Origin of the sequence: Nostoc favosum CHAB5714 (assembly GCF_020829495.1) — a bacterium.
GTDB lineage: Bacteria > Cyanobacteriota > Cyanobacteriia > Cyanobacteriales > Nostocaceae > Nostoc > Nostoc favosum.
In genome coordinates this window covers 1-57671 of the sequence record NZ_JAIVFQ010000026.1, presented here as the reverse complement: position 1 = coordinate 57671, position 57671 = coordinate 1, and the positions used below count along the sequence as shown (strand labels likewise).

The following is a 57671-nucleotide window of genomic DNA, read 5'->3' as shown; positions in this document are numbered from 1 at the left end:
AAGCTGGTAATCCAGAAGTGCTTATAAAGGAAAGAGCAAGTGTTATCGAAGCTCTAAAACTGACCAAATCAGATTTAGTTCGCGCTTTGAAGACAGAAAGAATTTTGAGAGAAAATAAGAGCTTTATCCTTAGTAATACAGAATTATTCGTCAACAATTTAGCAACTTTAACAGCCATGCAAGTAAATGAACAGGCTACTGAGCATGGAAGGTTACTTAATGAAGCATTACAGATTGCATTAGATGTGCAACACGAAATGAAAAGATTACAAACTCAGCGTTAAGATAATTCGTAATTCGTAATTCGTAATGACGCTCCTGCGTCGCTAACGCTGCGCTAACGTAATTCGTAATGAGGCTCTCTACGAGACGCTGCGCTCAGGTAATTAAGTTTTGTAATGGAGATTTAGAAAGCACTCCTGAATTCACTTAGTACTCAGTAAGAGTTGGAAAAAGCGTAGATGCTGCCTATAAGTCCATAGACGCTGCTGGGTGGGTTGACTTCCAACCTACTCGCCAGATATCCTCAATGGCTTTTTCCATAATCCTTCCCACGGTTGCGATCGCCGATCTAACATAAAGAATATACAAGAAAGCGATCGCTTATCGGCATGGATTGGAAAGAAGTCAGAGGCAACTGGGTAATCATTCCCCGAAATCCCATAGGTATCATCCATTTTTTAGGAGGTGCATTTGTCGCCACTGCACCGCACATCACTTATCGCTGGTTACTCGAACAATTGGCAAGTAAAGGTTATGTTGTAATTGCTACGCCTTTCGTTAACACCTTGGATCATACTGCGATCGCCAAATCTGTGCTGCTAAACTTTGACCGCACCCTCGAACGTCTACAAGATTCTGGGGCATTACGCAAGCTTTACTACCCCATCTACGGCATTGGGCACAGTATGGGCTGTAAACTTCACTTGCTGATTGGTAGCCTCTTTAAAGTAGAACGCGCAGGCAATATTTTAATATCCTTCAACAACTACGCCGCTAAAGAAGCTATCCCCTTAGTAGAACAATTCAATTCTACTTTGAAAATCGAGTTTACCCCCTCACCATTGGAAACCGACCAGCTTGTCCAAGAGCGTTACAACATCAGGCGCAATTTATTAATAAAATTTAGCAATGACACCATTGACCAATCCACAGCTTTAACCAAAATCTTACAAGAGCGCTTTGATGAGATGGTGACAACACAAACGTTACCAGGAACTCATACAACACCTCTAGGGCAAGACATTAAATGGCAAACTGGAACATCTTTCACTCCCTTTGATGCCTTAGGGCAATGGTTCAAACAAGAAGCATACCGCGACTTGAACCAGCTAAAAAATACCATCCTCTTGTGGGTGAACCCTCTTGCACCCCCATAATATTTTATGACTATTAAAAATTCATCAATTCGACGGCAAAATAGAAATGAGTTAGTAAGCTGTTACGCATAAAACTAGTACATTTACCTGATGACTGTTGACCGTTGACTGATGACCGATAACCGTCAACCGTCAACGATTATAAAGAATGTTTATATAATTTAGACGCATATCAGCTTAGTATCTTTTTATTAAAACTACTAACTCATTAGTCAATATACTATTTTAGTATCTATTTTTCCAGTAATTTATTAATTAGTATTTACTACATTTTTTATGTTTCAAATATTAGTAATTGATGATGATTATTCAATAAAAATACTTCTGAAAAGGATGTTGGAAAAACAGGGTTATCAGGTAGTGACTGCCAGTAGCGGTGAGGAAGGGATAGAAAAAGCAGTGGCTTACCGTCCAGCACTAATTATTTGTGATTGGATCATGCCAGGGTTAACTGGTTTGGAAGTCTGCCACCACATTAAGAAAGATCCCAAATTTTCCACCACATTCTTTATTTTATTAACATCTTTAGATTCGGTTGCCGATTGCGTCAAAGGTCTAGATGCTGGTGCTGATGATTTTATTTCTAAACCTATTGAGCATAATGAATTACAAGCACGGGTAAGAGCGGGATTACGTCTGCATCAGTTGAGTAGAGATTTGCAGGCTCAAAAGTTGCTTTTAGAATCAGAAATGTCAGAAGCCGCAGAATATGTGCGATCGCTCCTGCCTCTTCCCATGACTGAACCCTTCAATATAAATTTCCGATTCATTCCCTCGCGGCAACTCGGCGGTGACTGCTTCGACTACTATTGGCTTGATGAGGATTGTCTGGCAATTTACTTACTCGATACCGCCGGACATGGACTCAAAGCTACTCTTCCCTCTGTTTCAGTGCTAAATCTCCTGCGTTCCCGTGCGCTAAAAAGCCTAAATTATTATCAACCTAGCGATGTGTTGAAGGCTTTGAATGATACCTTTCAGATGAATTATCAAAATGACAAATACTTTACGATTTGGTATGGAGTTTACAACCGAACCAACAGCCAGTTAATTTATGCTAGTGCAGGTCATCCACCATCTGTTTTAGTAACTGGCACATCTCCAAGAAAGTCTGAAGTTCAACTCTTGAAAACCCCCGGTATGCCAGTTGGGATGTTTCCAGAAGCAAAATATGTTGATGGGTTTTACAATATTGAAAAATTCAGTACCCTTTACATTTTTAGTGATGGTGCTTATGAAATCACTAAACCAGATGGCACACTTTGGAGTTTGGATGCTTTTATTCAGCTACTAGTTAGCTTACAAAATCCGGTTGATTGCCAACTCGATCACGTACTGAGTTATTTAATCGCTCTAAACTCCAAAGATGCTTTTGATGATGATTTATCTATCTTGCAAATTAAATTTGATTAATTAAGTCTTTGACACTAAAACCTGATTAAATGCGTCTTGGCTAGGAAATATTTCAAACACTTTATCCATATTAGTCAGTTCAAATAATATCCTGACTTGCTCATTAATTGAGCAGAGAACAAGCTTACTATCCGCTGCCCGCAAGGTCTTAAAAGCTAATACTAAAGCCCCCAAACCGGAACTATCCATAAATGTTACATCTTGAAAATCAACTAACACAATTTTTGTCCCGACTTTTAAAGTTTCAGTAATATTTTGTCGAAAATCTTGTGAAGTTGTGGCGTTTAAATTTCCGGTGAGCTTAATAATTTTCACTTCTTCTATCATAATTATGTCATGCTGATTTTTGTAAATGATGCTCTGATTTTGCTATTATATACCCATAATATAAAATTTAAAAATGCTTAAAAAAAATCATACTTTACTGCTGAATATTTATTGATAAGTAATACTAAAAGAAGGGAAGATAAACTATAAATATTTTTATTTGATATCATGTTCGCATAATTAGTTATGATTTCCACAGTCATTGCACCCCACACGCTATCCGGCTCCACTTGGGGAGACCCCAAGACCGCACTGGCTCCCCAAAATCTCCCCTCCCCGCAAGCAGGAGGGGAGACGAAGCGATGATTGTCGGGGTGGGGTTCTTCGGGTTTAATAAGTAATCAAGCGAACATGATATGATTGTTTATCAAAAACTAATTTTTATTTAACTAAATATTGCCTAATTATTAGCAAATGACCAAGTAAAAGTAACCGAAATACATCTTATGTTTAGAGTCCAATATTTAACTACAAGCAAAAGTTCCAGCTTTTTGGATAATTTGCCAAAAGTTTTTGAAAAACTGAGATTTGTCCAATAAACATTATCAAACTAGTCGTCATTGCTGGGTAAAAAGTTTTAATATCAATATAATGGATAATGGTAATTTGCATTTACATTTATTTATGCCCGATTACTTACATAATTGCAATAATTCCTGTCTAGATTAAAAAACTCTACTAAAAAAATTGCTTTCAGCAGCGCCAAGGTCAGCCCCCAATACAGTTCAGTTAAGCATTTCTTTCTTCTCTTCCTTTGCGTTCTTTGCGTCCTTTGCGGTTCGTTAAACAAATTGACTTTGACTAATATTTAAGCCTTAACTGAACCGTATTGGGTCAGCCCCTTCTCAGCAAGACGCTATTCGCGTTCGCCTGTGTAGTAGCGAATTATATTCGCCTAATACTTTTCAAACAACCTCTAAAATACGGCATTCCTCTGTGAAGTTAGAGAAAGACGAAAATTTGCCTTCTAACTCTCTCTAAGAGGACTTACTTTAGCTCGATAAAGCAGCTTCTCACCTTGAAGGTAGCCAGTGTAGCGCACCTTGACTATTTCTCCAGGTTGTGCAGTTCCCTCCATTAATTGGTGCAGTTGGGGGTCATAAGGTAATTCTGCTCCCACGGGTGCGATCGCTTCCACCCCCCACGCCTGTAAAAGCTTTTCTAGAGGTTTTTGCACCAACGGTACTATTTTGACTGCTGCTAGCTGGAGATTCTCCTGCGCTTTCTGTGCTGCTGTTGGCCATTGCAATAATAAAGACTCCAGCAGTTGCAAACTTGACTGCTGGAGTTCTTGTAGTAATATCTCTCGCTGTTGTTCTATTTGTTGCTGCGATCGCTGGTACTCTTTTCTTAAATCTGCAATTTCTTCTAATAATTCCTGAGTAGGCGCTGCTTTCTCTTGTAACAACTCTACGGTTGAAAAAGTTGCGATTAATTCATTCAATGAAATTTGTAGCACTGGCGACAGCTTAAGCAGTACATCTACCCGCATCTGCTCAAGCTTTCCTTGGCGTAACCGCAAAAGCTGACGCTCTGAGACGCCAGCAGCGCGACTCAGCGCTTTGAAACTAGGAATCCCCGCCTGTTGCATTAAATCTTGCAACTTTTGGGAATTGGGCATTGGGAATTGGGAATTGGGCATCGGGAATTGGGCATTGGGAATTGGGAAGAGGCAGAGGAGCGGGGTGCGGGGGGCAGAGGGGACAACTCTTAATACGGTTCGGTTAAGGCAAGAAACGCGATAAATCGCCGTCTCTACAAAGGACTGATTATTGTAAAGACGCGATACGGCGTCTTTGCGATCTAGGGCGTGTCATCAAAAAACCTTATCCGAACCGTATTGGGACAACTTTTCTCCCTGCTCCCCCTGCCTCCCCTGCTCCCTACACCCCATTCCCCAATACTATTCTTCCAGTAAACTTCTCAACATCCAAGCTGTCTTTTCGTGTACTTGCATCCGTTGAGTTAATAAATCGGCGGTAGGTTCGTCGTTAACTTCCTCTACCACAGGGAAAATAGACCGTGCAGTTCGGACTACGGCTTCTTGTCCTTCCACTAGTAAACCGATCATTTCCACAGCTTTAGGAACTCCGGGAGTTTCTGGAATCGAACTCAGTTTGGCATATTCGCTGTAGGTTCCCGGTGCGGGATAGCCAAGCGCTCTAATCCTCTCGGCAATTAAATCAACTGCTAAAGCTAATTCTGTATACTGGGTCTCAAACATCAAATGCAATGTTTGGAACATCGGCCCCGTTACATTCCAATGGAAGTTATGAGTTTTCAGATAAAGTGTATAAGTGTCAGCCAACAGGCGAGATAAACCCTCGGCAATTTTAGCCCTACTCGCCTCGTCAATGCCTATATTTACATTTTTGACTGTTACTTTCGATGACATAATTTTCTCCTAATTAGGTTATATGTAATTGGGGATTGGGAATTGGGCATGGGGCATGGGGCATAGGGCATTGACCATTGGGTATGGTTATTCTCCTTGTCCGTCTGCTCCCCCTGCTCCCTCATCCCCCTCATCCCCCCACTCCCTAGTACAGACGCGATTAATGGTGTCTCTTCCCACTCCCATTCTCTATGCCAAGTGCATCTTTAAAACGCTGCGGGGTGCTTTACGGACTCTGGCTAAAACGGTTTCTTTGCCTAAACGCTGGCAAGCCTCATACCGATGGCAACCAGAAAAGCCATAATATTGTCCATCTACTTCTAGGACATCTATAGGTTCTTGCTGCCCAATTTCCGCAATCGATTCCATTAAGGCTTGCACTTTATTTGGATCGTTTGCACGGGGCAACGGCCGTTTTATCTGATTTAATGGAATTTCTTGGACTCTAACCATAAGGAGTTTATCCAACTAGTTCTGTTTTGTGTCTCTAAATAAATCATAGTCATTATGACTACGTTTTGCAACTACTTTGGGCAAAACTGCTAATGGTATCATTGGAGCACTCATGCGACAAAAAAACCGCACTACAAAGCAATTAAAAAATCAGCTCCAACACTGCATTAAGGGGCAGAATAGGCTCTCTATGAGACGCTGCACTTCGACATACTTCGACTGCGCTCAGTACAAGAAGCTCAGTGACCACGCAACGAACGATTACTCGCGATCGCAATTCTTAGAGACGCTGCGTGTAGCTTGCTTAAGAGTAGGGGTACGTTATCAGGTAGCTATGAAATTTTCGCTTTGGCGTTTTTCCCACACTGTACTGGCCACATTTTGTCTATTGGGACTAACTGCTGCATCAGGGCCTGAAAGTAACATCCAGGGTATGGAACTGAAAATTGGGATTGTGCAGCGATTTGGCTCACAACCCACAGCCAAGCTGCAACTAGAACCCACAAAAGGCGATCGCTTAAAGCTAAAATTTCTTACGGGCAACAAGCAGCAAACCCTGGTTACCAAGAACCCTGTAAAGCTGGAAACAGTTATGCAGGCTTTACCCCAGCCAGCAGTCGAAGAAGTGATAGTTTTGGGCACATACCGCACCTTTGAAACTGCAGAAGACAGTGCTAATAAATGGCGTTCTCAAGGAATGGAAGTGGAAATAGCCCAGCCAGAACGTTGGCAGGTTTGGGCAAAACGAGATGTTTATAGCACTCCTTTACTGCGACGCTTGCTATTGCAAAACATCCAAGCTTCTACCAAAGAAAAAGTATATCTTGATACTAAGATTTTAAAACAAGTGCCGCGAGTTAGTTGGGTGGTGGATGGTAACCGCTATAGCCCGAATGATTTGGAAATTAGCACTGAGAAAAACTTGATTCGGGTGAATAAAAGCGAAAAACAAGAGAATGCTCGTCTTTATGCCGGACGACTGAATTTGCAGCCTAATGCTTATGGCACATACACTCTAGTTAACCAAGTACCTTTAGAAACTTATTTGCGTGGGGTTGTGCCTTATGAAATAGGCACAAATGCACCAACAGCAGCGCTGGAAGCCCAGGCAATTCTCGCTCGGACTTATGCTTTAAGAAATTTACGCAGGTTCGCCGCAGATAACTATCAGTTGTGTGCTGATACTCACTGCCAAGTTTATTATGGGCTGAATGGAGCGGCGGCCAAAACAGACCGAGCGATCGCCTCAACCAGGGGTAAGGTAGTAACCTATAAAAACGAACTAGTAGACGCCCTTTATTCTTCCACCACTGGCGGCGTTACTGCCTCCTTCAGCGATGTCTGGAATGGCGATGATCGTCCCTATCTGCGCCCTGTACTGGATGCCGCGACTAATTTTTGGAACTTATCTAAGCAGAGTTTAGCAGATGAAAAGAACTTCCAAAAATTTATTAATACGCAACAAGGATTTAATGAAAGCAAGTGGGATATGTTTCGTTGGCACAAGGAAACCTCTTTAGAGGATATTACCAAGGACTTGCAGAAATTTTTGCAGGTGAAAAACAGTCCCTATGCCAAATTTAAAACAATTCAGGCTATGGCAGTAGTGAAGCGAAGCCAGAGTGGGCGTATCCTTGAACTTGCCGTTAAAACTGATAACAGCACTTTTGTTCTCCACAAAGACGAAGTTCGTAGTGCCTTTGCTGCTCCTAGAAGTACGCTATTTTACATAGAACCTTTAAACAAAGGAAAACCCGAACTGTGGGGATACGCCTTTATTGGTGGTGGATTAGGACATGGAGTCGGCTTGAGTCAAACTGGCGCTCAAAATTTAGCTAAATTAGGTTGGTCGAGTCAGAAAATTCTGCAATTTTACTATCCTGGTACTCAGATTCAGATTTTCAGCAAAGAGACTAAACTTTAAGCTAATCGGAAAATTCCATACTTAAAAAATCAAGCAGGAACACAAAATTTACTGTGTTCCTGCTCAACACTAAATTAGGCTTTTTGTCAAAGTCGCTTTATAGACACGGCATTGAAAGGGCGTTGACACTAGATGCGATGCTTCTATTGTTTCAACATCACTAACTCTTGCAAGAGGTTTATTGTTGAGGGGCCTAACTCTTAGTAGAGTTCTTCTTCTTTGTGAGTTTGGATTGTCAGATCAGAAGTTGGGTAAGCGACACAGGTCAGTACATATCCAGCTTCTATTTGATCGTCATCTAAGAATGACTGGTCACTCTGATCAACAGTACCCGATACGAGTTTACCTGCACAGGTCGAGCAAGCACCAGCGCGGCAAGAGTAAGGCAGGTCAATACCTTGTTCTTCAGCAGCGTCTAGAATATATTCATCATCAGGAACGTCAATTGTTGTGTTAAGTCCTTCAGCCTCGTTGACTAGTGTCACTTTATAGGTTGGCATTGACTAATCCTCTCTTTTGCAAACGGTAGTATAAGTTATCTTTAGGCAAAGGTCACGGCTGTTCTGTGGGATTAGCCGTTGGTTCAAATTTGCTTCAATTCTGATACTACGAGAAAAATTAAACTATGTAACTGGAAATTGAACCCGATTAGTAATGAAATTTAGTTGCTTAATCCTGATAAGTTTTATTTATATTATTTTCTGCCCTAGTCAGGCTGTAATTAGAAAAAGTTATCTTAATCGATAAGAAATACGAATAGGATTAATGCCACTTGTATTTTGTAGGACTTACGCAGAAGAAATCCCCACTTCCCTTAAAAAGTAGGGCTGTTTCATTCGATCAGGTAGAGATTTTCTCAATTAGAACTTACGCAAAAAGTCCTAAAAAGCTTAATTTCTCGAACCGCCATCTCTACGAGAGGCTTCCGCCAACGCGCAGCGTCTCGTAGAGAAGAATCGTAGAGTTTGCGTAAGTTTTATCAATATCATGAGCAAGAAATAAGCATTGAGTTGGTAATTAAAAAAATACCGTAGCAACTCCGTAAATTTAAGTGCGTTGGCCTAGCCTCTGGTAGAAAAGCCTTGCCGTATCCCTACGGGGAAGCAAGCTACGCATAGCGGACGCAACAGAAGGCGATGGCTGCGCCAACGTCTTTATTCTTTTATGGTTATAGTTCAATACGGTTCAGTTAAGGCTTAAATATTAGTCAAAGTCAATTTGTTTAACGAACCGCAAAGGACGCAAAGAACGCAAAGGAAGAGAAGAAAGAAATGCTTAACTGAACTGTATTGGGTTATAGTTTTGAAAACCCTCCCTAGTACCAATGTTGTAGGGTCTAGACTGGTGAAGTTATTCGATTTTCCATCTAAACCTCCGGGGTACTCCCGGCACATCGGTACTCCGATTGTCGGTGATGGGGGATAGGAGGGCTGACTGAGTGGGGTTCAATGCCCCCGAAGTCAGCAATTGTGTTAATTGCTTGGGCTGCTTTGCTTCTCAACATAAGATTTAAGTTCTTCAAGTGTGACACCGCCGCACGAAGCAACGAAGTATGCACCTGTCCAAAATACGGGTTTACTGTAGAACCGATTAACGTGTTCGTTAAACTCTTTGCGAATTAGACGACTGGATACTGTTTTAAGATTGTTCACCAGCTTGCTTACTTCCACGTCCGGCGGGTAACTAATAACCAAGTGAACATGGTCTTCCAAAGCGTTGTACTCTGTAACCTTGCTCCTCCACTTAATGCAGGTGTTCTCAAATATCTCTTGTAGGCGTTTGAGTATTGCTTGATTGATGACCTTTCTGCGGTATTTAGTGACAAGCACTAAATGAATATTGAGGCTATAAACTGCTCTATGTCCTATATTGTAAGTCATGCCACCAAATGGTATTATGACTATATGTTACTCACCTACCAGTACAAACTCAATCCCAATCCCAAACAGGTTGTCATTCTTGAAACCTGGGGCGAGTTGCTGCGTCGTCACTGGAACTATGCGCTAGGGCAGAGGTTGGACGGGTTAAAGCGTACAAGGTCACGCATTGACCGATGCAGTTTGCTTTCTGAGCCAATTGGTGAGATTCCAAGTAAAGTTGATTACTATACACAGGCATCAGACCTTAAACAGACTTCATATCTATACCCCGACTACAAGAATATCTATGCCGACTGCCAACAACAGAACCTGATGAGATTGGACAAGGCGTGGAAACGGTGGTTAGTGCCTGACAAAAACGGCAAAAGGGGAGGTAAGCCACGATTCAAAAAACAAGGTGATATTTCCTCATTCACGTTTCCCCGCGTCAATTCACCCAAAGCAGGCGCACACTTAACGGGTAATATTCTCAAGTTGTCCAAGATTGGTGAGATTGAGGTCATCTTGCATCGTCCTATTCCAGATGGTTTTGAAATTAAACAGGCGACAATTTTAAGTAAAGCCGATGGATGGTATTGCAGTTTCTATGCAAAAGATAAAACTGTTCCCGATGCTTTGTCTGTTGATAAAATCAAGTCTGCCACGGGTATAGATGTCGGGTTAGAGAAGTTTTTAACTACTGCTGATGGGCAAAGTATTGAAGTCCCGCAGTATTACCGCAAGGCGCAATCTACGTTAGCACGTATTCAACGCCACCTTGCTCGTCTTACTAAAGGGTCTAAAAACTACCAAAAACAAGCCTCGAAGGTAGCTAGACTTCACTTGCACGTTGCAAGACAAAGAAAAGAGTTTCATTATCATGTCGCACATTGGTTGGTTAATTCCTATGATTTGATTATTTTTGAAAATTTGAACATTAGAGGATTAGCTAGAACACGATTAGCTAAATCAATACTCGATGTTGCATGGTCGGCGTTCCTAGAAATTATGCAAGCAGTGGCGGTAAAACGCGGCAAGCTAACACTTGGAGTTGATCCTAGAGGGACTAGTATTAATTGTTCTGGTTGTGGTGAAAGGGTCGAAAAAACCCTTGCCAAACGCGAGCATAGTTGTTCTTGTGGACTAGTTATAGATAGGGACTGGAACAGCGCATTGAATCTTTTAAAGCGTGGGTCGGTTGGACTACCGATTCCTGGCTGTAGAGGCTTAGACAGCAGTCAGCCTATGAAGCAGCAAGTCTCATTTGTAAATTTGAGATGCTCCCGCTAACTGAAAAGCAGTTAGCGGTGAGAGTTGTCACGAAGAGAGAATCTCACCACTAGAAGCGTGAAAGAATCAAAAACAGAACTAGTGAGGATCATGTATAATTCAGAAGCAGCTTTGGAAAAAGCAAAAGTGCGTGTAGGTTTGGTGGGTACTGGGTATGCGGCAAAGTTTCGAGCTGAGACATTGCTCCATAATGAGGGAATGCGATCGCAGTTAATCGCAGCTGTTGGTCATACCGCAGAAACAACAGAAACCTTTGCCAAAGAGTACCAGATTGAAGCGTTGAGTTCTTGGCAAGAGCTAGTAGAGCGTGAAGATATAGACCTGGTGGTGATTTCCACTATCAACCGAGATCATGGTGCGATCGCTCGTGCAGCACTTACCAACGGCAAACATGTAATTGTAGAGTATCCTCTTTCATTGGATGTAGTCGAAGCAGAAGAACTGATTGCCTTAGCCAAAGCACAACAAAAACTCCTGCACGTTGAACACCTAGAACTTTTGGGTGGTTTGCATCAAGCCTTGAAGAAAAACTTAGCCAAAATTGGTGAAGTGTTTTATGTTCGCTACAGTACCATCAATCCCCAGAATCCTGCACCCCGCAAATGGACTTATAACCATGAGCTTTTCGGCTTCCCTTTAATTGGTGCGCTGTCCCGCTTACATCGTCTCACCGATTTATTTGGTAAAGTATTGACTGTTAACTGTCACCAGCGATATTGGGAAATAGAACCAGAATATTACCAAACTTGTTTTTGCATTAGTCAACTGTACTTTACTAGCGGACTTTTAGCCCAAGTAGTCTATGGTAAAGGCGAAACTATTTGGCAATCAGAACGCAAGTTTGAAGTTCACGGTGAAAAAGGTGGTTTAATTTTTGATGGTGACACAGGAATGTTCATCCAGCCAGGGGAAACAACACCTATAGAGGTTGGCCCTCGCCGGGGTTTGTTCGCCAAAGACACGAGTATGGTGTTAGACCATCTTTTTGATGGCACTCCTTTGTACGTTACCCCAGAGGAGAGCTTGTATACCCTAAAGGTTGCTGATGCTGCACAAAGAGCTGCAAAGACAGGGTTAACTATTTTTATGAAAGATACTTTAGATAAAAGTTAATGAAAACCGAACTAATTGTTATTTTATCGCAACGAGAATTAGACAAAATGCGTCAAGCTGGGCGTTTAGCTGCTAAACTTCTCCAGCATCTCGAACCGTTTGTGAAGCCAGGGGTTAGCACTCTTGAACTAAATGATGAAGCCGAACGTTGGACGCAAGCGCATGGAGCAAAAAGCGCACCTCTTGGCTATAAAGGCTATCCTAAATCAATTTGCACCAGTGTAAATGAGGTAATTTGTCACGGCATTCCCAATGCCAAGCAAATTCTCAAGGATGGTGACATTATTAATATTGATGTGACGCCGATTGTTGAGGGTTACCACGGCGATACATCTAAGACATTCTTTGTCGGTACTCCTTCTCCAACAACGAGAAAGTTGGTAGAGGTGACAGAAGAGTGTTTGCGCTTGGGTATTGCTGAAGTTAAACCTGGGGCACGCATTGGAGACATTGGTGCAGCTATTCAAGAGTATGCAGAAGGACAAGGCTTTTCTGTAGTGCGAGATTTCGTTGGACACGGCATCAGTAACATTTTCCACACTGCGCCGGATGTTCCCCACTATGGTACACGGGGTAAGGGTAAGCGCCTCAGACCAGGGATGGTTTTTACTATTGAGCCAATGATTAACGAAGGCACTTACGAAGTCGAGGTTCTGGGCGATAAATGGACTGCGGTAACGCGCGATCGCAAGCTTTCTGCTCAATGTGAGCATACCTTAGCTGTAACTGAAGATGGCGTTGAAATCCTCACCCTACCTGAAGGCGAGAATTACTAGACTGGTAGATTTTTCTACTCCTTGATTAACATAATGGTTGAAACTCTTGCTGCGGAAAACGTCACCGAATTATCCGCGCCGAGGAAGCCCCAAGATGCGACATGGGGGCAAGGCGCGGGCTTTCTTTTTCGCCGTCAAAAATACAGCGAACCATGAGAGAATATTGTTATATCCAAATAGGACAAGGCACTGCCTACCCAGCAGAAACAGCTTTCCAGTAGATAAGAGACTGTCGCGTAGTCTCATAGTGGGTAGAAACACATTGCTTGGCTTATCGCCAAACCAATGTATTTTTGGGGCGTGGGGATGAGTCCATCCTCTGTTCAATCGTAACCGCGCCGCTTAGGTTCGGGGGATAGTGTTTCGGAACCTGTATAGGAACTAAACCGCTATTTCTCAGGGCTGCTAAAAGCCCCCGGATTGATCCGTGGGGAATGCGTTACACTTGAGCAACTAATATTGCTCTATGGATTAGAGTTAGTTGATTCGGAAGAATTCTTTCGAGAGTGGCAAGATGACCTACCAGAACTGACAAGCTTAGAAAAGCAGCTATTGGATCAAATAAAGGCAGGTTACATAAATGTACGAAACTATCCGCCTTTATTAGAAAATACAGTTAACACGATTGTTTTATCGCCACTGCTATTCATTGGCAAGTTTTATTTATCTCCTTTTCACCTCAAATTAGAGAAATCTATCGAGATTGAAACACAAGACAACCAAACTATCATCAAAGGACGAATTGACTTCTTACTTCTAAATCAAAAATTTTGGGTAACAGTTATTGAGTCTAAACAGGTTGCTTATTCGGTAGAAGCAGGACTTGACCAAATTTTGGCATATACGCTGGCTGCTCCCCAGTCACAAGATGTAGTATTTGGGATGATTACTTCTGGTGGCAGTTTTATGTTCATTAAACTGCTTAAAGGTCATCCTCCTCGCTATGCCACTTCAGATATTTTTGATGTCCGTAACCGTGGTAATGAGTTATATAATGTACTCCAGATTTTGAAGCGTATTAGTCAATTGACTTTTGCCTGATCAAAGGTAGTTAGAATAATTAAGAGCAATATTGCTGCTCTAGTTCTGAACCTAGCTGACAATTCAGGTCATCTGGAAAACCTCACTTCTATTTCTCTCTTCCTTTAAGGAGAGAGACTTTGAATTTTCCCCCTTCCCGCCACGGGTTGGGGGTTAGGGGGTTAGGTTTTTGGTGGACTTTTCCACATAACGTGAAAAGTCAGCTGAACCTAGAAGCGTTAGAAATACTAACTGTAGGTTGGGTTTCGCTCCGCTTAACCCAACGTTTCCGCGCTTGTTGGGTTTCGTTCCTCAACCCAACCTACAAAAAATTAAATTTCGACCCTTTTTTAGGGTGACGTGTACTAAGTTCCTATATTGAATTTGGGCAGTCGTTGATTGAATTTGGGCAGTCGTTGATTGAATTTGGGCAGTCGTTGATTGAATTCGGGCAGTCGTTGATTGAATTCGGGCAGTCGTTGATTGAATTTAGGCAACCCCCAAGAATTTACATAAAGCCATTTAATATATTTGTAATCCTAATCAACATTTATTGCATGATAAAGTAAAACATATATGGAGGTAAGATTATGACCCAAGCGTTGCCAAAATTACTAACCTTCAATGAATTTATTGAATGGTATCCCAACGATGGAAAACGCTATGAGTTGCACAAAGGAGTAATTATTGAAATGCCGCCTCCAACCGGTTCGCATGAAAAAGTTATTGCATTTTTGTCGCGGAAATTAACCGTGGAGTTTGATCGTCTTAATTTACCTTACGGAATTCCCAAAACCGCATTAGTCAAAACTCCTTCTGCCGAATCCGCTTATTCGCCTGATGTGTTGCTGCTAAATCTTGATAATCTCGACAATGAACCGCTTTTTCAAAAACAGTCAACAGTAAGCCAAGCAGCATCGGTTCCAATAGTTATTGAAGTTGTTTCAACTAACTGGCGAGATGATTACTACAATAAACTTAGGGATTATGAAGAAATGGGCATTCTCGAATATTGGATTGCTGATTATGCTGCATTGGGTGCAAGAAAGTTCATCGGTAATCCCAAACAACCCACTATTTTTGTGTGCGAATTAGTTGATGGTGAATATCAAATGACAGCGTTTCAAGGTAACACCGCGATTTCATCACCTACCTTTCCCCAATTAAATTTAACTGCACAGCAGATTTTTAATGCGGCTAACTAATTTTTTATAATTATCGTCCCAACTTATTAGGAATATTTTCACAACCACCAGGGATAGTACCTCTAGTTTTTTCACCACCCCAAGCGCAACAGTAGTTACGTGTAGACTCAGACATGCGTTGCACATTGCTGAAATCGGCATTTTCCACCACAGCGCCAGTGTGTTCGCCGGTTTGATAATTTGGTGGTTGAGTGCGACTACGGGGTGATGCTTTATCCACTACACCGTAAAATAGGCGAATCCCGTTGATGTCGGCACCACTGAGATTAGTACTATATAAAATAGTACGGGAGAGGTTGGCTTTTACTAAATCACAACCGCTCAGGTTAGCGCGGACAAGATTAGCTTCGCTCAGATCAGTCCAACGTAAATCAGTACCAGAAAGGTCTGCTGCGGCTAGCATTACGCCTAAATCGATGACGCGCACACCTTCGAGGCGGTCTTCTGCATATCCGCCAGTTCCATTGAGAATGGCTCGACCTAATAGCCGATCGCGTTTTAGGGGTGAGAGCAACTTAGAACGTGAAAGAAAGCGGAGAATTTTCGCTTTACCACTGCCATCAACACTACTTAAAATTGCCGCAGTGCGTCCTTCGGCGATCGCTCTCTCTTGAGGCCAATCTTCTAATAATCCTTCTTCATCTAATACTAAGTCTGAAACGCCTTGGAAATAGGAATCAATTGTCTGTTGCTGGGTGATAATATTTTGCTGAACTGTTAGCAGGTTTTGCTGAATTGTCAAGTCTTTGGAAATGACATATTGTCGCCATGCCACGTAAACGGCGATGACGGCGATCAGAATTTGCCCCAAAGCACCAAACCAATCTGCTAGGGTTCCAGCAATATCCCAGTTAATTTGGCGTCCCCAAACAAGCAAGCGATCGCCTACACCTGTGAACCTGATCAAGCCGATGATGGCTACTATTAGTCCTAAAAAGGCAACAAACAGGGTGCGTTCTTGGGGTGAAAACCACTCGTTTAAAACTACTTGCAACCAAGGCAATAATATCGCGAGGGATAACAGCAAAGTCATCAGCGTTCCCACAATGCCGATGATCCAGTTATTAAGGATAACTCCGATAAAAGTGATGGCGATCGCTACTATAGTAATCAGCAATGCCCTCGGCTTAACTGTGAATTGATTGGTAGTGGGTTGCTTGAAGTCAGAACGGGCAAGTTTTAGAGCAGTTGTATGTTGCGGAGATTGCAAAGATGCGATCGCCGCTAGGGCTTGTTGTGTAGCTAGTGCTTCTGAGCTTAGGTTCTTCTCACTTGCACTCCCGTCAAAGTCATCTGGTTGCAAGTCGTTTTCTGGAACTGGTTCTGGGGTTGGTAGATTAGAGGAATTGGAATCAATCGTCATGTCTTCTATTTTGCCCCAGCAGGTTCACAACAACATCTGTTTTATCAGAAATTGCACTAAACCAAAAACCTCTATTCCATACGACTGAGAAACGCTATATGAATTATGAATTATGAATTATTGGTCACGATCGCCTGATTCAAATCAGCATCGGCTTGTTGACACTCCCCGTCTCTTTAGAGCGGGGATTCTTGGTTCAACGAGACCACTTAAACTAGGTTCCTTGCGTTACCTAGCCCAGAGGTGGGACTCTCCCCAAGCGTTAACTTTCCGAGTGCCCCTCGGTAGTTGCATTGCTGCAAGTTCTGTTTAACTGAAACGATTTGTTTCAAAATTCTGATTCGTCTAGCCCTATGAATCTTTTACCTACTGCTAGGAGGAACTAGAACAATGCAGTAGAAGCGCATAGATTCAATTGTCAAGGTTCAGACTGCCGTTAGGCAACATCGGGTTTTTAAACAGGTTAATTACCCTACCTGTTCAAACCATCTTATCATCAAAGCACCCTTCATCCCTTACCTGAAGTACGGAATACGCAACTACGTTGCTATTCCTCAAGGGTTTTCGGCATATTTCTTATAAAAGGCGATCGCTCCATAAACTTGTTCAAGTGTCAGTAGGGGGAAAGACTGAACAATGCTTTCAGGTGACTGCCCACAATGGATGGGCATATACAACAGAGTTAAGGGAAATTCGGGTATCTATAACCCAATAAGCATCATTTCGATATTCTACATACAACTTGGCTACTACGACTGGCATCTAGTTGCTCCCGCTACAACTATCTCTGATCATAGGTGAGTTTCTGCTATACAGAACTTTGACCTCTCTCCAAACCTCTCTCCTAAAAGGAGAGAGGCTTTGAATCTTACTCCCCTTCCCTTGCAGGGAAGGGGCTGGGGGTTAGGTCTATATTGGACTCAACCCAGAAGCGCTATAGCTTGTGCCAGCAAGTTACCACAATTAAGAATTTTGATGAACATGATGTGCGACTTATTCTTGGAACCCCGCTTCCATTCCTCTCCCCCGCAGTTCGAGAGGCTTTAATTTTTGCTCCGCTTACCTGGTAGATAAGGGGTTGGGGGTTAGGTTTGAAAGAAAGTCGCACATCTCGTTATCTATTACTTTTTAGCAGACTACTGTCAGGAAGCAGAGCTAATCTCTTTTGTTCAAAGTTCAAAATGTTATTGGTGGATGCTTCTTTGCGTGCGCGACAGAAGACTGGAGTTTCAGCTCCATAGCACCCGTTACTCCCCAAGGCTGTGTCAATTATATTGTTCTGAGTTAATCGCCAGTATTTGTGACGCCACTGTCCAGAAGAACATGTGGCTGTGGCATCATCAGAGGCTAGTGTTCCTCTATAAAAAATAAAGCCTCCATAACTCATGCTCGTCGTTGGATTATCAGATTGAATTATATACGGTTGTTTGTTATAGATCCTTGCTCCCACATTCCACTGAGTGCAAACAACTGGTAATGGCTCAGCTGTGTTATAAGAAATTGCATATTCGTAGCTACTAGTTGGATAGTTTAGAATCTGACAAGTGTTTACATCGATCTGGCTTAGATTTCCACATTGAATCCAATCACTTGCATAGGCTGGCGAAACCACAAAGATACTTGTAAAAACTGAAACGAGTTTACAAAAGTTTTGAGTTTTTGTTTTCACTTTCTTGTTCATCATAATGTTGTGGTGTTTTGTAAAGCTTTTATCAACCAAACTCAACCGTAAGCTATAGCAATCACCCTCTTTTCAGGAGTTTAGGTCTACTCTAAAGGGCAGCGACATAGCCAACAGCTACTATTCGGAGAATACTGAGTTTAGTTGTACAAAAATTACAATATCAAAATGAAAATTACAAGAGCATCAATTTATACAAAACTTAATTTCTTAGTAGCACTCATTATCGCAAAGAAAAATGCTGAAGATGATTTGAGGGAACTGCTAGAAAATAGTACTAGTGAACCTACACTGCTAACCGTAACACCTGATAATATTCGGAGGTTGCGAGAATTAATAAATAATTCTGAGGATGAAGACTAATTAAAATATCCCTACACACAAAACAAATAAAAACCTATTTCATTCTTAAAAATTCCCGATGCCAATGTGGTATCGGGAATTATTGTTTGTGTGGTCTTTTCACTACTAAAGTCTTGCCTACCCTGATTGATGGACAGGCTGGATGCCCGCCCCACAAAATTGGGTAATTTATTTGTTGGAATTCCCAGTATTCCGCACTCAGTTAAGGTGCAAGGGCATTACCCCGAATTAGACTACCAATGGTTTTGGCAGTAATTTTTAGTTGGGTGATGGGATTCGCTGGGACGACCGTCTTATACAGATAGCTATCGAATGTTAGCCGTTGTACATCGAGGTCATCGCACATTTCCACAAACGCCTCGCGGGTGGCGTCGGAACGATAGAACACGGTTTGCAGAATGTCCAGCACCTTGTAAGTGAGTCCATATCTTTTATCCCAACGCTTCAGGTAAACCTTGAGGTCGCCTTCTGTAGGAATACGGCTACCACTATTAGATGCTTCTACAATGGTTTCGGCACACATCCGCCCAGATTTAGCCGCAAAATAAATACCTTCGCCAGAAGACTTGGTAACGTAACCAGCAGCATCACCCACTAAAGCGATGCGACCGACAACACGACGGGGACGGGGATGTTCAGGAATGGGGTGCGCTTCTACTTTGATGATTTTACCGCCTGCCAGTTTCTCGGAAGCACGAGCGCGGATACCAGCTTGTAACTGTTTGATGCTGGCTTTATTGACATGCATTGTGCCAGTACCGACAGCTACGTGGTCATATTTGGGGAAAACCCAAGCGTAGAAATCGGTAGAAACGTCATCACCGACATACATTTCGGCGAGGTCGTTATAATAGGCCATTTTGTCTTCGGGTAAGCGAATTCGCTCTTGGAAAGCGATCGCATAATTGTAATCCCCAGCGTCCATTTCTTTAGCAACGCGAGAATTAGCCCCATCCGCCCCAATAATTAGATCCACCTTCAGGGTTTTGGCAATACCCTGTGATATCCCTTCTGTATGGTCAACGTAATGGATGGTATAGGGATCAGTATTGTTTCCTGGTATATCAAGTTTATGAACAGTTGCATTAATTAAATTTGCGCCGACTTTTGCCGCGCGATCGCGCAAAAAGCCATCCAGCACTTCCCGGCGGCACATTCCTATATATTCTTCTTCATTTATCAGATTGATATCTACCTCCCGATTGGAAGGCGAAATCATTTTCATCTTCCGTACCCGGCGATCGATAATCTCTGGTGGTAAGTCAAATTCACTCACCATACATAGGGGAATTGCACCCCCGCAAGGCTTCGCATTGTCTAGCTTCCGCTCAAACAGGTAGGTTTCAATCCCAGAGGCTGCCAGTGTTTCTGCGGCAGATGAACCAGCAGGGCCTGACCCAATAACAGCAACCCGTAGTGTCAAAGGTCTTTCTCCCAATCTTCACATTTACCGAGAGCATACTACCACGGTCTTTCTGCTGATTTGGCGCTTTACCTTTAGGTTTATGCACAAATGCAATATTCCTTAATGTTTCGATACAAAAACCGAGATGGGTAATTTAGTTAAGGGTAAATTGAAATTTAAATGTATAATTTATTGTAACATCAATGAACTACTTTCCTTAATCATTATTGTTCACAAAGGTATTTTATGCCTGAGAATCTTGAAAACCATATTCTAGAAGAAGTTCGTAAACTGAAGCAGAAAAACAGAAAACGCATCGTTCAGAGAGTTGGGGTGCTTTTGCTGCTTATGGGTATAGTGAGTGGGTTTGCATATTTGTTTTTTCAAGGTAATCCCATTTGGGAAATAGGCAATTCAGCTATTAGCGTAACAACGCTTTTTTTAAGCATCGTTGGACTAATTTTAATTTTAAATATAGTTATTTATATTATTAAATATCAAACATCGAAAAGTCGTTATCAATCTTCTCGGTTTTCTTTAGAATTTTGGCAATTTAGTCGTTTCAAACGGATCAAGGCTAAATATTGGCTAGGTTATAGTTTACTGCTGATGGCACTAATTTATCAAAGTAATCCATCTCTAATTATTAACCCAATTAAGGGTTTTGTTACTGGTATAGTATATAAACCTGAACCTCCTAGATTAAATTCACCTTGGCCGTGGAAAGAGAATACAATGATTCATCCAATTGTTGCCAATATGCCATCCAATATTGAAACAACTATTGAATCTGTTGCTAAATATATTGTTCAACAGGAATCAGACCCATACTTACGAATTAAAGCTATACATGACTATGTTGTTAGTCGGGTTACTTATGATTTAGATGTGCTGAAAACGGGAATAAGACCTGCTCAAGATGCTCAAACTGTTTTTTTCACTCACAAAGGAGTTTGCGAGGGCTATGCTAATTTATTCATGGCATTGGGGCGATCTATGGGTGCAGATGTTGTTTATGTCAGAGGGAAAATTCGTCGAGACTTAGCCCCCATAGACTTAATTCCTAAGGTATTTAGACTGCTACATTCTGATTATGATTGGACAAACCATGCTTGGAATGCAGTCAAAATTTTAGAGAATTGGCAATTAGTTGATACAACCTGGGATGATCGTGATTCTAGCGAACTTGGCTCTTCATATAGTGCAGACTATCTCATACTTCCTCCTCAAGTAATAAGCATAAGTCATTTTCCTCAGCAGTTAAATTGGCAACTTTTACATCGTCGTGAAGACTACAAGACTTTTGAAAACAAGCCAATTCTGACACCTCAGTTTTTCATGGATGAGTTAATGCTAATTTCACCAACTGAATATCAAACAAATGTTCAAAAAGTCGCTGCAATTAAAATTGCCAGTTCTCCAAATTACCAGAAGAAGATTGTTGCCCTCTTTACTAAAGCACAAAAAGTCGAGTCTTCACTTTGGGACTTGCCAGGATCTGGGAATTTGCTAGAAGATAATCAAGATAACCAACGAAGACTACAAGATATCAAAAAATGCCAGAGTCAATGGAATGCACAAGGGGAAACTGAAATCTCCTGTCAGTTTCCAGAAGCAGGAGATTATGAAGTTTTTGTGTTTAGTCTTGAACAAAAAGTTAGCCTCCTGGGTCAACTGAAATTTCATGCTGTACTACGCTAGAAGTCAGAAGTAGCTAAATATTGTTCATCTATTAAATAATTATATATGGTATATATAAGACACGGTAATCCTAGCAGGGAACTGTAGATTAGTTGCAGAGGTATAGCGGCAGTGGGTATAGTAGTTGAAAATGTCTCCAAACAATTCGGGAGTTTCAAGGCAGTTGATCAGGTCAGCCTGGAAATTAAGAGTGGTTCGCTAGTTGCGTTGCTCGGCCCATCGGGATCAGGTAAATCTACGCTACTACGGTTAATTTCAGGTTTAGAAATGCCAGATAGTGGCAAAATCCTGCTTACCGGTAAGGACGCTACATACCAAAGCGTGCAACAGCGCAATATTGGCTTTGTGTTTCAGCATTATGCCCTATTTAAGCATTTGACTGTCAAACAAAATATTGCCTTTGGCTTAGAAATTCGTAAGGCACAGCCAAAGAAGATTAAGGGGCGGGTAGAACAGTTACTCGAATTGGTGCAATTGAGTGGACTAGGCGATCGCTATCCATCACAACTTTCTGGTGGTCAAAGACAACGGGTAGCATTAGCAAGGGCACTGGCAGTAGAACCTGAAGTATTATTGCTAGATGAACCCTTTGGCGCACTCGATGCTAAAGTCCGCAAAGACTTACGAGCATGGTTACGCCGCCTCCATGATGAAGTTCATGTTACCACGGTTTTCGTCACCCACGACCAAGAAGAAGCAATGGAAGTCTCCGATGAAGTTGTGGTCATGAATAAAGGGCGTGTGGAACAGGTGGGGACACCATCTGAAATTTACGATAATCCTGCCACCGCATTTGTAATGAGCTTCATTGGCCCGGTGAACGTGTTACCCAGCAGCTCGAAGATTTTTCAAAGTAGCGGATTTGATGCGCCACACCCACAAGTATTTTTGCGTCCGCAAGATGTGATTTTGGAAAAGGTTGCTAACGGTTCTACTACACCTGCGACAGTGAGCCGTTTGATACATTTGGGTTGGGAAATTCAGGTAGAATTAACTTTTGATGATGGGCAAGTGGTGATGGCACATTTAACACGCGATCGCTTTAACCAATTAGAGTTAGAACCGAAACAGCGGGTGTATGTGAAGCCAAAGGATGCCAAGTCCTTCCCTCTGTCTTATTCAATTTAGTTGTCAATGTGTAAGTATTTATGCCTGCTGCTTTAGGTCGTAGCAGAAAAGCATTGCCAGAATATTTGCCAAATCCCCCAGTAGCCTGTGTAATAGCAGATGCTGATCAGATAGTTCCACAAGGAAAGGATATACAGAAGCACCAGCCCAGTATCATACTGAGGCTGGTGCGCTGGCTTTTCACACATTTATTGTGAGGATTAATTTAATGGGTCTTGCCCCTACTAGTCTGTCAAGTTTAAATTGATGGGTACGCAAGTTCGTAGTAAGGAATTTATTCCTTATTTTCTAAGCACTAAAGTCCTTACTAAAAACCATCAAAACTAGCTTGACAGACTACTACTAACAAGGAGTCAAATTAAACCTAATTCTATAAATCCCATTGAATCCAATTTGAGTTCGCTGTCCCGCAGCTACATTTGTGGCACGCGCTATCAAAGTTGTGTTGATGCCGAAAACCGAATTCACTGGGTTAGCACACGCGTCTATTGTATCTCCTGTAATAGCTACATCTTTTAGCCATCCACCTGAAGAGCCAGACGAGAAGTTTGCGTTTAGATCATTACTAGATGGAATTACTCTCCCTTGAAACACTGGTCTAACCCTTAGGGCAGCAGTGCCCCCCTGAGGCACATTTGTAGAACCAGAATACCTGAGGTTAATGGGCTGAACTCTGTAGCCTCTAGGCACATTAAGCCCAATTCTGAGACTGCAAGATTGTGATACCACTCTAGGAGATACAGCTACAGCCTGAAATCGAGGAAAAGCTACAGACAGAGTATTTCCTACCAAACTTATTTGGGCATTTCCCGACGGGCAACCATTTCCGAAAACAGTTACTGGAACACTTTCAAACTGAAATCCTTGTGTTTGAGGCTGTACTGTTTGAGCCTGTACGTCAGATAAACCCACAACATTTAAACTCAGTAGGGTCAAACTGGAAATAAGAGCACTTAAAACTTTCATATCTTTCATCTCAAATAAGGAGAGCTTCTCAGGTTTGTTGTCAATACTATGTCTCAAGACACAGAGTCAAAAATTTCTTCAGAGCGATTGGAAGAAATATTTCGATAAGTTGGTAAAGCAGCTTTTGAGAGATCAGCTTTTGGGAAAAATTAAATGCAAAACTAACTATGCATTTAAAAAAGCTAACAAGGATTAAAAGCAAACTTTATTTGGAACAATACAGGGCCGATTTCTGTATCGATTTTATTAATTCGGATTTTGGTTTCTTGATTTGCAGGTATATCTCTAGCTCTTGCGGTTAGAGTTGAATTGATACCAAAAGTCGAACTTACTGGATTTTTACATGCATTTATTGTGCCTAATACAATACCTACATCTTTGCTCCAAGTAGCTGAAAAGCCAGGCCCAAACGTTGCGTTTGAATCATCGATAGTTGGAAGTTCTTGACCTTCAAAAAGTATTTTCACATTCAGGTCAGCACTGCCTGCTTGAGGCACATCTGCAAAGCCAACATACTTGAGGTTAATCGGCTGAACATTCACTCCAGAAGGTACATTGAGACCGATCCGCAGATTGCAGGATTTTGATACAACCTTAGGAGGTAAAGCTTTAGCTTCAAACTCAGAAAATGTTATTGAAAGACTATCTGCATTCAAAATTCCCTTTGCTGTTCCGTTTGGGCAACCATTTCCGAAAAGAGTTACTGGAACTTCTTGAAGCTCAAATCCTTGTCTTTGAGCCTGTACCTGAGATAAACCCACAAGATTTAAACTCAGTAGCGTCAAACTGGAAATCATACCAGTTAAAACTTTCATCTAGTAACTCCCCGAAAATGTTTAATCTCCTATGAATATTACATGCAATATTAAACTCCTAAGATACTTCTAGACAAAGAAATTTTACCTGGCAGCCTCTTTGGGTTTTGGGGATTTCTAGCAATCATTAAAATGTGTGCAATACGCTGTGGTAAAGGGAGACAGAGATAGGATAAAATAATCAATTTCTGACTCAGAAATTATTTATCAGCGTATTTCACTTCTCAGAAAATAATTCAGGAGTCAGCATTTAGAATTCAAAATTGAATTCTGTACGATGGTTACTGAGCCTGCCGTTCGCGCAGCGTCTCGTAGAGAAGTACTGGCGGATAGCGTAGCGGTAGCGAGTCTATGAGGGGATGAATAAATGGGTTTAAGTCCCCCACTAAATCTTCTCCTTTGGAAACGCACTCGGGTTCGATTTAATGTTCTGCAATAAAATGGCGGGATTGAACCCCCCACTAATTGATTCTGACTCCTGAATTCTTACTTCTGAATTCGTCTTTAATTAAGAACTGCCCTCATGAGAAGTTTTGATAACATTGTACATCACAGACAAATATATTTTTCCTATCCAAAGACAGATATTTTGTAAATTTTGATTTCGTTAGATTTATCAGCTACTTTGGCTTGAGCTAACTATTTATCGAGACAGAGAGTCAAAGACTTCTTCAGACCGATTGGAAGAAATCTTTCAAAAAGTTGGTAAAGCAGCTTTATAGGGAGTAGCTTTTGGGAAAAATTAAATACAAAACTAACTATGCATTTAAAAAACCTAACAAGGATTAAAAGCAAACTTTATTTGGAACAATACAGGGCCGATTGTTGTGTCGATTGTATTAATTCGGATTTGGGTTTCTTGATTTGCAGGTATACCTCTACCTCTTGCTGTCAGAGTTGAATTGATCCCAAAAACCGAACTCACTGGGTTCCTACATGCATTTATTGTGTTTGCTATAACATCTATATTTTTGCTCCAAGTATCTGAAAAGCCAGCCGGAAACGTTTGGTTTGGATTATTGATAGTTGCAACACTTCCACCTTGAAATAATATTTCAACCCTCAGATCAGCACTGCCTCCTGTAGGCACATCTGCAAAACCAAGATACCTAACGCTAATCGGCTGAACGTTAAATCCAGAAGGTACATTAAGAGGGAACCGCAGATTGCAGGATGCTGATACAACCTTAGAAGGTGAAGCTTTAGCTTCAAAGGCAGAAAATGATACTGAAGCAGTATCTCCATTCAAAACTAGCTGTGCTGTTCCGTTTGGGCAACCATTTCCGAAAAAAGTTGCTGTATCTGTTTGAAACTTAAATCCTGGTGTTTGAGCCTGTACCTGAGATAAACCCGCAACATTTAAACTCAGTAGCGTCAAACTGGAAATCAGACCAGTTAAAATTTTCATCTAATAACTCCGCGAAAATGTGTAATCTCCTCTGGATATTAGCTGCAATATAAAATTCCTAAGATACTTTTATAAACAGGAATTTTCCCAAGTAGCCTTTTCCAGGTTTGGGAATTTATAGCAATTCACGTTTAATGTGAATTAAGCCTTGAAACCTTTGTAATTTCGTAGGTAGCCTCAAAACAATGATTTTGGGCTAATCTAGAAACCCTTGGGGGATAAGAGGTGTTTCTAATTCACATCAAGCGTAATTCTTAATTGTCTGCAATACGCTCTGGTTAAAAGAGACAGAAATTAGGATAAAACAAGTAAACTCGGAAATTATTTACAAGCGTATTTCAATTATCAGAAAATAATTCAGGAGTCAGGGTGAGGAATTAGAATTCAGAATTGAATTCTGTATAACTGGCAGATAGTGCAGCAGTAGCTAGTTTCCCAGCAGAATGAATAAATGGGTTTAATACCCGCACGAAATCTTCTCTTTTGGAGAGGTTACGCGAAGGATTTAGTGTTCAACAATAAAATGGTGGGTGTAATTCCCCACTAAATTGATTCTGACTCCTGAATTCTTACTTCTGAATTATTCTCCAATTCAGAATTGCCGTCCTAATAATCCTTGAAAAAATTCAAAATCACAGAGAAATATATTTTACCTATCCAAAGACGTATATTTGGGAAATTGTGATTTTGATAGATTTATCAGCTACTTTTACTTGACCTAACTATTTATCAAGACAGAGAGTCAAGGATTTCTTCAAAACCTATTGGAAAAAATCTTTCGATAAGTTGGTAAAGCAGCTTTTGAGAGTTCAGCTTTTGGGAAAATTAAATGCAAAACTAACTATGCATTTAAAAAACCTAACAAGGATTAAACTCAAACTTGACTTGGAACAATACAGGGCCAATTGTTGTGTCGATTGTATCAATTCGGATTTGGGTTTCTTGGTTTCTAGGTATATTTGTACCTCTTGCCGTCAGAGTTGAATTGATACCAAAAACCGAACTCACTGGTCTACTACATGCATTTATTGGGTTTAATACAACACCTACATCTTTGCTCCAAACATCTGAGAAGCCAGCCGCAAGCCTTAGGTTTGGATCATCGGTAGTTGGAACTATTTGACCTTGAAAGAGTATTTGCACGTTCAGGTCAGCACTGCCTCTTGTAGGCACATCTGCAAAGCCAAGATACTTGACGTTAATCGGCTGAACGTTAAATCCAGAAGGTACATTCAGACCGATCCGCAGATTGCAGGATGCTGATACAACCCTAGAACGTGGAGCTTTCGCTTCAAATTCACTAAATGTTATTGAAAGGGTATCTCCATTCAAAACTCCCTGTATTTTTCCCTCTGGGCAACCACTTCCCGCAAAAGTTACTGGAACATTTTGAAACGAAAATCCTTCTTGTGTTTGAGCCTGTACCTGAGATAAACCCACAACATTCAAACTCAGTAGCGTCAAGCTGGAAATAATGCCAGTTAAAACTTTCATACTTTTAAACTCCGCGAAAACGTGTAATTTCCTTTACCCTGTACAAATTAGCTGCAACTTAAAATTCCCTTAGATCCTTCTACACAAAGTAATTTTATCCAACAGCCTGTTGGGGACTTATAGCAGTTCTTAATTGTCTGTAATACGCTTTGGTTAAAGCAGAGAGAAATAGGATACAATAATCAATTTCTAGCTCTGAAATTATATTATCAGCGTATTTCATTTATTTAAGAATTGCCATTTTGTTGCCAATACTATTTTTAACAACAGATAGCCAAAGATTTCTTCAGAGCGATTGAAAGAAATCTTTGGATAAGTTTGGTCAAGCAACTTTAGAGGATGTTTTAAAAGGGTATTTTGCTCTCATGATAAATCACGGCGAACCATCTCAGTACATGGCTGAAATCGTATTTTTTTCGTCGCAGTTGACCTGAGCCAGAAAGGTAAAGTTATACCTTACGGGACTTTTAAAACATCCTCTTAGAGGCATCAGCTGTTGTGAAAAATTAAATGCAAAACTGACTATGCATTTAAAAAATCTAACAAGGATTAAAAGCAAACTTGATTTTGAACAATACAGGGCCGATTGTTGTGTCGATTGTATCAATTCGGATTTGGGTTTCTTGATTTGCAGGTATATTTGTAGCTCTTGCCGTCAGATTTGTATTGATACCAAAAATCGAACTCACTGGATTCTTACATGCATTTATTGTGCCTAATACAATACCTACATTTTTGCTCCAAACATCTGAAAAGCCAGGGTTAAAGGTTGCGTTTGGATTATTGGTAGTTGGAACTATTTGACCTTGAAAGAGTATTCTAACGTTCAGGTTAGCACTGCCTCTTGCAGGCACATCTGCAAAGCCAAGATACTGGACGTTAATCGGCTGAACATTTACTCCAGAAGGTACATTAAGACCGATTCGCAGATTGCAGGATGCTGATACAACCTTAGGAGCTGAAGCTTTAGCTTCAAACTCAGAAAATGTTACTGAAAGAGTATCTCCATTCAAAATTCCCTCTGCTGTTCCCGCTGGGCAACCATTTCCGAAAAGAGTTACTGGAACTTTTTGAAAAGTAAATCCTTGTGGTGTTTGAGCCTGTACCTGAGATAAACCGACAACATTTAAACTCAGTAGTGTCAAGCTGGAAATCAGACCAGTTAAAATTTTCATAATTTTCAACTCCGCAAAAACGTGTAATTTCTGGACATTAGCTGCAACTTAAAATTCCTAAGATACTTCTACACGAAGGAATTTCACCCAGCAGCCTGTTTGGGGTTTGGGGACTTTTAGCCGTTATTAAATATGTTCAATACGCTCTGCTAAGGCAGACAGAAATAGGATAAAAAAATCAATTTCTGGCTGTGAAACTATTTCTCAGCGTATTTCACTTATCAGACAAGAATTCAGGAGTTAAAATTGAGAATTTAGAATCGAACTCTGTACAACTGCCGGATAGCGCAGGGGTAGCAAGTCTACGAGCGCATGAATAAATGGGTTTAAGACGGCGACTAAATTATTCGCGTAGCGTCTCCAAAGGAGAAGATTTAGTGGTCAAAAACAAATGGGTGGGTCTCAATCCCCCACTAATTGATTTTGACTCCTGAATTCTGACTTCTGAATTTTTCTATTGAGAATTGCCTGTACAACAAGTCTCGAAAGAAATAGTAAGTCATTTGAGAAATATTTTATATCTATCTAAAGGAATAGATCAAGTAAATTTTAACAAATAATTACGGGAAAGTACGTAGATATGTAACGGTGAGACAGCGCTTTTGGTAGGGTTTCCCTCGGCAGCTCCCAAGGAAGTGCATTGCAGCAACTGCTGTGAAGTCGCGTCAGGCGACTGCGGGGTAGCGAGTCAGACGCTCCCTATGGACGCTCGTTCTTTGCTAGCGCAACATTTACGAGCATCAGTGCTTGTCTTCAGACATCGCTTTTACCTCAGATCCTCTCAAAGGTGGTAAAATTTCCAAAACCGTAATGCTCAAATCAGGAAACTCTAAAGGTGAAATAGTCGCATTTTCTGCAAAAATTACTTCACTTTGATAGCCATCCTGAATTGGTTCTCGAAAGACGTGCAATTGACGACTAACCACATCTAACACCCAATAATCTGTAATTCCCGCTTGCGAGTAGGCTTTAGCTTTGATTTCGCAGTCTAGTTTCAGGCTACTATCTGCTACTTCAATAATCAGATAAACTTCTTTGGGAGTAGGATGGTGGTCTGCGTAGTCCAGCGGATCTACTTTAACTACAGCTATATCCGGTTCTGGTTCAGACCATTCATTCAAGTTTACTGGGTCTTGAACACATATCAAAGCCCGATTCCTTAAACTATTTTGCAGTAATCTATCTGTTCTCCCCACTGCTGATCTATGGGCTGTCCCTTTAGCAATCATCCAAATTATCTTTCCTTCTAGCAGTTCTACTCGTTCATCTGCACCAAAAATCCCAGCCTCAGCCATCCGGTGGTATTCTTTAACTGTCCACAGGCGAAGTTGTAACGTCGTTTCTGTGTTTTGCATGGCTTGTTTAGCAACTGTGAGGAGCAATTAATATCCTAGCAGTTTTAACTTGACACACCCAGAATACTATGATATGCAAGGGCACACATATATACGCCCCTACTTCACGCAATTGAAAACTGCTATAAATTAATCTAATCTTCTAAAATCTGGATTTCATCAAGTTGATTAATCACCACATCCGCACCTCGGACGTTATCCGACTTACCCATCCAAGTGATACCAATACAACCTGCGGCTTTAGCATCACGCGCCATTTGCATATCACCAACGGAATCACCCACCATCAATGTAGCGCCTGGTTGGACTCCCAAAGCTTGGCAAGCTTGCAAAAATAGCACTGGATCTGGTTTACTTGGCCCCTCATCTACTCCCATTTCCAACTGGATATAATCATTTAATTGGTGATTCTCTACAAAGTTATGTACTTCATCGCTTGTTGCAGCTGAGAGGATACCGAGTTTCAAACCCCCTTTCTGTAGGTATTTCAACAAGTCTAAGCTACCTACAAACAGGGGTGAAGGAGTTTTTTCAATGTATTTTTCCGCTTCATCCAAAGCTTGACGGGCTATTTTTAAGGACTCAAACCATCCTCTTCCTGTTTCGGCAATATATGCCGCAGCCGCAACTTCTGTTTCACGGCGACTCGCTACCGATATCAAACCCGCCGGATCAAGAAGATTGCCATTGATGCCAAATGCCATTAATAGCGGTTCCCCAATACCGGGAACTTGAGCGTCTATCAACCTTGCTGCTCTTTGTGCGAGCGATCGCAAATACGTTTCTGAATCTTCTAGGGTACCGTTTTTGTCAAACAAAATTGCCTGGATATTATCAAAAGTGATGTTTCTACATTTAATAGTTGCCACAATATTTCATTCCATTTATTTAACGCGGTATGCAACTTTTTCTCAAACCTAACCCCCAGCCCCTTCCCTACAAGGGAAGGGGAGCAAGACTTAAAGCCTCTCCCCGCTTCGGGGAGAGGTTTGGAGAGGGGTTTTAAGAATAAGTTGCACATCGCGCTATTTAGTTAAAAGTGAAAAGTTATGAGTTTTTATGCTTAACTCCTAACTGTCCCCAATTCTCCACATAAAAAAAGAGGGTTTTTCCCTCTTTATAGTATGATTTAATACTCTTACTTAAAAATAAGTAAAACTATAAATGTATTATTCTTCAATAGCTGCTGGAATTTCTTCTTCAGTTTCCGTCGCTGCTGCAATATCTTCTTCAATTTCCGCAACTGGTGGAATATCTTCGTCAAGTTCCGCTGCTGGTGGAATATCTTCGTCAAGTTCCGCTGCTGGTGGAATATCTTCTTCTGCTACAACATCCGCAAGTGCAGCAGGCGCAGCAGTAGCACCTTGTTGTTTGGCTAGCAGCTGTTCACGATACTTAGCAGCCATTTCTTCTGCCTTATCGTAGACCAAATCCCGGTTTTTAATCATGTCGCCGGGTTCGGGTTCTAGCTGCTTGGTAGATAGGGAAATCCGACCCCTTTCTGCATCCAAGTCAATGATCATAACTTTCACTTCATCATTGACATTGAACACGCTATGAGGTGTATCAATATGTTCGTGGGAAATCTCAGAAATGTGCAGTAGACCACTGACGCCGCCAATGTCGATGAAAGCACCGTAGGGTTTGATGCCACGAACTGTACCAATTACTACTTCGCCGACTTCTAGGCGGTTCATCTTACGTTCAACCAGCGCCCGACGGTGAGATAGAACTAAGCGGTTACGTTCTTCATCCACCTCTAGGAATTTCAATGGCAAATCTTCGCCTACCAATTCTTCTTTAGGTTTGCGGGTACTGATATGGGAACCGGGAATAAAACCACGTAATCCCTCAATCCGTACTAATGCTCCACCGCGATTGGTTGCAAATACGCCAGAACGGACAGTAGCATCTTCTGCTTGCAGCTGTCGCACGCGCTCCCAAGCCCGCATATATTCAATACGGCGAATGGAAAGGGTTAATTGACCATCTTCGTTTTCATCGGTAAGGATGAAAAATTCCCGGGTTTCGTTTGACTGTAAGACTTCTTCCGGGCTATCTACCCGGTTAATAGACATTTCTTGTATAGGAATATATGCTGCGGTTTTAGCACCAATGTCAATCAGAGCGCCGCGCGGCTCTATACTGAAAACTGTTCCTGGTACAACATCACCAGGGCTAAAATGATAATCGTATTTGTCAAGTAGAGCAGCGAAATCTTCGTGAGTGAATCCAATTTCTGTAGCGGTTAAATTCTGATTGACCATGCTGATTTGTTCCTGGTTCTAGTCTCCGTAAAGGTTGTGCGACAAGCGCGATGTGTTATGCAAACAGTTTTATGGCAGCTTACATTAACATCCATTTTCATCCTAGCGCAGAAAAGCTAGTATTAACACATATCTACTCCCAAGATTGGAAATTATATCACAATATTAAAATGATTTAGTCATTAGTCATTAGTCATTAGTCATTAGTCATTAGTCATTAGTCATTAGCAAAGGACAAAGGACAAAGGACAAATACAATAATATCCGTTGCTACTAAAAATTGTAGCAACGGATACTAACATTAAATCCGCTTAAAGGTCTGGTATATAGGAGTTACTTATCTTTTGGTTTCTCAAAGCGAGGGGGTTCGCGAAATGCGATCGCAAAAAAGAGAGTACCTATACACAGAGTAAAAATCAAGATGTACGCAACGCTTTCCATATTACGATTTCCTGCCTATAGAGCCAGTAATTAAACTTTTTAGTGCTGAGTCAGAGCCTTAACTCATAACTCAGCACTGAAATTAGAGGGCTTCCTTCCGGCGGGTTGACTTGTCACCCACTTTCTGGAACAGACCCCACTCAACTTGCTCTTCTAGATCGGCATCAACACCAGCAAATACGTCTCGGTAGATTGTCCGAGAACCATGCCAGAGGTGACCAAAGAAGAACAAGAGAGCAAATACTGCATGTCCAAAGGTAAACCAACCTCTAGGACTGGTGCGGAATACACCATCAGAGTTCAAGGTTTCTCGGTCAAATTCAAAGATTTCACCGCCTTGAGCCTTACGGGCATACTTCTTCACATCAGCTGGTTCTGTAAAGGTCTTACCATTCAGATTGCCACCATAGAAGCTGACGGTGACACCAGATTGCTCGAAGCTATACTTAGATTCTGCCCGACGGAAGGGAATGTCAGCGCGGACAATTCCATCTGCGTCGGTCAAAATCACTGGGAAGGTTTCAAAGAAGTTGGGGAGACGACGCACGGTCAATTCCCGTCCTTCAGAATCTTTGAATACGGCGTGACCTTGCCAAGACTGAGCAATGCCATCACCCTTAACCATCGGCCCTGTACGGAATAGACCGCCTTTAGCGGGGCTATTACCGACGTAATCATAGAAAGCCAGCTTTTCGGGAATCTGCGACCAAGCTTGCTCAAGGGTTGCACCTTGGGCAACATTTGTTTGGACGCGCTGCTGAATTTCTTGACGGAAGTAGCCTTGATCCCATTGATAGCGGGTTGGGCCAAACAATTCGATGGGAGTGGCGGCGTTACCGTACCACATAGTACCAGCAACAACGAAAGCAGCAAAGAAAACTGCTGCAATACTGCTAGAAAGTACTGTTTCAATGTTCCCCATCCGTAGGGCTTTGTAGAGCCGTTCGGGGGGTCTGACTGTGAGGTGGAATAAGCCTGCAATAATACCAACAACGCCAGCAGCAATGTGGTGAGCCACAATCCCACCAGGGTTGTATGGGTTAAAACCATCTGGGCCCCATTCTGGTGCGACTGCTTGCGCGGCTCCAGTTATACCGTAGGGGTCAGTAACCCACATTCCTGGGCCAAATAGTCCGGTGAGGTGAAAAGCACCAAATCCAAAACAAAGTAGACCAGATAAGAACAGGTGAATGCCAAACATTTTTGGCAAGTCTAAGGCTGGTTCACCAGTGCGGGGATCTCTAAAGAGTTCCAAATCCCAATAAACCCAGTGCCAAACAGCAGCTAGGAACAAAAGACCGGAAAGAACGATGTGAGCCGCAGCAACGCCTTCAAATGACCAGAAGCCAGGATCAGTTGCTGGGCCACCAGTAACGTTCCAACCACCCCAAGATTGGGTAACGCCCAAACGTGACATGAAGGGCAGGACGAACATCCCTTGACGCCACATTGGATTGAGAACCGGATCGCTAGGGTCAAAAATAGCCAGTTCGTAGAGTGCCATCGAACCAGCCCAGCCTGCTACTAAGGCTGTGTGCATCAGGTGTACAGAAATCAGCCGCCCTGGATCATTCAGAACGACTGTATGTACTCGGTACCAGGGTAGTCCCATCGACTACGCTCCTCCTCGATGAGTTAGTTTACAAAGCAATTTTCTTACTGAGATTCTGAGAAACGAAATTCGCCACTCAGAAAACTCTCTCTTGTTTTTTGTTATTGCCAGAGCCAAAGCCTTACCATACCTTAGTCTTATAAGTTAGACAGGGTGGGTGCTTTGGCAATGCTTACTCGCTTCGGGAGATTTACCTTGTAGGGTAGCCATCGCCAAGCAAAAATGAGAATGTTTTAAAAAGTGTAACTATTGATGGAATTGTTTGCAAGCGTGTAAATTGATGCGATCGCGTAGCATGTCCAAGTTTTTTCGCTACCAATCGCTGTCGGGGATTAAATTTGCTTATCTTTTCTTTATGAGGGGGATGAGGGGGATGAGGGGGATGAGGGGGATGAGGGGGATGAGGGGGATGAGAAATAATAGTTTACTTACTCCCTCCCTCATCTCCCCCTGCTCCCTCATCTCCCCCTGCTCCCCTACTGAACCACCAATTGGATGTTTTGCAGTTGACATTTCGCCTCAGCCGTACCCAGGCGTTCAATTACCTGTTCAGCGCTCATCAGACGCTTGAGTACTACTTGACCTATGGTCTGACTGGCAATTACTGGTGTTGTTGGCTTCACTTCCACGGTTAAAACGGCTTCTTCAACTCGATAAAGCCATAGCAATTCGTTTTGTTCTACTAAACAAATATTCATTCGTTGAATATCTGGTTGGCGTCGCCATGCGGTTATTTGCCAGAGTCCATCAGATGCCCAGACTCTAGCAACTGCCCATCCCTCAGATAGAAAGAAATACTTCACGTTTTTAGTCTCACTATTAGACTTTCAATCTGCTGTTTACGATATCGCGATCGCTTTCTTCGCTGATGTATAAACAGTAGATTTGTTAAGTAAAACCATGTAGCCGTTCTCTACGAAAAAGAACTTCACACTTGTCTGTACCCAAGTAGCAACAGGCAAAGTTTTAATGTACACTACTTGACTTACCGTCAAAGCTTAACAAATCTATTCACTAGTAATTATGAATTTACGACAAATTTAGGAAATGTTTAAAATCTTAATTAAATAAAAACCTTTCATTATTTAAGGAATGCTAAAGTTTATTTTTTTGTTAATAATTTTTTGTAACAAATAGTGCGTAGGCGTAGCCCGTCGTAGACATCGCACAGTAGCAATAAACTTAACTATAGCAATCGTAGCTCAGTTGTGAAAATTAACAAACCGCTTTCTCTGCGAGAGGCTTCCGCCAACGCATAGCGTCTCGCAGAGAAGACGCCAAGAGCGCCAAGAAAAGAAAGAGAAGCTTTCACAAATGATTTAGGACTGCTATAGGACTAATATTTGATTTCTGAAAAAGCTCGGTACAACTCGAAAAGCCTAATTCCTTATTCCCTACTCCCTACTCCCCACTCCCCGCCTATCGCGCTTCGCGCACCACGTAGATAATTTCAAAAATCAAATACGATTCCTATATATGAAGTTGAGTAGCCGACACAAATTTTTGAGTTAGTTGCCAACTCAGTCATAATATCGAGCAAGTTTTTTTATATCTGACTGCAAGTTATGTTTATCTATATTCGTATACTTAGCAACAGGTATTGCCGTAACTAATTGTAAAAATAAAGCACAATAGCCACAAATATAGTAAAATTGCTGACCGCTGATATCAAATATTTTATTGCTATGACCTGGTTTTCCTTGTCCGTGAAACGGTGGGGTCGGATTACACAATTCCTATCTTTGTTCTGTCTATGTTTATTTTTAGTTGTTAGTTGCGCTCCTCGTCCACAGACTACTACGCCACCATCGGGTTCTGTGAATAGCCCTACAGGTGATGGTCGTATTACTATAGGTACAACAGCAAAGCCGAGAACCCTTGATCCGGCTGATACCTATGAGTTAGCATCCTTAGGTCTGGTGTTTAATATGAGCGATCGCCTCTACACCTACGAACCAGGAAGCACAGAAATTAAGCCCCAGCTAGCTACAGCATTACCTAAAGTCAGTCAAGATGGCTTAACTTATACCATCCCTTTACGTCAGGGAGTAGTTTTTCACGATGGGACTCCCTTCAATGCCCAAGCAATGGCGTTTACCATCAACCGCTTTATTCAAAATAAAGGAAAACCCTCATTTTTACTAGGTGATATAGTAGATTCGGTAAAAACTCCAAGCGAGTATGAATTAACTATTAAGCTGAAAAAGCCCTTTGCAGCGTTTCCTTCATTGCTGGCGTTTCCTGGGGTGTGTGCAGTTTCGCCAAAAGCTTACGAACTTGGTGCTGGTAAATTCAAGCCGAATATTTTTGTGGGGACTGGCCCTTACAAATTAGGACAGTATGGTACTGATTCAATTCGATTTGATGTGTTTGATAAGTATTGGGGAGAAAAACCAGTTAACAAGGGTGTTAACCTGCAAATTCAAACTAGTCCGGTTAATTTGTTTAATGCTTTTCGTACAGGTGCAATCGATGTAGCTTATCTGTCACTACAGCCAGATCAAAATCGTAGCTTGGAAGAAGGCGGTAAAAAAGGGGATTGGCAAGCGATCGCAGCTCAAGGTAGTGTAGTAAGTTATCTGGTATTAAACCGGAACCAGCAGCCTTTAGATAAATTAGAGGTAAGACAAGCGATCGCATCAATAATTGACCGTCCACTGTTAAATGAGCGGGCGTTACTTGGTCAAGCAGATCCGCTTTATAGCATGATTCCCACGACGTTTAATGTTTCGCAGCCATTATTTAAAGATAAATATGGCGATGCTAGCTTTGATGAAGCTAAAAAATTATTAACTACTGCTGGGTTCTCCAAAGAAAATCCTGCAAAAGTACAAATTTGGTATCCTTCTAGTTCACCTACTCGGAGTTTGGCAGCACAGACGCTCAAATCTCTTGTGGATGCGAAAATGGATGGAATCCTGCAATTTGAAGTCACCCAAGCAGAAGGCCCTGCCTTTTTTAAAGACATTTCCAAAGGTTTATATCCAGCAGCTTTACTTGATTGGTATCCAGACTTTTTAGACCCAGATAATTACGTCCAGCCGTTTTTGTCTTGTGATAAAGGTTCAGTTGCTAAAGGATGCGAAGATGGAGGCAGTCAAACTCAGGGTTCGTTTTACTATAGCGAAGCCATCAATAAACTGATTGATCAGCAACGCAAAGAACTAAATCCCGAAGCGCGTCAGAAAATTTTTGCAGAAATTCAAACGCAAGTAGCTAATGATGTACCTTATGTTCCTTTATGGCAAAGCAAAGACTATGTATTTGCCCGAAATGGTGTGAACAGCGTACAACTTAACCCGACCCAAATACTGGTTTACCAGACAATTAAAAAGTAGTTAGAAGTTCGGAGTTATGAGTTAGGAGTTATGAATTTTTAATTAGGCTTTTTGCAAAAATTACAAAATTATGAGTGTGATTCTGAGCAAAATATAGCAATCCTAAATCATTCGTGAAAATCTCTCTTCATTCTCTCTGCGTTCTCTGCGCCTCTGCGGTTCGTTATAAAAAATTTCGTCACAAATCAGATAGGATTGCTATAAAGATGTTCAACTTCACTAAATATAGTAATGAAAGAATTTTTGCAAGCTACCTACCTTGGTATCTATCTTAATTCATAATTACTAACTCCTAACTCCTAACTCCTAACTCCTAACTAAATATGTCTCGCTCTAAAGCTTTACAATATTACATTGTTTCTCGGTTGCTTCTCGCGCCACTTCAGCTATTAACTATCATCACCATTGTATTTCTTTTACTAAGAGCAACACCAGGAGATCCAGCAGATGCAATTCTCGGTGGACGTGCGCCAGAAGCTGCTAAAGAAGAATTGCGAAAACAACTAGGTTTAAACCTTCCTCTGTGGCTACAGTACCTCAATTATTTGGGAAGCATACTACGTTTTGATTTGGGAACGTCTTTAATGAGTCGAGGACAGAATGTTTGGGACATAATTGGACAATATTTCCCAGCGACGGTGGAGTTAGCAGTATGTAGTATGGCCGTTGCACTCATCGTTGGAATTGCGGTTGGGACTCTTTCCGCTTCTCGTCCTGGGACATATTTTGATGTTGGTGGGCGCTTATTTGGTATCATCACCTACGCACTCCCCATGTTTTGGGCGGGAATGCTTTTGCAGTTGATTTTCTCAGTCCAACTGGGTTGGTTTCCCAATTCCAACCGCTTTCCGCCTAATCTTCCGGCTCCCACTACTGTCACTGGATTGTATACAATTGATAGCTTACTCGGTGGAAATTTCACTCAGTTTTTCACATCTTTGCACCATCTTGCCTTACCGAGTCTCACACTAGGAATTTTGCTCAGTGGGATTTTTGAGCGAATTGTACGAGTGAATTTAAAGCAAACCTTACAAGCAGATTATGTAGAAGCCGCTAGAGCCAGAGGTATTGGTGAAAATAAGATTTTAACCTCCCATGCCTTAAAAAATGCCTTAATTCCGGTAATTACAGTCTTGGGATTAACCTTTGCTTCTCTGTTAGGTGGAGCGATTTTGACAGAGGTAACATTTTCTTGGCCTGGGTTAGCTAATCGACTCTATCAAGCGATCGCTGATCGCGATTATCCCACAGTTCAGGGAGTGCTAGTATTTTTTGGTGCGATCGTTGTGAGTGCCAGCATTTTGATTGATATTTTAAATGCTTATGTAGATCCGCGAATTCGATATTAGCCAAGAATTATTCACTCTAACTTCATTAGACCTCTTGCAAAAGTCCCTAACACCCCACCCCCAACCCCTCCCCGATGCTTTGGGGAGGGGAGCGTTTGCTTTACTCAAATGCGGGGTGGGGTTCTTTATTTTTGATTTATGCAAGAGGTCTATTCTTTCTCTTTTTAAAAGAGCCGCACCCTATTACTTTATAAATAACCTCTAATAATCTCTTGTTTATAACCCCCAACTGAATTTGAGGCTTTTTAATGCTTAAAAATGAATTTTTAATTTTAATTTTATTGGGATGCTGCTAAAAAGGTTCAGCTTCTAAATGCAGCCTCAATCGTTTTCCCACGATTCGTGACTCAATAGGTCGATAATTCTATCTCTGAGCAGAAATTCGTTTTTTTCTAACTCAAGTTCAAAATTCAGCCAGTCACGATGAGGAATATATTTACACAGGGTATAAATTGACTGCTGACGGTTAACAAGTCTCTTTTTAACAAGTTTAAGCGCTTCTTCCTTGATAACCTCAATGTCGTATTTAACGGTAGTCTTCATAGCTCGTTCCTTTGTTTTCAATCAAGGAATTAAAAATCAAAACAATGGTTGCTTTGGCTCTACCTTAAACTTATCAAATAAAATTGGGGATAATTGTAAAGAATCAAGACATTAACCCTTGCAGGAAGTTAGATATAGCGATTCTCAATTGAATGAGGGCGTGTCGCTACTAGTATCTGTGGTTAATGATTTTTTTGTACCTTACCCATGCGGGAACCGCTACATGTCAGTAAGATCCTCTTTGAGTCGCCAAGTATACCCCCTCTAGAGAGATTCTTGCAGAGTAAGAAGGCTGGCATAACAAGCTGTAAACACCAAGAGAGGATATGATGCTCTCTGGGCGACTTGACAAAAGCTAGGCTAGGGTAAAGAACATTCTCCAAAAAACTTATACTATGCTCCTGAATCTTGATAAAGTTCGGCAATATTTTCCCGCCCTAGCTGATGAATGGACATTTTTTGATAATGCTGGCGGGTCACAAACCCTGAAAAAAGTAGTAGATAGAATTAGCGAATTTCTCCTGAGTTCTGATGTCCAGTTGGGAGCTTCTTATGCAGTTTCTCAACTTGCAGGAGAACGATTAGCTTTAGCAACTAGGGGAATGGCTACTTTGATTAACGCCAATTCTTATAAAGAAGTGGTTATGGGCCCATCTACTACAATGATGTTGAAAGTTCTTTCAATTTGTCTTGGTCAAACCTTTACGCCTGGTGATGAAATTATTGTTACTAATTGTGACCATGAGGCCAATATTGGTGCTTGGGTTGCTCTCGAAAAACAAGGAATGAAGGTTAAAGTGTGGCAAATTCGCCCAGATACCTTGGAACTTAATTTAGCAGATTTGGAACCATTGATGAGTCAGCGCACCAAACTAGTAGCCTTGACTCATGCTTCTAATGTTCTGGGAACCATCAATCCTATCAAAGAAATTGCTGCATTTGTACACGATCGCAATGCGATGATTTGTGTGGATGGTGTAGCTTATGCACCCCACAGGTTAGTTGATGTCCAAGATTTGGATGTTGATTTCTATGCTTTGAGTTTTTATAAAGTTTACGGGCCACATCATGCTTTACTTTATGGCAAAGAAGAACATTTATTAAGATTACCTGGTCTTAATCATTATTTTATTGAGCAGACAGACATACCTTATAAATTTCAGTTAGGGAATGTCAATTTTGAATTAAGTTATGGAATGTTGGGTTTATGTGATTATCTAAGTGAGTTAGCACAACTACACTACGGCGATCAAACTGCACCTGATTTGAGAAATCAAATGGTGCAGGCGTTTGATTTAATTAGCATACATGAAGAACATATTAGCGATCGCCTCCTAAATTACCTCAATAGCAAGTCTAATGTACGAGTTATTGGTCAATCAAAAGCTGACCGTCAATTCCGTGTGCCAACTATATCTTTTGTAGTAGATGGAATGAATAGCTCAACCATTCCGGCAAAAATTGACCAACATTATATTGCGATTCGCTATGGAGACTTTTATGCTAAACGGCTGATTGAATACCTGGGTTTAGCATCGCAAGGTGGAATAGTCCGGGTGAGTATGGTACATTACAACACTATTGAGGAAGTTAACAGTTTGATTGAGGCTTTTGAGCAGACATTTTAACTAATTCGTAATTCGTAGCGAGGAACGAGCGTCATTACGAATTACGAATTATTTTGCCCCCATTACCCATTACTAAGCTGCAAAACTTGCACCTCTTCTTGTGGGTAAATTAATGTTTTACCCACCGGCAGAACAGCTAAAGCATTGGTTTGAGCTAAATTAATTAAATTGCCGGAACTTTGACTACCATCAGCTTGATGAAATTCGTAAACTCCATCAATTAAATGCAATTTACCCCAAAGGTAAGTTTCGCGCTTGCCGTTTGATCGCAACTCATGATGCGATCGCACTTTCAAAAACACTGGTTCCCAACCTTCAGTAATTCCCGAAAGTTTCTTGATTGCTGGTAGCACAAACCGCCAAAATGTCACCAACACAGCAGCAGGGTTTCCTGGTAAACCAAAGTAGAGTGGGGAGTGGGGAGTGGGGAGTGGGGAAGTAGGGGGAGATGAGGGAGATGAGGGAGATGAGGGAGTAGGGAATGTGGCGACGGTGAGGGGTTTTCCTGGCCTCATTTCCACAGCCCGAATGTGGATTTTTGCTTTTAGTGACTCTAGAATTTTATCAACATAGTCATAATCTCCTACTGATACACCACCAGAAGAGAGAACTATATCAGCGATCGCAACGGCGTGGGCAATAACTTTCTCCAAAGCAACTGGATCATCTTTGACAATGCCTAAAAGTATTGGTTCTGCGCCACTTTGTTTCACCAAAGCTGCTAGCGCATACTGATTAGAATCCACAATTTGCCCCGGTTGCAACGGTTGTTCAACTGTCATCAACTCATCACCAGTGGAAAAAATGGCCACACGCGGACGGCGATAAACACTTAATTGCGGACATTGTGCTGCTGCCAATACGGCAATTTCTGCGGCATTTAACTTAATTCCTGCTGGTAATAGTTGTGTTCCAGATTGATAAAAAGATGCTTTGTGTCTGACAAATTCTTGCGGTTTTGGCGCATCCAGGATAAATACACGGTTTTCCTCGCGGCGTGTCTTTTCTTGCATGACTACAGTATCCGCACCTGCTGGGATTACCGCACCTGTGAAAATCCGCGCGGCTTGCCCTGGTTGAATTGTAGACTTGGGCTGATACCCAGCCGGAATATCTTCAACAATTTCTAAAACGGCTGGGTTTTCGCTGCTATGCTGTACATCTTCGTAGCGAACTGCGTAGCCATCCATTGCCGAATTATCCCAATGGGGAAAATCTAGCGGACTGGTGACAGGTACTGCCAAAATCCGACTATCTGCTACTAATAAATCGACAACTTCTGTATCACGCTGGTGATCCAACGGTTGTACTAAATTTAAAATAATTGCTTGTGCATCGCTGACTGATACCATAGCGATCGCCTCCGACTTTTTTTTAATACCTTTGACACTGACCAGTTTTAGATTTTAAATTTTAAATTTTGGATTGAATTTCTGCTTGAGGCTAAATCCCAAACTACACACTGCTAGTAAACCTATAATTATGCTTCCTTCGGGGACTTTAGATACTTGAACTGAATTGTTACTTAAATCTAGTATTTGCTAAGTTTCTATAACAATACAATATTTCTCAAAATGAAAGCTCAAGTCATTAGATAGACCTCTTGCAAAAATCCCTAACCCCCAACCCCTCGTCGCTTGCGGGGCTACGGTGTACATACAAGTCTTGTCGCAACCTAATAAATCTCGCACTGCGTTTCTATCCCGCCTCGGAATGAATTCCGAGTCTCATAGCTGAAGTCCACTTAAGTGGACTAAATTGATCGTTCAGTCCACTTAAGTGGACTTCAGCTATTAGCCTTGAACTTTAGTTCTGGGCGGGATGTCGCTGGGTGTGACAGTTTAACTCTGACAAAAATGTGAGTAAAAGAGTTGAAACGTATGTGGACAGAACTTGTGTGTACACCATATTGCGGGGCGGGGTGGGGTTCTTATTTTGGATTTATGCAAGTTCTGCCTCCTGCGTTCTTCAACAGTTATCAGTTATCAATTTTTAACTGATAACTGATAACTGTTCACTGATTTAACCGCGCCCTGTTACTGTGATAACTGTTCACTGTTCACTGATTTAACGCCACCCTAAAAACCGCAATCCAGGGACAATTAGGTAGTAAGTCACTCCTAACCAAAAGCTGATAAAAAAGCCCACAGAACCAAAAAAAATCAGAGGTAACTGTAACTCTGACCAGCCTGGTTGGCTAGAGAATTGGAAAATCGGAGGTGCTAACCTCAAAAGAATCAAAACTGCATAGGCGATCGCACTACCAAAGGCAGAGAACACAGCGTACACTATGTGATGGCTGCGAAGTCCTAAGCTCAAGGTGAGTAGGCAAACTCCCACTAAAATCACTGCCACTAAGCCCTCACCGCTATCTTTTGGTGTGATTAATTGCAAAATCAACCAACCGAAGCCATAGCTAATCATGCCCATCAGCGACGCTACTAAAAAGCGTCGCTGTTGACCAAAACACCCGGATACTGTCAGTCCCCAAGCGGTTCCCCAGCCTGCGGCGACAAATACCAAAATATCTGCCCCGAAGACGGGTTGAGTATTTGGCACTAATTGGTTTTGCTGACTCCAAATAAATTCCATAACCTGACGACCCAAGCTTGTGTGATATGCCAAAATAAAACCTGCGATCGCACCAAAACAAGCGCCAACATAAGCCAGGATCATCGCCCAAATCGTCGCCAAACAAGCTTGCAAAATTTTGATGATTGTCTGAGCGATAAAAATAACGGTTTTGTTGACAGCTTGGCTAAAGTTAGCTAGGGCTTGTTCAATAGCTTGTGTTAGCAGTGTAAATCTCTGGGAAACTTGCCTTGAGGTTTGCTTAACCTTGTCTCGCAGTTGGGCAAATAATCCTGGCGGCGGTAATGGTTGAGAAATCTTCGCTAAACGTTTTTGAATTATAGCTGCATTTGCCGGACGCGATCGCACATCCTCCTGCACCATCTCATCCAGCAAATCTGCTAATTGGGGGTTGACATTTACCGCAGTTCGCCAGCGCAATTTTCCCGTTTGCTGATCTTCCAACTCTAGCGGGTACTTACCTGTTAGTAGTTCAATCACCGTTCGACCAAGGGCATAAAAATCGGCACTTGGCCCGACAATCCCGCCAGTCACTTGTTCTGGTGGACTGTAGCCTGAAGAAAATAATCGGGTGGAACTAGACTGAGAACGCAGCTTAGAGGGGCTAAATTGTTTTGCCCCTCCAAAATCAATTAGGACTAAGCGATCGCCCCCTGTTTGCCCTTGAGACAGGGTTAAAGATGGCGAAGAAGTGCCCAGCATTAAATTAGAAGGTTTGATATCCCGGTGAAGAATCTGACGTTTGTGTAATTCTTGTAAAATCTCTACAGCTTGGGCAAACCAGTTTAAAACCAAATCCTCTGGACATCCTTGGGGAAACTTTTTTAATATCTCCTCTAAAGTCCGCCCATTGATTTTTTCCATTACCAGACAAGGCAATTGGTGCGGTTTGGGGTTAAACAGTTGTACCTGAAAATACCCTTCAGCATCGACTCTGGGGACACCCGGATGCTGCAAACTGGATAAAACCGCCGCTTCTTGGGTAAATAACTCCAGTGCCTTTGGTGAATCTTCTACCAACACCTTCAGCACTTTCTCTGTTTGAGTTTTTTCATCCCAAACCGTGTAAATTTGAGCAAATCCTCCCGACCCCAAAGGCTGAAGTGGAACATAGCGGTCTAACAGTTCTAGCGGTGCGCCACAACTGTTGCAAAATTTGTTTCCCCAAGGCTGAGGATAAGGACGTTGACAATCAGGATTTATGCAGTGAACCGCCCTCTGAGTGATGTGGGACACAACCGCTACAATACAAAGGCTGACTTGATTTTAGCGTTTCTTTAGGTTTCCTGATTTTAAAATAGGCAAAAGGAAAACCCTCATAAAATCTATGAGGGCATTCGTTTATATCTATGTCAGCCCTTAGTTACGGAAACTTCTCTTACTCTGCCTGTGCTTGGCAACTTCTTTGCGCTTGCGTTTTTCTAGGGGCGTTTCAAAATGACGATGCTTTCTCATGTCTGGAAAAATTCCAGCCTTGGAAACTTCTCGCTTAAATCGCCGTAAGGCTGACTCAATGTGTTCATTGTCACCTACGATTACTTGGGTCATTATTTCTCCTACTAAGTTGACTTCATCAATGGCTATGGAAGCAGTAACATTGCAAAAAAAAGACAGACTCCTTGTCTGACCTTAAGACTCTAGGCAAATTTTTTTGTTTCCAAGGTTAGTAGCGAGAGCGTCCACCGCCGCCACCACCGCTGTATCCTCGGTTCCCACCAAAGGAACCTCTGTCACCTCTATCTTCTTTAGGTTTAGCCTTATTCACTTTCAGGTCACGACCCATCCACTCAGCACCATCGAGAGCTTCAATGGCGGCTGCTTCTTCAGCTTCGGTTCCCATTTCCACAAAAGCAAAGCCGCGTGGACGACCTGTTTCACGGTCAGTAGGTACTTGAACCCGCTTTACAGTACCATATTCTGCAAAAATACCACTTAAATCTTCTTGTGTAACGTCATAAGAGAGGTTACCTACATAAATTGACATCGATTCTCTCCAAAATCATCACTGTGTAGAGATTTTAATTTCTCTGAGTAGTCTGTAAATACTAAAAGGAAAAAGCCTTTCAATACTAAAACCAAAGACATCACCGAATTAACTCTCCTAATCTAGGATGACATACGAGCCAACTCTCTGCATCCAGTAGATCGTTAACAGATCATTAACTAGTGATGCGATCGCGTCGGTGCGATCGCCTGCCCCCACCTACCATAAGTACAGCCCACCGCAAAAAAGGGTTGGAAATGGAAGAAGATAAATCCTGTAGGGTGATCAAGGAAATCAGACATGCAGGGGCGTATCTTTAATATCCGAATTGAACGTTTGACTGTATTAACCATAAAGTATTACTCCCAAATTTTAATATGAAAGGCAAAGTCAGGCAACAAATAAAGGTTATGCCGACTTATACTCTTTTGGAGAACCCACTATGAAAGCAACTGCGATCGCGTACCTGCCTACCGTAGGCAATCTCCTTTAAGACAGGACTTACGCAAAAATTGCTAAAAAGCTTAATTTATCGAACCGCAGAGGCGCAGAGGACACGGAGAAACCATTTGAGAGATATATTGCGTAAGTCTTAGTAGAGAAGAGTTTGTAGAGTGTGTGTAAGTCCTATAAGAGAAGGGGAGCGACTGAAAGATTGCTGATTCCTACATTCTGAATTCTTCTTCAATAGATTTTGGCTATGTCAAGTTGCTTATTATCACCTTTCCAAGCTGTTTCCAGTTCGGCTTTGACAAGTTGAGCGGCCTGATCTTTACCCAGTGCCTGCAAACTTGCCTGCAAGCCAAATAGAGAGCGCCCATTATGGGGATACTTTTCTAAATCAGCACGAAAGACTTTCTCGGCCTGTGCATAGTCGCCCTTAGCCAAAAGCACACCGCCCAAAGATTCCCGCGTTGGAAAGTACCAATCTGGTGGTTCCACGTAATCGAGAGTATCTTCTACTGCCACCGCTTTTTCTAATAATTTGATGGCAGATTCATAATCATGCTTTTGTCTGGCAATTTTGGCATCTAGAACTTTTGAGGCAATGTCTAAAATACGACTGGCTGGACTGAAGCCAATGGTTGCTTCGGTGGAAATTACCTCTTTGGCGGCTAATAATGCTCGACTTTCACTTACTGCATCTTCAAGTTTGCCTGTCGCTGCCTTCGCCATGCCGCGAGCAAAATGCCAAAGTGCTGTGGTAGTAGGCAATTTAGCATCGGGGGCAGGAGTTTTTAAGATGGCATCCCAGTCACTAAAGCGTGTCTGAATCAGCATTTTGCTGCCCAAAAATCCCTCAAGCATTGGTGCATACGGGTCAATTGCAGTAGCATTTGCGACTAACGTCTCTGCGGCTTGGAGAGCATCTTTATATTTTCCTGCCATGCTGCTGGCCACCATGAAGAAATGTATGTTGTGGTTGTAATACATCATGGAGTAAGTGCCCTGGACTTGATATTTTTTGATGTAAATATCATCTTGAGCGATCGCCTGCTCGTTTGCCTGCATTGCCCCTTCATAATCTCCCACACGAAAATAAATATGACTTGGCATGTGTACCAAGTGTCCGGCTGCTGGCGCTAGGGTTCCTAGTATTTTGGCACTTATAAGGGCCCGTTCTGGGGAAGGTGAGGCTTCCACTGCATGAATATAGTAATGATTAGCTCCGGTATGATTCGGGTTACGTTTGAGAACTGATTCTAAAATAGCCACAATTTCTTCTGTATCTGGCTGTGGCTTGCCATCTTTAGTCCAGTGCTGCCAAGGATGCAGATCCATCAAACTTTCAGCGTAAAGCGTCGCCGCATCCAAATCATCGGGATAGCGCTTAACTAGGGTTGCCATTGCTTTTGCGTAGTAAAGCGCTAGTTGATACAAGTCTGCATCGACATCTTGAGAGTAACGTTTTGCTAAGGCGGTAATGTAGTCTCGTTCTTGGGCAGATGCTTGGGTGGAAAGTGCCAAAGCTTGCTGTACCGCTTGGTAAGCAGCTAATTCTCGGTTGGGGTCGATTGCTAAGTTAATATTAGGGCCTAGAGCCAGAGCAATACCCCAATATGCGATCGCCAAATGTGGATCGAGTTTGGCAGCGTATTGAAAAGAACGCACCGCCTCATCATGATTGAAAGCGTAAATCAAATTTAATCCCTGATCGAAAAACTCTTGCGCTTGGGGATTAGAAGTGGAAACTGGATGGTGGATTGTCCCAACTCCAGATATTAAAGTATAGGGCTGTTTTGCTTGAGCGTAGACATGAAGCGGCTTGTCGTCAGCGATCGCTGTACTAGGAGCGACTAAAGAGAGTATAAGCACCCAAATTAGAAATAAGTACTTCATTATTTTTTATTCAAGCTCTTTTTTTATTAATCTTCAAAGTCATCTTTTAGACTTCTCTATGCATTCTTGCACTAGCTAAACTACTCTTCAGTTAAAAATTGAAAAATTATGTCTCTTTCCGCCCAAGATTTGTGACAAATTTTTGCTGACCACTACTTTCGCTAACCCGCTTACTGTCTTGCCAAATGCTGCCACAAGTCATACAAAAAATAAAGTATGTCAATCTTAAGAAAATCTAAATATTCAAAAATTATCCCTGTTAGGGGGATTGTTCAGCAAAGAAAAATGTGGTTTTCTAAAAGCGTTATACCATTTCATTTTAATAATGATACAAATACGCTGGTAGGGGCTTGTCTTTGCGATGCCCTTATAAGAAATCTATATGTATCAGGACTTTTGGCAATTGGTATTACTAATGAATTCAACCAAGTAATCAGGGAAGTTAAAATGTTTCTGCAAAAAATAAAAACGCTGCTCATAGCAGCAGCTATTTTGCCATGCTTTATCCAACCAGCATCAGCGCATGTTGTCTGGTTTGATTACAACAATGGCGAATATGATATTTTGTTTGGACATCCAGAAGATGGCCCAGAACCTTATGAAACCTCTAGATTCAAACAAGCAATAGTTTATGATACTAACAAACAAATTATTCCTTTTGATCTCAATCAAAAACAAGATGCTTTATCTCTAACTGCTGGTAAAAATGTAGCAGCTATCCAAGGTTTTTTTGATAATGGCTATTTTGCCAGATTATCGAATAATCAATCTCTCCGCATCACAGAACAGGAAATTTCTAACTATGATAATGTTGGTCATTACCTCAAATACACCAAGGCTTTTTATGATTGGTCTGATGATTTAGCCAAACCATTCAATCTGCCATTAGAAATTCTACCTCTACAAAACCCTTTAGCTGTTACTCCAGGTGAAAGCTTACTAGTTCAGGTATTATCTGAAGGTAAACCAATTACCGATGCTGTTACAGTAGAATATCTAGGTAAAGTAGTAGCAAAAAACTTAGATGGCACTTTTTCTATACCCATTACCCAAGAAGGGCTAGAGCAACCTATTGAAGCTAGCTACTCACTTCCATCTAACGGGAATTTGACTGTTTCTTATGAAACCAGCTTGACAGCACAAAACATCTCTGTTCCAGAACCTTCAACTTTGTTAGGATTAGGTTTTGTTGGATTACTGGTTTTATACAACAAAAAGAAGTTACTGCTGAATAAATAGCACAGTAATTTTCATTAAGTAGGTAGGCGGGCAATACCGTTCAGTTAAAGAATCTCTTGGTTGAGGCAGACTCTTGACAATACTGCTCGGTTAAGCGAAAAACTTACGTTAATGTAGTTGATGTAGGTTAGGTTGAGGAACGAAACCCAACATTTACCGAGATTTGTTGGGTAACGCTTATGCTCTACCCAACCTAGAATTTCCCTTAACCGAGCAGTATTGAGGCGCTTATACCATTTCTTTATGAAGCTGCGCTGAATTTTTTAACCTTGCTTTTTCTCCTCTGTGTCGCGCCAGTTGCTAAAGAGCGGGAACGCTAAGAGCGAACAAGTCTCTTAACCGCAAGGGCGCACTGGCTTCTCTGTGTCTCTGCGGTTCGTTCCTTTCTAAATTTGGCGCATCTTTATACAGAATTGGTATTAGGGCAGTTCGGCAAGAGAAGCTATTCTTGAGAAAAAAAATTACTGAACAATACCGTATTAGGGCAGTACCATACCAATAATTTTTTGTCTGCCTACTTTTTAGTTTTCGCTTGCTACAGGTAGACGGATAGTGAATGTACTACCCTGCCCTGGTTCAGATGTCACATCGATTGTGCCTTCATGTGCTTCGATAATGCAGCGAGATAGATATAGTCCCAAACCACTGCCAGAACGCTGGTGTTTACCTTGGCGAAATCGCTCGAATAATATTGCCTGGTCTTGTTTAGAAATTCCTGGCCCTGTATCTTGGATATCAATAGTCACAGCTAACGGAGTAGGATAGCAGTGAATATCTACAGAACCTTTGTCTGTAAATTTGATGGCATTGCCGATAATATTTGTCAAAACTCGCCGCAGTTCTAAGCGATCGCCCATGATGGTGCTTGCAGTTTCACCTCGATCAATATTTACAGTTAATCCTTTTTCTTCAGCTAAGGGAGTTAATTCTTGAGAAACTTCACTAACTAATTCCTGAATATTGCAGGGAGAAATCTTTAAGGTTTTACAGCCCGCTTCATGACGATACACTTCTAGCAAGGTATTTACCATTTCCAGCAGGTCTTGATTACTGCCAATCATGGTATCAATTATTTCTTGCAATTGTGGCGAAACATCGCAAAACCTGCCTTCCAGCAATAATTTTAATACGCGGTTGGAAGCTACTAGTGGTATGCGTAAATCGTGAGTAAAACGCGAGACAAAATCTGCCCGCAGGTTAGCCATCTGATCTCGTTCGTCGATACTATGTTTGAGGCGTAGGAGCGATCGCACTCGTGCATGTAATTCATCAGGATCGAATGGTTTACGAATAAAGTCATCTGCACCAGCATCGAGTCCTTCCACAACGCTAGACGCATAGTGAGCCGTGAGCAGCAGAATGGGGATAAACGGCAACGCCGGATTCTGCCGGATGCGTCGAGTGAATTCATACCCATCTATCTCCGGCATCATCACATCTAAGAGAATTATGTCTGGTGGCGACTCTTCAACCATCGCCAGAGCAATTTTGCTATCTTCCACTAAGCTAATTTCATAGCGCTCATCTTCTAGGACAGCTTCTAAGACCAGTAAATTGTCAAAAATATCATCGACAACCAGAATTTTATCTTTTTTGACAGTTTTAGTTAAAGACATGGCTAAATAAAAAAAGAAGTGCTTGGCTATCCCTCGCAAATCTAGTAATAGCTTACTTCAGTAGGGCTGAGATTATTAAGGATTCACATTTTCCTTTAAAGTTTTCTGAATTAAATATCTTATTTTTTTAAGTAATTAAACTTAACTAATGTTCAATAGTTGTATTAAATAATATAAAATATTATAAGTATATAATCCGTTTATTATTCAAGCAATATTTGTGTCTGGGTCTTAGGGTGAGGTAATTTAGTCCCTTTTATGTACATCATCATAGTCACCCACTCTTGCTTGCTACCGGATTGTCAATGATAACTTGTTTACCATCAGATATATATAATCAGGTTAATGTATAAAAATATTTTTTGATTGAATTATATTGTTATATCGAAACTCTTGCCTTAGAAAAGCTTACGAGATAAGGTTATTTATGTCTAATGGTAGATGAAGATTAGGGAACAATACCAAACGCATTGCTTTTTGTATAAGATACCGAATAGAAGAACGAGATTATTTTAATCTGTACTTTAGATAAATAACAGTAAAGTTAAGCAACTATGAGTGAAATCAAGATCCTTGTGATTGAAGATCACAACCTTACAAGAATCGGCTTACGGGCTGCCTTACAAACCCAGCCAGAGTTTAACATTGTTGGTGAAGCAGCCAATGCAACTGAGGGCATCAAGCTTCTGAAAAGTCTCAAGCCTGATGTTGCTACTATTGACATCGGTTTGCCTGACATGGATGGTATTGAGCTAACACGCACATTTAGGCAATATCAAGCAGAGAACGAAGACTATACTACAAAGCTGCTAATTTTAACGATGCAGAATAGCGAACAGGCAGTTTTAGCAGCATTTGCAGCAGGTGCAGATTCTTATTGCATGAAAGATATCGAAACTGAGAAACTAGTGGAGGCTGTGCAAACAACCCATGCAGGTAGCTCATGGATCGATCCAGCGATCGCAGACCTTATACTACAACAAATACGTCAAGATTTCCCCGATAGCAGCAGAGGGGCATCTGGAAAAAGAGTCTTGATTGAAGGTATTGACCCAGATGTTGAGAAAAGTATAGTCACCTATCCTTTAACTCATAGGGAGATGGATGTTTTAGAGTTGATTGTCGCCGGGTGTGACAATGCAGAAATTGCTAAAAGGCTCTATTTAACAGTCGGTACTGTAAAAACTCATGTTCGAGGTATTCTCAATAAACTCTGTGTTGCTGACCGGACACAGGCTGCTGTCCGTGCTTTGCGGGCTGGATTAGTACCGTGAGCAAATAAAAATCTTTCTTCCCCAGTCCCCAGTCGCCATTTTCAAGTCAATTGTCTTTGAGTCAAAGCGGTTAACTGGGACAAATATTTATGGTTAACTGGGACAAATACTTATGAAGAAATTGTTACAGAGTTTAGTACAATGACATCATCCCAAATAAGTATTTTTTCTCATATACATGATAGCGGATCAATTTCCTTGGCTTACCGCAATTGTCTTGCTGCCACTCGTTGCTTCCCTGCTTATTCCTGTGCTGCCTGATAAAGATGGTAAGCGCGTGCGGTGGTATGCACTGGGTGTAGGTATCGCAGACTTCGCCTTAATGTGCTACGCCTTTTGGAAGCATTACGATGCCAGCAGTGCTAGTTTTCAAATGGTGGAAAATTATGCCTGGATGCCTCAGTTGGGTCTTAACTGGGCAGTATCGGTCGATGGGCTTTCAGCGCCACTTGTGCTGCTAGCAGGATTTGTCACCACACTCTCGATTTTTTCGGCCTGGCAAGTTGATCACCGACCTCGCCTCTTCTATTTTCTGATGCTGGTGCTGTATTCCGCACAGATAGGGGTGTTCGTTGCCAAAGACTTGCTGCTATTTTTCATCATGTGGGAAGTAGAGTTGATTCCCGTCTACCTACTAGTCTGTATTTGGGGTGGGAAAAGGCGTCGGTATGCGGCTACAAAATTTTTGTTGTATACCGCAGCGGCTTCTATATTTATTTTAGTGGCAGCCCTGGCAATGGGGCTATACGGCGGTGGTGATATGACATTTGATATAACCGCCCTCGCCAGTAAGGAATATCCCCTTGGACTACAACTGCTACTTTATGCAGGGTTGTTAATTGCATTTGGTGTCAAGCTTGCTGTTTTCCCGATGCATACCTGGTTGCCTGATGCCCACGGCGAAGCATCCTCTCCTGTGTCGATGATTTTGGCTGGTGTGTTGCTGAAAATGGGCGGATACGGACTGATTCGCCTGAATCTTGAGTTGCTTCCCGATGCACACATTTACTTTGCGCCTGTTCTAGCCATTCTCGGCGTTGTCAACATTATCTATGGTGCATTAAACTCCTTTGCTCAGACCAATATGAAGCGGCGTTTGGCTTATTCGTCGATTTCCCACATGGGGTTTGTGCTGCTTGGCATTGCGTCCTTCACTGATTTGGGAATCAATGGTGCGATGTTGCAGATGATTTCGCATGGTTTGATTGCATCAGTACTGTTCTTTTTAGCAGGTGTTACTTACGATCGCACCCACACAATGGTAATGAAAGATATGGGCGGTATTGGTCAAGCCATGCCCAAAGTCTTTGCCCTGTTTACAATCGGAGCAATGGCATCCTTAGCACTTCCCGGTATGAGTGGCTTTGCTGGCGAACTCTCAGTATTCGTTGGTATGACAAGCAGTGACGTTTACAGTTCAACTTTCTGCACCGTCACAGTTTTTCTAGCCGCAGTTGGAGTCATCCTCACACCTATCTATCTACTTTCCATGCTGCGAGAGGTATTTTATGGTAAAGGTGCAGCACTCATCTGCGACATTAATAATGCAGGCTTAGAAAATCAACAAGATGAGGGAACAGTTTGTTTTGGTACAGACTGCCTAGTGCCAGAAGAAGCAGTCTACGACGATGCTAGACCGCGTGAGGTGTTTATCGCTGCCTGTTTTCTGTTGATGATTATTGGTATTGGTTTCTATCCCAAAATGGCGATGCAGATGTACGACGTGAAGACTGTCGCAGTCAATGCTAATCTTCGCCAGTCTTATGCCATAATCTCGCAAACAAATTCCCAGATTTATGCCAATAGAATCTTGGTTCCGCAAATTTCCGAGGTTGAGGTAGCGCCCGTTTTGGGAACTTTGAAGTAAGCTTTTTGACCAATAGACTTGTCGAAAAGAGCGATCGCTAACTTCGAGAACTTCTAGGTATCTTTCTGAGGAAGAACAGAGTATTGATAGCTTACCATGATGGATAGGCTATCAATGCCACATTCGAGTTATATTAATGTTAATACGGACTCTACAACCGACCAGAGCGTTCAGTTGCTTTATTAATGAACTAAAAATCAGGCTATGAATACCACAAAAGAAAAAGTCCAATCTCTGCTGAACCAATTGCCAGATGATTGCTCAATCGAAGATATTCAATACCATCTGTATGTAATTGAGAAAGTTAGTCGTGGATTAGAAGTAGCCGACACAGAAGGAGCGATCGCACAAGAGGAAGCTGAAGAACGTTTAAGCAAATGGCTTATCAAGTAGTTTGGTCTCCTAAAGCACTAGAAGATGTAGAAGATATTGCCACATACATATCTCGTGACTCGACTGCTTATGCTGCGGCAGTAGTTCAGAGGATAATCGATGTAACTCGTAACTTGAGTAACTTTCCTTTCTCAGGTCGAATAGTACCAGAGTTTGGCAATGATACTATTAGGGAAAAGTTTGTATATAGCTATCGAATCATCTATCGAATTCAGGGTGACACTTTAACTATTGCAGCAGTGATTCATGGAAAAAAACTATTGGATAAACTGGATGCAGATTGAGGGTAAGTCAAAGTAATTCGTAATTCGTAATTCCAATCAGTGTTATAGGACTGATATTTGATTTTTGAAATACACGTAGGGTGTGTTAGTAAAGCGTAACGCACCGTCCGAAGACTGTTTTGAAAGTTATTAAGTAAACCTATTAAACCCATAAATTTTGAAAATCTGGCGATCGTTTTTTCAAGAATTTTTGGCATCTAAGCAGCTTTAATATTACTTAACCCGCTACCACTTTTATATTGGTTGCGGGTATTTTTCGTGCTAAGTCTGTAGCTAAGTGTCAATTGTTTAAATTAGAGTAAAGCGCAAAGGCTATGCTACAACAGATTATATTTATGTGTAACTAAGCATACTTATGGTTGAATCATATCAGAAAAATACTGAGTTCCTATTGCTTGTTAAAAAACATTTCTCAGTTATCCATGCTGACTCGTATAGAGACCTAGAAACGGGTAAAGTCATAAAAGTTATAGATGGTGATGGTTTACTAGTCCGTAAGGGTGAAGAGAGCCTAAATATTCGTCTTGCTTACATCGATGCACCTGAGCATAATCAAGAATATGGATTAGACTCAAAAAAATGGTTAGAAAATCAGTTTTCAAATACAGCGTCTGTAATAGCCATAAGATTTATTGCTTTTGAGGAAAAACATGGACGCCATATTGCTGATGTTTTTATAAATGGTTACTCCTTAAGCTGGCTTATGGTAATAACAGGCAATGCTTGGGCTTATTATGATTTTTTAACTACAGAAATAGAATTCAGCTACTTAGATGCTCAATACTTTGCTAGAAAAAAATATAGATTAGGACTATGGACTAACAACTTATTTCCTACTCCACCTTGGATTTATAGAGCAGAAGAAAAGGGTGAGAAAATAAGTCTTTTGCTCGAACCTAATCGTACCAAAATAGCTATAGTCGAATCAAAAATAAAAAAATGCGAAGATGATCAAGAGAAGATTATAGACCTAGCAAATCGCAGCGAATTTAATCGTAATTACTGTCCAATGCGATATTATGAGCAGGTTTACTTGGATCAAATGCAATATGCAGCCATAATGTGTAATGGTGTAAATTGGGATTTAAAAAGTGGGTATAACGGTGTAGAAGGAGACGAGGTTAACATCCTGTTCTTCCAAATAGCAGTGAAAGCAGCTAAGGGAGATGAGGAAGCGGTTTATGAATACACGGCTTGGAAAAAAGCTTTGTACAAAGCTGTGGGTAAAGTACATATACCAAGATATTATGAAAAACGCTTAACCCAAGAATGGGTAGATACTCTTGTTCGTAGGGTAGAAAATTGGGTTATTAAAAGTAGCAGTATGGTTGATTAACGAGCTTGATGTTTCCTGACTTATAGACAAATACCATAGCTCATGATCAAATCAACCCTTTACATGGGATGCTGGTTGATGATTAGTGAGTTTTACCAATGTCTGTTGTTTCTAATGTCACTGTTACCGTTCCCGCCACAACTGCGAATTTGGGGCCTGGTTTTGATTGCATCGGTGCAGCATTAAAGCTGTACAACGAGTTCAAGTTCACTCGCCAAGAAGGTGGGTTAACTATTCATGTCACTGGTACCGAAGCTGAAGGAGTCCAAACCGATGAGAGTAATCTCCTCTACCAAGCCTTTATCAAGTTCTATCAACATATAGAGCAGACACCGGCGACTGTGAAAATAGAGATTAAGTTAGGTGTCCCGTTGGCGAGGGGTTTGGGTAGTTCGGCGACAGCAATTGTTGGTGGCTTGGTTGCTGCTAATCAACTTGAGGGTACGCCTATGAGTCAGTCGCAGGTGATGGAGTTAGCGATCGCAATGGAAGGACATCCTGATAATGTAGTTCCAGCTTTGTTGGGAGGATGTCGTCTCGCTGCTACTAGTGGTGCAGCTTGGGAAATTTGTGATGTTCCCTGGCATCAAGATATTGTACCAGTTATAGCTATTCCTAATTTTGAACTTTCCACTTCAGAAGCGCGGGGAGTTCTTCCAACTGAAGTGAGTCGCGCCGATGCGATTTTCAATACAGCACATTTGGGGTTATTGTTGCGCGGCTTGGAAACTGGTAACGGACAATGGTTAAAAACAGCTTTGCAAGATAAGTTGCATCAGCCCTATCGCAAAGCTTTGATTCCTGGTTATGATGCTGTCAACATCGCAGCCGTTAGTGCTGGTGCTTATGGTATGGTAATTAGTGGTGCGGGGCCGACACTGTTAGCTTTGACAGATAAATTACACTCAGAGGCTGTGGAGGCGGCGATGTTAGCTGCTTGGCAAGAAGAAGGAATTACAGCCGAGGTGCGATCGCTTTCTCTCGATACCCAAGGCGCAAAAAGCTTTTAAAAAATCCGATGACTATTTTACTCAGCACTTAAAACTCGATTTATGGAGCAAATTCAGGCTGAAATGGCGGCGCTTAACTCTCAAATTCAGATTCTCCTAGAAGAACGCGCCGCACTCACTATTAATAATGTAATCTCTGGCGAGAATGATTCACCCCAGGCAATGGTTGAAGCCTACCGCCGTCAAGCCAGAGAAAATGCCCAATTATCAGTTGAACTCCAGGGCATAGATGCGGCAGTTGCAGCCCTGGAAGCCCAGATAAAACAAAAACAAACTAAATTAGTGCGTTGGCAAGGTGAATCAAAAGAACTTATCCAACAGCAGCAGCTAGAGGAAGCGAAAGAAGTCGCACAGGTTCATGCTCAACGCATTAATCAACTAGCAGCTGAACTGGCCGCAGAAGTCCGTTTTCTTAAGGCTTGTGATTAAACTCAACGGAATTGTCACCAACTCCGTTGGTCTTCAAAACCGTGCATGAGACTTTCACCTCACACGGCTCCTCAATGATTTGACGCTTGTCATGCGTACCTAACACCATCTCTGGCGGTTT

The 57671-nt window shown here is 41.7% G+C and carries 52 protein-coding genes and 1 pseudogene (1 of these 53 running past the window's edge); 24 read left to right on the top strand and 29 right to left on the bottom strand.

Annotated features, from left to right (window positions below; genetic code table 11):
- From LC586_RS18285 to LC586_RS18275, 3 genes are all read left to right on the top strand, one after another.
- Positions 1 to 284, top strand: the 3' end of a protein-coding gene (locus LC586_RS18285; protein ID WP_229486163.1) for a hypothetical protein. Its footprint begins 436 nt before the window's first position; the window shows 284 of its 720 coding nt (coding positions 437–720); its start codon lies beyond the left edge, outside the window; the stop codon is at positions 282 to 284.
- 327 nt (positions 285 to 611) lie between these two features.
- Entirely contained in the window at positions 612 to 1379 is a 768-nt protein-coding gene (locus LC586_RS18280) for a DUF1350 family protein (RefSeq protein WP_229486162.1), read from the top strand.
- Positions 1380 to 1655: 276 nt separating this feature from the next.
- Entirely contained in the window at positions 1656 to 2792 is a 1137-nt protein-coding gene (locus LC586_RS18275; RefSeq protein ID WP_229486161.1) for a PP2C family protein-serine/threonine phosphatase, read from the top strand.
- Here the strand turns inward: LC586_RS18275 and LC586_RS18270 are convergent, their stop codons facing one another.
- The 4 genes from LC586_RS18270 to LC586_RS18255 form a co-directional block, all read right to left on the bottom strand.
- Positions 2793 to 3119 carry an STAS domain-containing protein gene (locus LC586_RS18270; RefSeq protein WP_229486160.1) on the bottom strand — a complete coding sequence of 109 codons (327 nt, stop codon included), beginning with the start codon at positions 3117 to 3119 and terminating at the stop codon, positions 2793 to 2795. It abuts the gene before it with no gap.
- Between the two features lie 967 nt (positions 3120 to 4086).
- Positions 4087 to 4761 (bottom strand): nucleotide exchange factor GrpE, encoded by a 675-nt coding sequence (grpE, locus tag LC586_RS18265; protein WP_229486159.1) that lies wholly within the window; start codon positions 4759 to 4761, stop codon positions 4087 to 4089.
- 261 nt (positions 4762 to 5022) lie between these two features.
- Positions 5023 to 5514 carry a Dps family protein gene (locus LC586_RS18260; RefSeq protein WP_109009651.1) on the bottom strand — a complete coding sequence of 164 codons (492 nt, stop codon included), beginning with the start codon at positions 5512 to 5514 and terminating at the stop codon, positions 5023 to 5025.
- 189 nt (positions 5515 to 5703) lie between these two features.
- Complete coding sequence (locus LC586_RS18255; protein ID WP_012410090.1) at positions 5704 to 5967, bottom strand: ParB N-terminal domain-containing protein; 264 nt, start codon at positions 5965 to 5967, stop codon at positions 5704 to 5706.
- 334 nt (positions 5968 to 6301) lie between these two features.
- Here LC586_RS18255 and LC586_RS18250 point away from each other — a divergent pair, with 334 nt between their 5' ends.
- The gene (locus LC586_RS18250; protein WP_229486188.1) at positions 6302 to 7891 is read left to right on the top strand and encodes a SpoIID/LytB domain-containing protein; all 1590 of its coding nucleotides are present in this window, start codon (positions 6302 to 6304) and stop codon (positions 7889 to 7891) included.
- 200 nt (positions 7892 to 8091) lie between these two features.
- Here LC586_RS18250 and LC586_RS18245 read toward each other — a convergent pair whose 3' ends face one another.
- A complete protein-coding gene (locus LC586_RS18245; protein WP_100899378.1) occupies positions 8092 to 8391 on the bottom strand; it encodes a ferredoxin in 300 nt (99 codons plus the stop codon).
- Positions 8392 to 9363: 972 nt separating this feature from the next.
- Positions 9364 to 9771: an IS200/IS605 family transposase gene (gene tnpA, locus LC586_RS18240; protein WP_229486158.1), complete on the bottom strand. Its 408-nt coding sequence runs from the start codon at positions 9769 to 9771 to the stop codon at positions 9364 to 9366.
- Between tnpA and LC586_RS18235 the strand changes: the two genes are divergently transcribed.
- The 5 genes from LC586_RS18235 (at position 9751) to LC586_RS18215 (ending at position 15154) form a co-directional block, all read left to right on the top strand.
- Positions 9751 to 11040 carry an RNA-guided endonuclease InsQ/TnpB family protein gene (locus LC586_RS18235; protein WP_229486157.1) on the top strand — a complete coding sequence of 430 codons (1290 nt, stop codon included), beginning with the start codon at positions 9751 to 9753 and terminating at the stop codon, positions 11038 to 11040. The two genes, tnpA and LC586_RS18235, sit on opposite strands and share 21 nt — an antisense overlap.
- Positions 11041 to 11130: 90 nt before the next feature.
- Positions 11131 to 12153, top strand: a complete 1023-nt coding sequence (locus LC586_RS18230; RefSeq protein ID WP_229486156.1) for a Gfo/Idh/MocA family protein — start codon at positions 11131 to 11133, stop codon at positions 12151 to 12153.
- On the top strand, positions 12153 to 12929 hold the full coding sequence (gene map, locus LC586_RS18225; protein ID WP_229486155.1) for a type I methionyl aminopeptidase: 777 nt from the start codon (positions 12153 to 12155) through the stop codon (positions 12927 to 12929). Before LC586_RS18230 ends, map begins: the two co-directional genes overlap by 1 nt.
- 420 nt (positions 12930 to 13349) lie before the next feature.
- Positions 13350 to 13970 (top strand): restriction endonuclease subunit R, encoded by a 621-nt coding sequence (locus LC586_RS18220; protein ID WP_229486154.1) that lies wholly within the window; start codon positions 13350 to 13352, stop codon positions 13968 to 13970.
- Positions 13971 to 14539: 569 nt separating this feature from the next.
- Positions 14540 to 15154 (top strand): Uma2 family endonuclease, encoded by a 615-nt coding sequence (locus tag LC586_RS18215; protein ID WP_229486153.1) that lies wholly within the window; start codon positions 14540 to 14542, stop codon positions 15152 to 15154.
- Between the two features lie 10 nt (positions 15155 to 15164).
- Here LC586_RS18215 and LC586_RS18210 read toward each other — a convergent pair whose 3' ends face one another.
- Complete coding sequence (locus tag LC586_RS18210; protein WP_229486152.1) at positions 15165 to 16517, bottom strand: pentapeptide repeat-containing protein; 1353 nt, start codon at positions 16515 to 16517, stop codon at positions 15165 to 15167.
- Between the two features lie 1114 nt (positions 16518 to 17631).
- Entirely contained in the window at positions 17632 to 18201 is a 570-nt protein-coding gene (locus LC586_RS18205) for a hypothetical protein (RefSeq protein ID WP_229486151.1), read from the bottom strand.
- A gap of 165 nt (positions 18202 to 18366) precedes the next feature.
- Between LC586_RS18205 and LC586_RS18200 the strand changes: the two genes are divergently transcribed.
- On the top strand, positions 18367 to 18561 hold the full coding sequence (locus LC586_RS18200) for a hypothetical protein (RefSeq protein ID WP_229486150.1): 195 nt from the start codon (positions 18367 to 18369) through the stop codon (positions 18559 to 18561).
- 202 nt (positions 18562 to 18763) lie between these two features.
- Here the strand turns inward: LC586_RS18200 and chlP are convergent, their stop codons facing one another.
- Positions 18764 to 19984 carry a geranylgeranyl reductase gene (gene chlP, locus LC586_RS18195; RefSeq protein ID WP_229486149.1) on the bottom strand — a complete coding sequence of 407 codons (1221 nt, stop codon included), beginning with the start codon at positions 19982 to 19984 and terminating at the stop codon, positions 18764 to 18766.
- Between the two features lie 228 nt (positions 19985 to 20212).
- On the opposite strand from chlP, the gene LC586_RS18190 reads away from it, so the two are divergent.
- From LC586_RS18190 to LC586_RS18180, 3 genes are all read left to right on the top strand, one after another.
- A complete protein-coding gene (locus LC586_RS18190; RefSeq protein ID WP_229486148.1) occupies positions 20213 to 21667 on the top strand; it encodes a transglutaminase domain-containing protein in 1455 nt (484 codons plus the stop codon).
- Between the two features lie 111 nt (positions 21668 to 21778).
- The gene (locus tag LC586_RS18185) at positions 21779 to 22795 is read left to right on the top strand and encodes a sulfate/molybdate ABC transporter ATP-binding protein (protein ID WP_229486147.1); all 1017 of its coding nucleotides are present in this window, start codon (positions 21779 to 21781) and stop codon (positions 22793 to 22795) included.
- 20 nt (positions 22796 to 22815) lie between these two features.
- Positions 22816 to 22992: a cytidine/deoxycytidylate deaminase family protein gene (locus LC586_RS18180; protein WP_229486146.1), complete on the top strand. Its 177-nt coding sequence runs from the start codon at positions 22816 to 22818 to the stop codon at positions 22990 to 22992.
- A gap of 145 nt (positions 22993 to 23137) precedes the next feature.
- On the opposite strand, the gene LC586_RS18175 is transcribed toward LC586_RS18180, so the two are convergent.
- The 11 genes from LC586_RS18175 to LC586_RS18125 form a co-directional block, all read right to left on the bottom strand.
- Complete coding sequence (locus LC586_RS18175; protein WP_229486145.1) at positions 23138 to 23761, bottom strand: DUF4360 domain-containing protein; 624 nt, start codon at positions 23759 to 23761, stop codon at positions 23138 to 23140.
- Between the two features lie 182 nt (positions 23762 to 23943).
- Entirely contained in the window at positions 23944 to 24576 is a 633-nt protein-coding gene (locus tag LC586_RS18170) for a DUF4360 domain-containing protein (protein WP_229486144.1), read from the bottom strand.
- Between the two features lie 775 nt (positions 24577 to 25351).
- Positions 25352 to 25984, bottom strand: coding sequence for a DUF4360 domain-containing protein (locus tag LC586_RS18165; protein WP_229486143.1), 633 nt, complete (start codon positions 25982 to 25984; stop codon positions 25352 to 25354).
- An 858-nt stretch (positions 25985 to 26842) separates the two neighbouring features.
- The gene (locus LC586_RS18160; RefSeq protein WP_229486142.1) at positions 26843 to 27478 is read right to left on the bottom strand and encodes a DUF4360 domain-containing protein; all 636 of its coding nucleotides are present in this window, start codon (positions 27476 to 27478) and stop codon (positions 26843 to 26845) included.
- 539 nt (positions 27479 to 28017) lie between these two features.
- Positions 28018 to 28653, bottom strand: coding sequence for a DUF4360 domain-containing protein (locus tag LC586_RS18155; protein ID WP_229486141.1), 636 nt, complete (start codon positions 28651 to 28653; stop codon positions 28018 to 28020).
- Between the two features lie 740 nt (positions 28654 to 29393).
- Entirely contained in the window at positions 29394 to 30008 is a 615-nt protein-coding gene (locus LC586_RS18150; protein WP_229486140.1) for a Uma2 family endonuclease, read from the bottom strand.
- Positions 30009 to 30142: 134 nt separating this feature from the next.
- The gene (locus LC586_RS18145) at positions 30143 to 30877 is read right to left on the bottom strand and encodes an HAD family hydrolase (RefSeq protein ID WP_229486139.1); all 735 of its coding nucleotides are present in this window, start codon (positions 30875 to 30877) and stop codon (positions 30143 to 30145) included.
- 300 nt (positions 30878 to 31177) lie between these two features.
- Positions 31178 to 32275: a 30S ribosomal protein S1 gene (locus LC586_RS18140; RefSeq protein WP_229486138.1), complete on the bottom strand. Its 1098-nt coding sequence runs from the start codon at positions 32273 to 32275 to the stop codon at positions 31178 to 31180.
- A gap of 333 nt (positions 32276 to 32608) precedes the next feature.
- A complete protein-coding gene (locus tag LC586_RS18135; RefSeq protein WP_084227385.1) occupies positions 32609 to 32716 on the bottom strand; it encodes a photosystem II reaction center protein T in 108 nt (35 codons plus the stop codon).
- Between the two features lie 82 nt (positions 32717 to 32798).
- Positions 32799 to 34328, bottom strand: coding sequence for a photosystem II chlorophyll-binding protein CP47 (gene psbB, locus LC586_RS18130; RefSeq protein ID WP_229486137.1), 1530 nt, complete (start codon positions 34326 to 34328; stop codon positions 32799 to 32801).
- Positions 34329 to 34804: 476 nt separating this feature from the next.
- Positions 34805 to 35131 (bottom strand): hypothetical protein, encoded by a 327-nt coding sequence (locus LC586_RS18125; protein ID WP_229486136.1) that lies wholly within the window; start codon positions 35129 to 35131, stop codon positions 34805 to 34807.
- A gap of 882 nt (positions 35132 to 36013) precedes the next feature.
- On the opposite strand from LC586_RS18125, the gene LC586_RS18120 reads away from it, so the two are divergent.
- Entirely contained in the window at positions 36014 to 37666 is a 1653-nt protein-coding gene (locus LC586_RS18120; RefSeq protein WP_229486135.1) for an ABC transporter substrate-binding protein, read from the top strand.
- A 323-nt stretch (positions 37667 to 37989) separates the two neighbouring features.
- Complete coding sequence (locus LC586_RS18115; RefSeq protein WP_229486134.1) at positions 37990 to 39015, top strand: ABC transporter permease; 1026 nt, start codon at positions 37990 to 37992, stop codon at positions 39013 to 39015.
- A 321-nt stretch (positions 39016 to 39336) separates the two neighbouring features.
- Here LC586_RS18115 and LC586_RS18110 read toward each other — a convergent pair whose 3' ends face one another.
- Positions 39337 to 39558 (bottom strand): DUF4327 family protein, encoded by a 222-nt coding sequence (locus LC586_RS18110; RefSeq protein WP_229486133.1) that lies wholly within the window; start codon positions 39556 to 39558, stop codon positions 39337 to 39339.
- Positions 39559 to 39953: 395 nt separating this feature from the next.
- Here LC586_RS18110 and LC586_RS18105 point away from each other — a divergent pair, with 395 nt between their 5' ends.
- Positions 39954 to 41186, top strand: coding sequence for a cysteine desulfurase-like protein (locus tag LC586_RS18105; protein WP_229486132.1), 1233 nt, complete (start codon positions 39954 to 39956; stop codon positions 41184 to 41186).
- A 62-nt stretch (positions 41187 to 41248) separates the two neighbouring features.
- Here the strand turns inward: LC586_RS18105 and LC586_RS18100 are convergent, their stop codons facing one another.
- From LC586_RS18100 to LC586_RS18075, 7 genes are all read right to left on the bottom strand, one after another.
- Complete coding sequence (locus LC586_RS18100; protein WP_229486131.1) at positions 41249 to 42538, bottom strand: molybdopterin molybdotransferase MoeA; 1290 nt, start codon at positions 42536 to 42538, stop codon at positions 41249 to 41251.
- A 54-nt stretch (positions 42539 to 42592) separates the two neighbouring features.
- Entirely contained in the window at positions 42593 to 42724 is a 132-nt protein-coding gene (locus LC586_RS41930) for a PEP-CTERM sorting domain-containing protein (RefSeq protein ID WP_369010532.1), read from the bottom strand.
- Positions 42725 to 43253: 529 nt separating this feature from the next.
- On the bottom strand, positions 43254 to 45014 hold the full coding sequence (locus tag LC586_RS18095) for a serine/threonine protein kinase (protein WP_229486130.1): 1761 nt from the start codon (positions 45012 to 45014) through the stop codon (positions 43254 to 43256).
- 123 nt (positions 45015 to 45137) lie between these two features.
- Positions 45138 to 45326, bottom strand: coding sequence for a 30S ribosomal protein S21 (rpsU, locus tag LC586_RS18090; RefSeq protein ID WP_012407716.1), 189 nt, complete (start codon positions 45324 to 45326; stop codon positions 45138 to 45140).
- Positions 45327 to 45441: 115 nt separating this feature from the next.
- Positions 45442 to 45762 carry an RNA-binding regulator gene (rbp, locus tag LC586_RS18085; protein ID WP_229486129.1) on the bottom strand — a complete coding sequence of 107 codons (321 nt, stop codon included), beginning with the start codon at positions 45760 to 45762 and terminating at the stop codon, positions 45442 to 45444.
- A gap of 179 nt (positions 45763 to 45941) precedes the next feature.
- Positions 45942 to 46115 carry a hypothetical protein gene (locus tag LC586_RS18080; RefSeq protein ID WP_229486128.1) on the bottom strand — a complete coding sequence of 58 codons (174 nt, stop codon included), beginning with the start codon at positions 46113 to 46115 and terminating at the stop codon, positions 45942 to 45944.
- Between the two features lie 331 nt (positions 46116 to 46446).
- The gene (locus LC586_RS18075) at positions 46447 to 48102 is read right to left on the bottom strand and encodes a tetratricopeptide repeat protein (protein ID WP_229486127.1); all 1656 of its coding nucleotides are present in this window, start codon (positions 48100 to 48102) and stop codon (positions 46447 to 46449) included.
- A 447-nt stretch (positions 48103 to 48549) separates the two neighbouring features.
- Between LC586_RS18075 and LC586_RS18070 the strand changes: the two genes are divergently transcribed.
- A complete protein-coding gene (locus LC586_RS18070; protein WP_229486126.1) occupies positions 48550 to 49341 on the top strand; it encodes a DUF4198 domain-containing protein in 792 nt (263 codons plus the stop codon).
- Positions 49342 to 49862: 521 nt separating this feature from the next.
- On the opposite strand, the gene LC586_RS18065 is transcribed toward LC586_RS18070, so the two are convergent.
- Positions 49863 to 50957 (bottom strand): sensor histidine kinase, encoded by a 1095-nt coding sequence (locus LC586_RS18065; RefSeq protein ID WP_229486125.1) that lies wholly within the window; start codon positions 50955 to 50957, stop codon positions 49863 to 49865.
- A gap of 554 nt (positions 50958 to 51511) precedes the next feature.
- Here LC586_RS18065 and LC586_RS18060 point away from each other — a divergent pair.
- From LC586_RS18060 to LC586_RS18030, 7 genes and pseudogenes are all read left to right on the top strand, one after another.
- Positions 51512 to 52231 carry a response regulator gene (locus LC586_RS18060; protein WP_229486124.1) on the top strand — a complete coding sequence of 240 codons (720 nt, stop codon included), beginning with the start codon at positions 51512 to 51514 and terminating at the stop codon, positions 52229 to 52231.
- Positions 52232 to 52409: 178 nt separating this feature from the next.
- Entirely contained in the window at positions 52410 to 54098 is a 1689-nt protein-coding gene (locus tag LC586_RS18055; RefSeq protein WP_229486123.1) for an NAD(P)H-quinone oxidoreductase subunit 4, read from the top strand.
- 204 nt (positions 54099 to 54302) lie between these two features.
- Positions 54303 to 54491 carry a hypothetical protein gene (locus LC586_RS18050; protein ID WP_229486122.1) on the top strand — a complete coding sequence of 63 codons (189 nt, stop codon included), beginning with the start codon at positions 54303 to 54305 and terminating at the stop codon, positions 54489 to 54491.
- Positions 54476 to 54775, top strand: a complete 300-nt coding sequence (locus tag LC586_RS18045; RefSeq protein ID WP_229486121.1) for a type II toxin-antitoxin system RelE/ParE family toxin — start codon at positions 54476 to 54478, stop codon at positions 54773 to 54775. The genes LC586_RS18050 and LC586_RS18045 overlap by 16 nt, the downstream gene beginning before the upstream one ends.
- Positions 54776 to 55130: 355 nt before the next feature.
- On the top strand, positions 55131 to 56111 hold the full coding sequence (locus LC586_RS18040; protein WP_229486120.1) for a thermonuclease family protein: 981 nt from the start codon (positions 55131 to 55133) through the stop codon (positions 56109 to 56111).
- A gap of 98 nt (positions 56112 to 56209) precedes the next feature.
- The gene (thrB, locus tag LC586_RS18035) at positions 56210 to 57121 is read left to right on the top strand and encodes a homoserine kinase (RefSeq protein WP_229486119.1); all 912 of its coding nucleotides are present in this window, start codon (positions 56210 to 56212) and stop codon (positions 57119 to 57121) included.
- A 42-nt stretch (positions 57122 to 57163) separates the two neighbouring features.
- Positions 57164 to 57544, top strand: a pseudogene (locus LC586_RS18030) (hypothetical protein); the annotation flags it as partial.
- Between the last annotated feature and the right edge of the window lie 127 nt (positions 57545 to 57671).

Excerpts from the sequence above, each read along its gene's own strand:
- LC586_RS18280 (WP_229486162.1), top strand. The coding sequence starts at position 612 with ATGGATTGGAAAGAAGTCAGAGGCAACTGGGTAATCATTCCCCGAAAT.
- LC586_RS18275 (WP_229486161.1), top strand. The coding sequence starts at position 1,656 with ATGTTTCAAATATTAGTAATTGATGATGATTATTCAATAAAAATACTT.
- LC586_RS18270 (WP_229486160.1), bottom strand. The coding sequence starts at position 3,119 with ATGATAGAAGAAGTGAAAATTATTAAGCTCACCGGAAATTTAAACGCC.
- grpE (WP_229486159.1), bottom strand. The coding sequence starts at position 4,761 with ATGCCCAATTCCCAATTCCCAATGCCCAATTCCCAAAAGTTGCAAGAT.
- LC586_RS18260 (WP_109009651.1), bottom strand. The coding sequence starts at position 5,514 with ATGTCATCGAAAGTAACAGTCAAAAATGTAAATATAGGCATTGACGAG.
- LC586_RS18255 (WP_012410090.1), bottom strand. The coding sequence starts at position 5,967 with ATGGTTAGAGTCCAAGAAATTCCATTAAATCAGATAAAACGGCCGTTG.
- LC586_RS18250 (WP_229486188.1), top strand. The coding sequence starts at position 6,302 with ATGAAATTTTCGCTTTGGCGTTTTTCCCACACTGTACTGGCCACATTT.
- LC586_RS18245 (WP_100899378.1), bottom strand. The coding sequence starts at position 8,391 with ATGCCAACCTATAAAGTGACACTAGTCAACGAGGCTGAAGGACTTAAC.
- LC586_RS18235 (WP_229486157.1), top strand. The coding sequence starts at position 9,751 with ATGTCCTATATTGTAAGTCATGCCACCAAATGGTATTATGACTATATG.
- tnpA (WP_229486158.1), bottom strand. The coding sequence starts at position 9,771 with ATGACTTACAATATAGGACATAGAGCAGTTTATAGCCTCAATATTCAT.
- LC586_RS18230 (WP_229486156.1), top strand. The coding sequence starts at position 11,131 with ATGTATAATTCAGAAGCAGCTTTGGAAAAAGCAAAAGTGCGTGTAGGT.
- map (WP_229486155.1), top strand. The coding sequence starts at position 12,153 with ATGAAAACCGAACTAATTGTTATTTTATCGCAACGAGAATTAGACAAA.
- LC586_RS18215 (WP_229486153.1), top strand. The coding sequence starts at position 14,540 with ATGACCCAAGCGTTGCCAAAATTACTAACCTTCAATGAATTTATTGAA.
- LC586_RS18210 (WP_229486152.1), bottom strand. The coding sequence starts at position 16,517 with ATGACGATTGATTCCAATTCCTCTAATCTACCAACCCCAGAACCAGTT.
- LC586_RS18205 (WP_229486151.1), bottom strand. The coding sequence starts at position 18,201 with ATGATGAACAAGAAAGTGAAAACAAAAACTCAAAACTTTTGTAAACTC.
- LC586_RS18200 (WP_229486150.1), top strand. The coding sequence starts at position 18,367 with ATGAAAATTACAAGAGCATCAATTTATACAAAACTTAATTTCTTAGTA.
- LC586_RS18190 (WP_229486148.1), top strand. The coding sequence starts at position 20,213 with ATGCCTGAGAATCTTGAAAACCATATTCTAGAAGAAGTTCGTAAACTG.
- LC586_RS18180 (WP_229486146.1), top strand. The coding sequence starts at position 22,816 with ATGCCTGCTGCTTTAGGTCGTAGCAGAAAAGCATTGCCAGAATATTTG.
- LC586_RS18175 (WP_229486145.1), bottom strand. The coding sequence starts at position 23,761 with ATGAAAGTTTTAAGTGCTCTTATTTCCAGTTTGACCCTACTGAGTTTA.
- LC586_RS18170 (WP_229486144.1), bottom strand. The coding sequence starts at position 24,576 with ATGAAAGTTTTAACTGGTATGATTTCCAGTTTGACGCTACTGAGTTTA.
- LC586_RS18165 (WP_229486143.1), bottom strand. The coding sequence starts at position 25,984 with ATGAAAATTTTAACTGGTCTGATTTCCAGTTTGACGCTACTGAGTTTA.
- LC586_RS18160 (WP_229486142.1), bottom strand. The coding sequence starts at position 27,478 with ATGAAAGTTTTAACTGGCATTATTTCCAGCTTGACGCTACTGAGTTTG.
- LC586_RS18155 (WP_229486141.1), bottom strand. The coding sequence starts at position 28,653 with ATGAAAATTTTAACTGGTCTGATTTCCAGCTTGACACTACTGAGTTTA.
- LC586_RS18150 (WP_229486140.1), bottom strand. The coding sequence starts at position 30,008 with ATGCAAAACACAGAAACGACGTTACAACTTCGCCTGTGGACAGTTAAA.
- LC586_RS18140 (WP_229486138.1), bottom strand. The coding sequence starts at position 32,275 with ATGGTCAATCAGAATTTAACCGCTACAGAAATTGGATTCACTCACGAA.
- LC586_RS18135 (WP_084227385.1), bottom strand. The coding sequence starts at position 32,716 with ATGGAAAGCGTTGCGTACATCTTGATTTTTACTCTGTGTATAGGTACT.
- psbB (WP_229486137.1), bottom strand. The coding sequence starts at position 34,328 with ATGGGACTACCCTGGTACCGAGTACATACAGTCGTTCTGAATGATCCA.
- LC586_RS18120 (WP_229486135.1), top strand. The coding sequence starts at position 36,014 with ATGACCTGGTTTTCCTTGTCCGTGAAACGGTGGGGTCGGATTACACAA.
- LC586_RS18115 (WP_229486134.1), top strand. The coding sequence starts at position 37,990 with ATGTCTCGCTCTAAAGCTTTACAATATTACATTGTTTCTCGGTTGCTT.
- LC586_RS18110 (WP_229486133.1), bottom strand. The coding sequence starts at position 39,558 with ATGAAGACTACCGTTAAATACGACATTGAGGTTATCAAGGAAGAAGCG.
- LC586_RS18105 (WP_229486132.1), top strand. The coding sequence starts at position 39,954 with ATGCTCCTGAATCTTGATAAAGTTCGGCAATATTTTCCCGCCCTAGCT.
- LC586_RS18100 (WP_229486131.1), bottom strand. The coding sequence starts at position 42,538 with ATGGTATCAGTCAGCGATGCACAAGCAATTATTTTAAATTTAGTACAA.
- rpsU (WP_012407716.1), bottom strand. The coding sequence starts at position 45,326 with ATGACCCAAGTAATCGTAGGTGACAATGAACACATTGAGTCAGCCTTA.
- rbp (WP_229486129.1), bottom strand. The coding sequence starts at position 45,762 with ATGTCAATTTATGTAGGTAACCTCTCTTATGACGTTACACAAGAAGAT.
- LC586_RS18080 (WP_229486128.1), bottom strand. The coding sequence starts at position 46,115 with ATGGTTAATACAGTCAAACGTTCAATTCGGATATTAAAGATACGCCCC.
- LC586_RS18075 (WP_229486127.1), bottom strand. The coding sequence starts at position 48,102 with ATGAAGTACTTATTTCTAATTTGGGTGCTTATACTCTCTTTAGTCGCT.
- LC586_RS18070 (WP_229486126.1), top strand. The coding sequence starts at position 48,550 with ATGTTTCTGCAAAAAATAAAAACGCTGCTCATAGCAGCAGCTATTTTG.
- LC586_RS18065 (WP_229486125.1), bottom strand. The coding sequence starts at position 50,957 with ATGTCTTTAACTAAAACTGTCAAAAAAGATAAAATTCTGGTTGTCGAT.
- LC586_RS18060 (WP_229486124.1), top strand. The coding sequence starts at position 51,512 with ATGAGTGAAATCAAGATCCTTGTGATTGAAGATCACAACCTTACAAGA.
- LC586_RS18055 (WP_229486123.1), top strand. The coding sequence starts at position 52,410 with ATGATAGCGGATCAATTTCCTTGGCTTACCGCAATTGTCTTGCTGCCA.
- LC586_RS18050 (WP_229486122.1), top strand. The coding sequence starts at position 54,303 with ATGAATACCACAAAAGAAAAAGTCCAATCTCTGCTGAACCAATTGCCA.
- LC586_RS18045 (WP_229486121.1), top strand. The coding sequence starts at position 54,476 with ATGGCTTATCAAGTAGTTTGGTCTCCTAAAGCACTAGAAGATGTAGAA.
- LC586_RS18040 (WP_229486120.1), top strand. The coding sequence starts at position 55,131 with ATGGTTGAATCATATCAGAAAAATACTGAGTTCCTATTGCTTGTTAAA.
- thrB (WP_229486119.1), top strand. The coding sequence starts at position 56,210 with ATGTCTGTTGTTTCTAATGTCACTGTTACCGTTCCCGCCACAACTGCG.